Origin of the sequence: Poseidonocella sedimentorum (genome assembly GCF_900116005.1) — a bacterium.
Taxonomy (GTDB): Bacteria; Pseudomonadota; Alphaproteobacteria; order Rhodobacterales; family Rhodobacteraceae; genus Poseidonocella; species Poseidonocella sedimentorum.
In genome coordinates this window covers 220,417-265,871 of record NZ_FOYI01000005.1, presented here as the reverse complement: position 1 = coordinate 265,871, position 45,455 = coordinate 220,417, and the positions used below count along the sequence as shown (strand labels likewise).

The following is a 45,455-nucleotide window of genomic DNA, read 5'->3' as shown; positions in this document are numbered from 1 at the left end:
CCACTGGACCGTTTGCCGCTGCGCGGACCGGAAGGCGCTCCGCGCGTTCGATCCTCAAACGGTCCACTGGACCGTTTGCCGCTGCGCGGACCGGATCTCACTCCTTCAGCATCAGCAACAGGGCGCCGACTGTGACGAGGATCCCGACGATCACCAGCGGTGTCGGCCCGCCATGGCGCAGCGCCAACTCCCAGCCGATCACCCAGCTCGGCACGATATAGGTATAGGCCATGACCTTCGACGCGGGCAGGCGCAGCGCCGCGTATTGCATGAGCACAAAGGTCATCGCGCTGGCGAAAACCACCAGATAGAGCAGCGAGATCCAGAAGACGGGCGGCAAACCGGCCCAGTCCGTCGCCACGATCGCGGGCAGGCCGATCAGCGTCAGCAGCACGAAGGCCATGATCAGCACGCCGAGCGAAAAGGCGATCACCGGCTCGCCCCGGTTCAGCTTCGGCACCAGCGGGGTGTAGATCGCATGGGCCACGCAGCCGATGAAATAGACCATCTCGCCGCGCCCGATCTCGAAGCGCACCAGCGCCGCGAGGTCGGCCCGGAAGATCACCCAGAGCGCGCCCAGCGCCCCCAGGGCAAGCCCGAGCGCGATCCGCCGCGTCGTCCGTTGCCGCATCAGGAGCCAGCCGAACCCCGCCGCCATCACCGGCGTGAGCGTGAAGATCGCCGAGGCCCGGACCGGATCGGCCGTCCGGAGCCCCTCGAACATCAGCGCGAAATAGGCGGCGAAGAGCACCCCGAGGACCAGATAGCGCCACAGGCTGCGATAATACACGGCCCGGATCTTGCCACGCGCCGCCGCGATCGCGCCCAGGATGATCGCCGCCAGAAGAAAGCGCAGCGCGTTGAAGGCAACCGGATCGAGCAACGGCGCGGCCAGCGCGCCGAGCGAGAACGAGCCCGCCACAAGCAGCGAAAACAACAGCATCGCCAGATGCCCGCGCGCCTGCTCCGTCATGCGACCCCCGTCAGCCCATCGTCCAGGATTTGGACTCTTCCTTGAGGAAATTCACGAAGGCCTGAACCTTGATCGTGCGGTGCAGATCGACATGGGTGACGAGCCAGAGCGGCGCGCCCCAGTCCGGATTGGCCGGGCTCACCTGCACCAGATCATTGGTGGGGGCCTGCATCAGGGTCGGGAAAAATCCGATCCCGATCCCCGCCTCGACCGCTTCGGCCTGCACCCGGTCATCATCGCTGCGGAAGACGATGTTCTCCTCCGGCACGTTCTGCCAGAGCCAGCGATAGAAGGGCGCGCGCGTGTCGCGGTCGTCGTTGCAGACAAAACGGTGGTTGGCGTAATCCTCCGGCCCGGTCGGGCGGCCGTGGCGCGCAAGGTAATCGCGGCTGGCGAAGAGGGCGTTGTCGAAGGTTACGAAGGGCTGGACGACGTTGTCCGGCTCGTCCGGCGCCTGGCCCGCGCGAATCGCCACATGCGCCTCGCCGTATTCCAGCCGGTAGAGCCGGTTGCCGGTGGTGTAGCGCAGGATGATCTCGGGATGTTCAAGCTGGAAACGGTGCATGACCGGCGCCAGCAGGCTCGACAGCCGCGTGACCGATGTCACCACCAGCTCGCCCGAGACCGAGTCGCCCCGGCCCTTGATCCGCCCGGCCAGCTGGCCGAACTGCTCGTCGGTGGTCTGGGCCACGCGCATGAGGTCCAGCCCGGCCTCGGTCGGCGTGTAGCCGCGCGCATGACGCTGAAAGAGCTTGACCCCGAGCCGCCCTTCGAGCGCATCCACATGGCGGATCACCGTCGCGTGGTGCACGCCAAGCACCTCGGCCGCGCCGCTCACCGTGCCCAGACGCGCCACCTGCAACGCGGTGCGCACCTCATCCCAATTGTCCATGATCCGGCCTCATCCGTGCGCAACGCCACATGCCGCCCCTCTAAAACCCCCTTCCGTTCGGGAATGCAAGAGGGCAGGCCCCCGGGTGGCATTCCGCCGTGGCCTTTTGCCGTGGCCTTCCGCCGTTCAATCCGCCGCGCCCTTCCGCCAAGCGCCCCCCGCATACGTTGACTCGCCCCTCATTTCGCGCTATCCGCGCACCAACTTCCGGGAGCCCGTCGTGTCTTCCGGTCCCGGGCCCTGTTCCGGGATCGCCCTCCACCAGCGCGTTGCGCCCGTGGGGGCGTTTGTGCATGGACCAATCTGCCCCTATCTTCGGGGTGTCACGAAACGGCGGCTGAAAGGAGCCCGAGGCATGTTTGAAAATCTGTCCGAACGTCTCTCCGGCGTCTTTGATCGCCTGACGAAACAGGGCGCGCTCTCCGAGGATGACGTCAAGACCGCCCTGCGCGAGGTGCGTGTGGCGCTGCTGGAGGCGGATGTCTCGCTCCCCGTCGCGCGCGATTTCGTCAAGGCGGTGCAGGCCAAAGCGACCGGTCAGGCCGTCACCAAGTCGATCACCCCCGGCCAGCAGGTGGTCAAGATCGTCCATGACGAGCTTGTCCATGTGCTCACCGGCGACGAGGATCCCGGCAAGCTCAAGATCGATAACCCGCCCGCGCCGATCCTGATGGTCGGCCTGCAGGGCTCGGGCAAGACCACCACCACCGCCAAGCTCGCTAAGCGGCTCAAGGAGCGCGAGAACAAGCGCGTGCTCATGGCCTCGCTCGACGTGAACCGCCCCGCGGCAATGGAACAGCTCCAGATCCTCGGCGCCCAGATCGGCGTCGACACGCTGCCCATCGTCAAGGGCGAGGATCCCGTCACCATCGCCAAACGCGCCAAGACCCAAGCGGCGATGGGCGGCTATGACGTCTACATGCTCGACACCGCCGGGCGCCTCCACATCGACGCCGAGCTCATCGCCCAGGCCGCCGCCGTGCGCGACGTGGCCCAGCCGCGCGAAACGCTGCTCGTGGTCGATGGCCTGACCGGTCAGGACGCGGTCAACGTCGCCACCGAATTCGACGACAAGATCGGCGTCTCCGGCGTGGTCCTCACGCGGATGGACGGCGACGGGCGCGGCGGCGCGGCGCTCTCGATGCGCGCCGTGACCGGCAAACCCATCCGCTTCGTCGGCCTCGGCGAGAAGATGGACGCGATCGAGACCTTCGAGCCCTCGCGCATCGCCGGCCGGATCCTCGGCATGGGCGATATCGTCAGCCTCGTGGAAAAGGCGCAGGAAACGCTGGAGGCCGAGCAGGCCGAACGCATGATGCGCCGCTTCACCAAGGGTCAGTTCAACATGAACGACCTGCGCAGCCAGCTTGAGCAGATGATGAAGATGGGCGGCATGGAGGGCATGATGTCCATGCTCCCCGGCGCGGCCAAGATGCAAAAGCAGATGGATGGCGCCGGCATCGACGACAAGATGCTCAAACGCCAGATCGCGCTGATCCAGTCCATGACCAAACGCGAACGCGCCAACCCCCAGATCCTGCAGGCCAGCCGCAAGAAGCGCATCGCCAAGGGCGCGGGGCTCGAGGTCTCCGAGCTCAACAAGCTTCTCAAGATGCACCGGCAGATGGCCGACATGATGAAGAAGATGGGCAAGATGGGCAAAGGCGGGATGCTCAAACAGGCGATGAAGGGCATGATGGGCAAAGGCGCGCCCTCCCCCGAGGAGATGGCCGCGGGCATGGACCCCAAGGCGCTCGAACGCGCGGCCAAGGCCATGGGCGGCGGTATGCCCGGGCTTGGCGGCGGGGCGCTCCCCCCGGGCCTCAGCGGTTTCGGCAAGAAGAAGTGATCGCCGCGCGATCCACATATCCCGCGCCCCGGGTGGCGCGTCGCCTCGTCATGGGGCAAGCACGCGTCGCGCGGCAGCGCGGCCTTGTGCGCATGGTTGCGGTGCGCGCGCGATGATCGCCAAGACGCCGCTCTACCCGGTGATCGAGACCGATCGCCTGCTCCTCACGTCGATCGCCGAGCCGGAGTTCGATGCCGTGGCGCAGTACCTTCTGCCCGGCGCCCCGCGGTTCATCGATGCCGCGCAGGATCGCGATGCGCTCTGGTGGTCGCTCGCCACCATGATCGGCCATTGGAAAATGCGCGACTACGGCCATTTCGCGGTCTTCGAAAAATCCCGCGGCGTGAACATCGGCCTCGTCGGCCCGTGGTATCCGCGCGGCTGGCCCGAGCCGGAACTGGCCTGGCAACTCATCGAGGGGTTCGAGGGGCGCGGCTACGCGACCGAGGCAGCCCGCGGCGCGCTCCACTGGCTGTTCAAGACGCGCAAATGGGTCACGGTGACCTCGCTCATCGCCGATGACAACACCGCCTCCATCGCATTGGCCAAGCGGCTCGGTGCCGAGCCGGAGGGGCTCTTCGAGCACCGAATGCTGGGCGAGGTCCGCATCTGGCGCCACCACCGCGCCACCTATGACGCCTGGGCCATCGCTGAGGAGGGCACCGTATGACCAAAGCCCTCCCCGTGCTCGAGACCGAGCGGCTGCGCCTTGAGCCGCCCTCGCTTGCCATTCTCGACGCCGAGAAGCGGTTCTGGGCCTCCGACCGCGCCACCTTCGCTGGCGGCCGGATGACCGGCCCGCAGGTCTGGCGCTACCTCGCGCTGCAGCGCGGGCATTGGGATCTGCTGGGCTACGGCATGTTTTCCGTGGTGGAAAAGCAGAGCGGCGCGCCCGTGGGGCTCATCGGCCTCTGGGGGCCGGAGCCTTGGCCCGAGCCGGAGCTGGCCTACAACATCTATGAGGGATCGAGCGGCAAGGGCTACGCCGAGGAAGCCGCCCGCGCGGTTATGGGCTGGAACTTCGGGGCCCTGGGCCGCGAGCGCCTGATCTCGGTGATCCACCCGGACAACCTCCCGTCCCAGCGGCTGGCCGCCCGCCTTGGCGGCGCGCCCACCGGCGAGCAATTCACGCCAAACCCCGACGCCGATCCGGTGGACATCTGGCGCTACTGCGCACCGGAGGGCCGGTCATGAGCGTCTCGATCCCCGTTCTGGAGACCCAACGCCTGATCCTGCGCGGCCCCGAGCCCGGGGATTACCCCGATTTCAAGGCAACCTTCTCCTCCTATCGCTCGCGCTTCATGGGCGGGCCGCTCAATGCCTATGAGGCCTGGATGCTCTATGCCGCCGAGATCGGCCACTGGGACATTCGCGGCTTCGGCATGTGGATGATCCATGACCGCGAGAGCGACCGGACGCTCGGCATGGCCGGCGGCTGGTTCCCGGCGAAATGGCCCGAGCGCGAGCTTGCCTGGATCATCTGGCCCGAGGTGGCCGGGCGCGGCATCGCGCTGGAGGCGACCCATGCCTGCCGCAAGCACTTCTACGAAACCCTCGGCTGGGACGGCGCGGTGAGCTACGTCGATCCGAAAAATCTCGACTCGATCCGGCTGGCCGAACGGCTCGGCGCCAAGCGCGACCTTGAGGCCGCCAGCGTCGATGGCCATGACCTGTGCTACCGCCACCCCTCGCCCGCCGCCCTGCGCTCCGGGCAGATTTCCGACGGGATCGAGATGGAAATCGCCAATTACATCGACCCGCTCTTCACACCGAAAGGGATGCCCGTTGACTGATGCGCCGACAGATCCAGTGACCCGCGCCTCGACCCTTCTGGCCGGACACCGCGAGAGCATCGACCGGCTCGACGCGATCCTCGTCTACACCCTTGGCGAGCGGTTCAAACACACTCAGGCCGTGGGGAAACTCAAGGCCGAACACGACCTTCCCCCGTCCGATCCGGCCCGCGAAGCGGCCCAGATCGCGCGGCTCGAAGACCTGGCGAAACGGGCCGACCTCGACCCGGAATTCGCCAAGGCGTTCCTGAATTTCATCATTCAGGAAGTCATACAGCACCACGAGAAACACCAGCAATGACCGGCCGGGACTCCCCGGCCACCCCCTGATATCCAAAGGAGAAAACACATGGCTATCAAACTTCGTCTCGCCCGCGGCGGCTCCAAGAAACGCCCCTTCTACCGGATCGTCGTCGCCGACAGCCGCATGCCGCGCGACGGGCGCTACATCGAGAAGCTCGGCACCTACAACCCGCTCCTGCCCAAGGACAGCGAAGAGCGCGTCAAGATGGACATGGAGCGCGTGCAATACTGGCTCGGTGAGGGCGCCCAGCCGACCGACCGCGTCTCGCGCTTCCTCGAAGCCGCGGGCGTTGTCTCCAAGAAAGAGCGCGCCAACCTGAAGAAAGCCGAGCCTGGCGCGAAAGCCAAGGAGCGCGCGGAAGAGAAAGCGGCCAAGGCCGCCGAAGCCAAGGCCGCCGCGGAGGCACCGGCCGAAGACGCCGCGGCGGAATAATCCGCCCGCTTTGACAGAACTGCGCCGGCCCCCGCGCGGGGCCGGCCTCGCGCCAACGCATCAGGGAGGCTCCGATGTTCGGACTGATCCGACTCGTGATCTTCGCGCTCTTTGCCTTCGCGGCGGGCGTTCTCTTCGAGCGCCAGCAGGCGTCTGAAAAATGCCTTGCCACCGGCGGCACCATGACGGCCGGGCTCTGCCTCGGGGCGGGCTCGTGAGCGGCCCGGAGGCGGCCCGCGTTGTCGTCGGTTCCATCGCCGGGGCCTTTGGCGTGCGCGGCGAGGTGCGCATCAAGAGCTACTGCGCCGAGCCCTCGGACATCGCCGACTACAACCCGCTCACCCTCGAAGACGGGCGCGCCCTCACGCTCACGCTCATCCGGCCGATCAAGGGCGGGTTTGCCGGGCGGCTCTCGGGCGTGGCCGAGAAGGAAGACGCCGACGCGCTCAAGGGCGCCGAGCTTTATACTGACCGAGACAGGCTCCCCTCCCTGCCCGACGATGAATTTTACCACGCCGATCTCATCGGCCTGACCGTGCTCGACACCGGCGGCGCCGAGCTCGGCCAGGTCCGGGCGATCCAGAACCACGGCGCGGATGACCTGCTCGAAGTGCAGGGACCGGGGCTCAAGGCCACCGTGCTCGTCCCCTTCACTCGCGCCATTGTGCCCACGGTCGACCTCGATCAGCGGCGCATCATCATCGACCCGCCCGAAGGGCTGTTCTGAGATGGTCACGCCCACCAAATCGCACGGCCGCCTCTCGGTCGGGGCCTCGCTCAAACCGCGCGAGTTGATGACGCCGACGCCGCAGCTCAAGGGCGCCTGGACGGCAAAGGTCATCACGCTTTTCCCCGAGCTGTTCCCCGGTGTGCTGGGGGGCTCGCTCACCGGCAAGGCCCTCCAGGAGGGGCTCTGGCGGCTGGAGACGGTTGACCTGCGCCAATTCGGCGAGGGGCGCCACCGCAACGTCGACGACACGCCCGCAGGCGGCGGCGCGGGCATGGTCCTGCGGCCCGACGTGGTGGGCCGCGCGATCGAGAGCGCGCAGGCGGGCGCGCGCGGCGTCTGGCCGGTGCTCTACATGTCCCCGCGCGGGCGGCGGATGGATCAGGCGCTGATGCACTCGCTGAGCGAGGCCGACGGCGTGACGATCCTCTGCGGCCGGTTCGAAGGGGTCGATCAACGGGTGCTCGATCACTACGGGGTGCTGGAGGTCTCGCTGGGGGATTTCGTCCTCACCGGCGGCGAGATCGCGGCGCAGGCGCTCATCGACGCGACCGTGCGGCTCCGGCCCGGCGTGCTCGGCAATTCCGAAAGCACCGCGCAGGAAAGCTTCTCGGACGGTCTGCTGGAACACCCCCAATACACCCGCCCCGCCGAGTGGCAGGGCCGCGCGATCCCCGAGGTGTTGCTTTCGGGCCACCACGGCAAGATCGAAGAGTGGCGACAGGCGCAGTCGAAAGAGCTTACCAAAGCCCGCCGCCCGGACCTTTGGGCCGCCTATGAGGCACGCAAGAAGCGCTGAGCCGGGCCAGCGGCAGGACGTGGTCTGCCGCTCTGCCCTTCGAACGGCGTGCTTTATCGTACCACGAACATCTTCCCTCACAGGTCAACGCGCGCTGGCAAAGCGGCAGGCCTCGGGGCGTCCTGCCGCTGGCCCGGCGGCTTCGCCTTGGCTCCGGGCCGAAACCAGCCCTTCCCCCTTGCCAGACAGGGCCGCATTGGCTATCAGCCGGGCACGCCCACCCGGGAAACCGAGTCGGGCGCCTTTGTTCTGTGCGGCCGCCTCAAGCGATACTTCTTCGGATCGCGCCTCGCGGCAGGAACGGACAGCGCGAAGGGCCACAAGTAACGATGACCTGATCTCTGGCGGGCGCGCAGGCGCGCGGACCCGAACGAAGACCGAGAGCTCTGAGGCGCGAATGACCTTTGCGGACCAAACCGCAAGCAGCATAGGAGAGATCAGATGAACCTGATCGCAAAGCTGGAGGCCGAACAGATCGCCTCCCTCGGGAAAGAGATTCCCGATTTCAAAGCCGGCGACACGATCCGCGTCGGCTACAAGGTGACCGAGGGCACGCGCACCCGGGTGCAGAACTACGAAGGCGTCTGCATCAGCCGCAAGAACGGCGAAGGCATCGCCGGCTCGTTCACCGTTCGCAAGATTTCCTTCGGTGAAGGTGTGGAACGGGTGTTCCCGCTCTACTCGACCAACATCGACAGCATCGAGGTTGTGCGCCGGGGCCGTGTCCGCCGCGCCAAGCTCTACTACCTCCGCTCGCGGCGCGGCAAATCCGCCCGGATCGCCGAAGTCACCAATTACAAGCCCAAAGCGGGCGCAGAAGCGTAAGGAGCGTCGCGATGAAAAAAGAAATCCATCCCGACTATCACGTCATCAACGTCAAGATGACCGATGGCACCATGATCGAGATGCGCTCGACCTACGGGTCGGAAGGCGACACGCTCTCGCTCGACGTGGATCCCACGGTGCACCCGGCCTGGACCGGCGGCAACTCGCGCCTCATGGACACCGGCGGCCGCGTCTCCAAGTTCAAGAAGAAATACGAAGGCCTCGGCTTCTAAGAGCCCCCGGCATTCCCCAAGATCAAACGCCGCCCCACCCGGGCGGCGTTTTTCGTTGGCTTGAGGGCAGGCACGGGCAAAGGCTTCGGCAAAACAGTCGCCGGCTGGCGGCCTAGTTGCGAGCGCCGATGAACTGGCGGGGATCTATCACGACCCCGCGCCGCAGATTACGGAGCGATATACGGCTGGACCGACCGTGGTCGTCAGTGATGATCCAGTCGCGGAGCTCCACCGGCCCGGTCGAGAACACCATGGTGATCGCGCCGGCGTCCGGCCTGCCCGGATCGACCATCCGGACCCGGGCAAGACCGCCCTCAACCTCGACCGACCGGACCATGCCGTCGCGGCCCAGATCGACGGGGTCGCGCAGAAGGATGTGGAGCGGCACCTGGCCGACCGGGATCACGGTCATCGTCTGCTTGGTGCGGTTCACGATCCCTGCCCTTGTGCCCTCCGCGAAGAGCGTGATCGGGACCGGGTCGAAATATTCGAACCGCAATCGCCCGGGGCGGCTGAGATAGAAGATCCCCTCGCTCACGTGGCCATCGGAGCTTTGCTGGGACAAAGCTGCCCTGCATCGTGTCGATGCCGTTGATGTAGCGGTTGAGATCATTGACCACCTTCGGATCGACGCTCTGGGCTTGCGACGGCGCGCCATTGCAGAGCCCGGCAAGGGCGAGGACCAGTGCAAAGCCGGCGATGATGTGTCTGCGTTTCATGAACCTTGTCTCGCTGGCTGCTGCCGTCACCTTCACCCGGTGGAACATCTTCGGCTCGATCGTACCGCGCGCCTCTGATCCTAGTCCGCCGGTCCCGAAATCTCCAAAGACACCGCGGCGTACCAGTCCGCGACCTCGCGCATTTCGGCGTCGGTCATCCCTTCGGCGATGGGGCTCATGATGTCGTGCGCGCGCTTGCCGATGCGGAAGGCCTTGAGCTGGGTTTCGATGTAGATGTTGGTCTCACCTGCGAGGTTGGGGGCGCCCGCGAAGGTGGCGATTCCATCGGTGCCGTGGCAGGAGACGCAGGCTTGGGGCGCCGCGTCCGGGCTGGTGCCGTCGGGCAGTGTCGCCACAACCGTTTGCGCCGCGTACCACGCGGCGACGTCGGCGATCTGTTCGGCGCTCAGGCCAGCCGCCACAACCGTCATCATCTCATGCTCCCGCGCGCCGGTCTTGAAGGCCATGAGCTGGGTCTCGAGATAGTCCTGCGGCTCGCCGCCGATGTGGGGCGCGATGGGGACGCGGGCGTAGCCGTCGATCCCGTGGCAGGTGCGGCACATGCCCGCCAGCTTCCGGCCCGCGTCGGGGTCGGCGGCGTCAAGGGGCGACCCGGCGAGCATGAGCCCGCCGAGCGCCAGTGTCATAAGCCGCTTCATTCGCCGTAGCTGATGCGATAGAGCGCGCCAGCCAGATCGTCGGAGACGAGGATCGAGCCATCGCGCAGCTGCGCCACGTCGACGGGCCGGCCGAGGTATTCGTCATTCTCGTCGATCCAGCCTTCGGCAAAGGGCTCGGAGGTCGCGTTCCCCTCGGCATCGACATAGGTCACCATGACCCGCGCACCGACCGGCGTGGTGCGGTTCCATGAGCCGTGCTGCGCCGAGAAGATGGCGTTCTTGTACTTCTCGGGGAACATGTTCCCGGTGTAGAAGCTCATGCCGAGATCGGCGGCGTGGGCCACCATATCCACCACCGGATGCACCACCTCGACGGGCACCTCTTCGCCCTTGTACTCATTGGTGCGCACCGTGCCGCCGCCGAACCACGGGTGGCCGAAGTTCTGGCCCATCTCGGTCTGGCGGTTGAGCTCGCCCGGCGGGATGTCATCGCCCATTCCGTCGACCTGATTGTCGGTGAACCACAGCTCGCCCGTGACCGGGTGGAAGTCATGGCCGACCGAGTTGCGGATGCCGTAGGTATAGACCTCGCGGCCCGTGCCGTCGGTGTTCATCCGGATCATCCCGCCGATGCCCCACTCGTTGTAAAGGTCGAGCTTGTCGGCAGGCGCGACGTTGAACGGCTGGCCGAGAGAGATGTAGATCTTGCCGTCCGGCCCGATCTTGCAGACCCGCGCGGTGTGGTTGAAACTCTCTTCTTCGGGGGGGACGAGATCGCCCTTGGCCACGAGGTTGAAGGCCGCGACATCGGGGCTTTCATAGAAGAATTCCGCCGCCGGGAAGAGCAATACGCGGTTCTGCTCGGCGATGTAGAGGAACCCGTCGGGGCTGAAGCAGGGGCCGTTGGGGATCGAGAAGGTGAGCGAGGGCGCGAAGTCCTTCACCTCGTCGGCCACGCGGTCCTTGTTGCGGTCGGTCACGGCCCAGACCTTGTCCTTGCGCGTGCCCACGAAGGTCACGATGCCCTGCGGGCCCACGGCCATGTGGCGCGCGTCCGGCACCACGGCGTAGAGCTCGATCTTGAAGCCGTCCGGCAGGGTGATGCGCTCCAGCGTGCGCTTGATCCCCTCCGCATAGCGGCCGTCCTGTTCGATAAAGGTGAACTCGGTCACCCCGGTACTCTGAAAATTCGACAGCTTGTCAAGATTGTCGGGCACGTCCGCCGATTGCGCAGACGCCATCCCCGCCGCAAGGCATAGCGCCGCGGCCGTATGGAAATACGTCGTCATGAAGTCCTCCCAAAATTTTTTTGTTTGCCGTTGTCCGGCGCGGGTATCTTCCGCACCACATGACCTTAGGTCAAGTACGCGAACGTCTGAGGCATAAGCCGCCCGCGCGCAGGGTTGGGCGGGCTTTGAGCCATTTGCTTCTTTTCCTGAAGGCGCAGCGCCCGTAAAAGCGGCCAAAACGCGGTGCGAGCCGTCGAGAAGAGGGACATCGGGCATGGCGCATATCATCGTCGTCGGAAATGAAAAGGGCGGCGCGGGCAAATCCACCGTTTCGATGCATATCTCCACCGCGCTGGCGCGTCTGGGCCACCGGGTGGGCTGTCTCGATCTCGACCTGCGCCAGCGATCGCTCGGGGCATACCTGCACAACCGCAAGCGGTTTTGCGAAAAGGAAGGCATCGCGCTCGCGACCCCTGAGTACCACCCGCTTCCCGAAATCGACGAAAGCGCCCTCGCCCCGGGGGAAAACGCCTATGACAAGCGCCTCGCCCTCGCGATCGATCACTTTGACGGCGCCTGCGATTTCCTGCTGATCGACTGCCCCGGATCGCACACACGGCTCAGCCAGATCGCCCATTCCATGGCCGACACGCTGGTCACGCCCCTCAACGACAGCTTCATCGATTTCGACCTTCTGGCCAAGACCGACGAGACCGGCGAGACCGTGCTGGGCCCCTCCGTCTATTCCGAAATGGTCTGGCAGGCGCGGCAATCGCGCGCCGAAGCGGGGATGGGGCCGGTGGACTGGATCGTGCTGCGCAACCGGCTCGGCACGCAGGAGATGATCAACAAGCGCAAGATGTCGCGCGCGCTGGAGGCGCTGGCCAAGCGGATAGGCTTTCGCGTCGCGCCGGGCTTCGGCGAACGGGTCGTGTTCCGCGAACTGTTTCCACGCGGGCTGACGCTTCTCGATTTGCGGGATGTGGGCGTGCGACAACTGAGCATGTCGCATATCGCCGCCCGGCAGGAGGTCAGGGACCTGTTGAAGGCGCTTGAACTGCCGGGCGTCGAGGTGAGTTTCTAGGGCTCAGGGGAGGAGCGAGAGCAGCCCGTCGCCAAGGGCGCGGCCGTTGACCTGCATCCCATGCGCGGTGAAATGCGGCTGCTCGGTATCGCCATCGAGCAGGTTGCCCATCGGCGCCGCCACGAAGCGGACCCCGGGAATGGCGAAGGCGCTGCCGCTGGCCTCGTCAAGCTCAGCCTGCGCCGCGCGCATCCGGGCCACACGATCCGCCGGAGAGAAGCTCGTGTCCTCGTAATCCTCGGCGCAGCCGTTCCACGCGATCGGCAGGTTCGGAGCGCCGAGATCCGCGCGCAGGTCTGTCACGAACTGCGCCGCGTGGGGCAGCCAGGCATCGGCATAATCCGCGCCGGTGGTATCGTTGGCCCCGAGCGACACCACTGCGCCGACGATCTCATGCGCGGGCCCGAGTGCGTTGAGCGCCGCCACCATGTCGATCATGTCGGCGTACATCCGGCCGCCGGTGGTGTCGACGGAGGAGGTCTTGCGCCAATCTTCGGTGTTGTTGAACCCGGTCCCCGGCTCGGCCAGCGCCAGCATCAGCAGCGGCCGCCCCCGCTGCGCGGCGCGCGCAACCAACCGGCTCGCCACGGCCTGAATCGGCGAGACCCGCAGCCCCTGCACCGAGGCCACCGGCTCAATCAGCGGCGTGGGAACGTGGCGTGAGACCTCCAGCACATCGAAGCTCCCGCTCGTGCGCAGGTTGGGCATGTACCAGATCCGGGGATCATAGCCATGCTCGATCGTCGCGGCATCGGCAAATTCGCTCACCGAATTCGACATGTTGCTGTCACCGAGACAGAGCACCACGTCGCAGGCATGGACGGCGGGATCGGTGGTGGAGAGGTCATAGATCGCGAGGTCATCGAGCGTCGCATCGAACCCGCCCCCCGGCTTGAACGAGCAGCGCGGGAACGCGGCGGTGACATCCGCTGCGGCGAAATAGGCGAGCTTGGGATGAAGCTCTCCGCCCGACCGGGCGCGGCCCGACACGAGGCCGTTGCCGCTGAGTTGCGCCTTGAGCGTGCCGCGCGTGCCGAGCGTTTCGGTCCAGGTCAGGGCATAGGGCTTGCCGGGTTCGAGCGCCGCGGGAAAGCTCACGCGCGCATCGTTGTTGTTGACCCCAAGCGGCACAAGCGCGCCGGACGAAGTGTCCCAGTTGCCGCGCCCGTCAACATGGGCCGCCTCGGCGAGCGAGGCCTGGGCCGGGGGAAAAAGATTGCCCGGGGCGACCAGAGCATTGGTCGGCGCAGCGGGCGCATTATTCGGTGATTGGAGCCAACAGATGGACAGACCGACGTGCATCAGGTTGCCTTTCCCGGTTCGAGAGCACGCCAGGCACACGGCGGAAGGAAACCAACAGAAAACGATTGAACTGAAAACCGGCGCGCCGCGTCGGGCGGCCTGATCCCCTTGGAAACAACGCGTTCCAGAAGATCGGCTTTGAGGAGAGTGTCTGCCATATGAGCTCCCTTGGTGGTCCTACGGCGCTTGATGCGCCATCCCTGAAATCGGTCACTTTTCGGCAGAGCTGCCGGTGGCTCACCTAACCACCGGAGAAAAATAGATTTTTTGGAGTTAAGCCTGTCTGACACCTGCGTACGCAGGGGGAAGACGGTTAACGGCCCGAGCGCTTGAGCACCTCAAGGGCGGTTTTGGCGATGATCTTGAGATCCGTCAGGAGCGTTTCCTGGCTGCGGTAGGCCGCATCGAGATGCACGCGCGTCTCATAGCTCAGATCATTGCGCCCCGACACCTGCCAAGCCCCGGTGATTCCCGGCTTTCCCGACAGATAGGCCCAGTCGAGCGCCCCGTAGCGCATGAGCTCGTGCCCCGTCACCGGACGCGGCCCGACGAAGCTCATCTCGCCGCGCAGCACGTTCCAAAGCTGCGGCAACTCGTCGAGGCTCGTGGCGCGAAGGATGCGCCCCAGCGGGGTAACGCGGGGGTCATGGGTCAGTTTCTGGCTCGCGGCCCATTCGCGCGCCGCCGCGGGATTCGCCTGCAAATGCCGCTCCAACGCGCGGTCCGCGTCCACTTGCATGCTGCGCAGCTTCCAGCATTTGAACGCCCGTCCTCCCTCGCCGACCCGGCGATGGCCATAAAACCCCGGGCCGCCATCGAGACGCACCAGACCCCAGAGCACCGCGACGATCAGCGCCACCGGCAGCACCAGAGCCAGCGCCAGCACGATGTCGAGCCCGCGTTTCCACCCGCCGCTCTGACCCGGCGCCCGGCCCACCGGGCGCGCCTGAAACAGAGGGGTTCCAGCGGAGGTAAGGAGAGGAGCGCGAAGGTGAGGATCGTATTTCATGATGACGGGCCGCTTCTTGTTTGACGCGAGCCGGAGGTGATTGTTTCCGGCTCAGGGACAATTGCGAACCTGCGGAGTTAACCCTTCCAAGTTCTTAAAGCGGCCGCCCGGTGCCCACGCCACTGGCCTCTAATAAATATGCAATTTTAGAAGACTTTGCCTTAAACGCTCAGGCAACGATGCTGGAGGGTCCGGGCTCGCGCAGTTCATAGAGATGCGCGCCGTAATCGAGCGCCTGCGGATCGACCCGGGTGGTAACGATCCCGGCCGCCCGCGCATTGACCGTCTCCAATGCTGCGAGCCCGTCGCTGAGCTTACGCCGGCTGGTCGATTGCCAGCGCAGCGCCACGAGAATCGCATCGGCCACCCGCGAAATCACCCGCGCATCAGGGACCAGAAGGACCGGCGGCGTATCGAGCAGGATGTGATCATAGCTCTCCCGCGCGGCCTCGATGAACCGCTGGAATTGACGCGAGCTGAACATATCGGCCGAAGCCGGATTCGCCGACTCGCACATCAGGATATCGAGCCCGGTTTCGCCATCAGACAGGACGGCGTTCTGCAACTCGGTGCGCCCGGAGACGACGGACAGCAGCCCCTCTTTGCGCTCCGACCGCAGCACCCGCGCAAAGCTCGGCCGCTTTACATCGCACTCGATCAACAGGACCTTCTGCCCAAGCGCTGCGATGTTCTGCGCCAGCGCCAGCGACAGGATCGTCTTGCCCTCGTCGGCGACCGAGGAGGTGATCATGACCACCTTGGGCGGATCGTCGAGCCGCGACATCAGGAGCGAGGTCCGGATGTTGCGAATCGCTTCGGCGGCCATGGAGGAAGGCTCGCTGGCCAGCCGGGACAGAAGCTCGCTGCGGGTGGCGCCGGGCAGTTCGGGGACCTGGCCAAAGACGGTCATGCCGGTTGCGTCCTGCAGCGCCGTCACATCGCGAAACCCCTTCTGGCGCAGATCCGAGAGGGCCAGCAGCCCGATCCCGGCGAAGAGCCCGAGCACGAGGCTCAGCCCCAGAATGCGAGCCTTTTGCGGGCGGGCGGGCCCGTCAGGCAAGACCGCGTTGGACAGGATCCGGCTGTCAGGCCGCTGCAACCCCTGCTGGACGGAGGTCTCCTTCAGCCGGCCGAGGAAATACTCGTAGAGCAGCTTGGAGGCATCGGCCTCGCGGGTCAGCTGCTGAAACTCCTGCAATTCCGTGTTTTGCCGCGCGAGCGTCTCTTCAAGCTCCTCCGCGGCGGAGACAAGAGCCTGAAGGCGGGTCTCGGCGAGCTGGACTTCGGCTTCGGCCCGAGCGACCGGGCGCAGGGTACTGGCGCGCAGGAGCGAGGCGGTGGAGGCGGGCTGCGGTTGGGTCACCGGCGGCGCGCTGCGGGCCTCTTCGCGGGCCGCCGTCAAGCGCGCCCTTGCCGCCTCGATGGCGAGTTCCTGATCGGTGATTCGCCCCCGCAGGGCCTTGAGCTGACGGTCGAGCTGATCGATGCTGTCCGGCCCGATCACATCGGAGCGCGCGCGAAACGCCTTGATCCGATCCTCGGATATCTTGAGCGATTGCTTGAGGTCCGAGACGCGATCCGTGAGCCAGGCGACGGCCTGTTCGGTCGCTTCGTATTTCACGCTGATCTGCTGGTCCACGTAGGTTTGGGCGATGGTGTCGGCGATGGCAACCGCGCGATCCGCCTCCGCCGATGCCACCTTGATCTGAAAGACCAGCGAGAGCGGAAGATTGGCGACGGAGGTGCGCTTCTGAAGCCGGGTGATCGCCTTTTCGCGCTGCGCGTCCTGCTGCGGCGCGACCACGGGCTCCGCGTCTGAGATCAGGCTCATGACCCGCGACTTGAGCCGCGCCTTCAGCCCCGGTTCGGCCAGCGTCGGGTTGAACTCGGCGTCCTCGGTCAGCGCGAGCGCGTCGACCACCTGGCCCAGCAGACGGCGGCTGCGCAGCACTTCTACCTCGGTATTGAGCGCCGGCAGGTCCTTGGAGAGCCCGCCGATCACACTGTCGAGATCGACCACCTTCTCCGACCGGGTCTCCAGCACGACAGACGCCGTGGCCTCATACTCCGGTTCGGCCAGAAGATAGGCATAGACCCCGCCGAGGCCAAAGCCGACCATCGCCGCCAGGGCGAGCACAAACCGCCCGCGCCACAGCCGCGCGAATAGCGCCCCGAGATCGATGATCTCCTGCGTTGCGTCCTCGCCAAGAATGGATGGCTTTGCCATGTCAGTTCACGCCTGATTTTCAGGGTCCTATGGCTGGCAAACCTGCCGTTTCAAGGTGAACTATTAATTAACGAATTGTCGAAAGTTTCAGGGCAACCGCAACTGATGTCCTGACGATGAGTCTGTCCCCTATGTCCCTGTCTCCAAGGCCCTGCGCCCTTCGCCCCGAGGGCGGGGTGCTGCTCGTGATCCCCACACTGAACGAGGCGCGTCATATCGAGCGGTGCGTTCGGTCCTTGTTGACGCGTCCCGAAACGGGGCGCGATCTGCGCGCCGTTGTCGTCGATGGCGGGAGCGAGGATGCAACGCGAGACATCGTCATGGGGCTGATGGCGGAGTTTCCGGCGCTCGGCTGGCTCGACAACCCCGCCAGACTACAGTCCGCGGGGATCAACCTCGCGGTGCGCCGCTGCGCCCGCCCGCAGGACGAGATCCTCATCCGCTGCGATGCGCACAGCGTCTATCCCGAGGGCTACATCGGTGCGCTGATCGAGAGCATGGAGCGCAGCGGCGCGAGCGCGGTCACGGTGGTGATGGATGCGGCCGGCAGCAACGGCTTCCAGCGCGCCGCCGCCTGGATCGCGGGCACGCTGCTCGGCAACGGCGGCTCGGCCCATCGCGGCAGCACCGTCTCGCGTTTCGTCGACCATGGCCATCACGCCGCCATGCGGCTCGATGCCTTCCGGTCCGTCGGCGGATATGACGCTGATTTCAGCCACAACGAGGACGCCGAGCTCGACCTGCGCCTCACCCGCGCGGGCCACAAGATATGGTTGGAGGCAGGGCTGAGGATCACCTACATCATGCGTCCCGACCTCGCCGCCCTCGCGCGCCAGTACTGGCGTTACGGGCGGGGCCGCGCGCGCACTTTGCTCAAGCACCGGGTGCGCCCGCGGCTGCGCCAGATCGCGCCGGTGCTCAACGCGCTCGCCCTGGTGGCGGCGCTGATTTCGGCGCTTCAGGTGCCGCAGGCCGCGCTCCTTCTGGTGGCCTATGGGCTGCTGCTTTTGGGGGCATCGCTTGTCGGAATGCGGCGCCTGCGCGCCCCCTGCGGCCTCTGGGCCGGGCCCGCCGTGGCGGCGATGCACATGGCCTGGGCCGGGGGCTTTTTGCGCCAGATACTCACGGGCCGCGCCGCATGAAAATCGCGATCCTCATCGCCACGTTCCGCCGTCCGTCGGTCTGTGCGACGCTCAAGAGTCTCGCCGCGATTGACCTCGCACCGGGCACCGAGGTGCGGGTCATCGTCGCGGACAATGACACCGCCCCCACGGCGCGGGATCGCGTCCGCGCCGCCGCAGGCGCCCTGCCCTTCGATGTGACCTACCTGCACGCCCCCGCGGGCAACATCTCGATCGCCCGCAACGCCTGCCTCGATGCGGCGGAGGGGGTCGATTGGCTGGCCTTCGTGGATGATGACGAGATCGTCACCCCGGGGTGGCTGCGCGAGCTGTGCGCCAAGGCGCGGCAAACCGGCGCCGATGCGGTCTTCGGCCCGTCCATCGCGCTCTACCCGGCGCGCGCCCCTGCCTGGATGCAGGCGCAGGATCACCATTCCAACCGCCCCGTGATCACGCCGCAGGGCGTCGAGACGGGCCACACCTGCAACGCGCTCCTGCGATGGGCCGGAACGCCGTGGCAGGACACGCGCTTCGATCCGGGCAGAGGCCAGTCGGGCGGCGAGGACACGGCGTTTTTCTTTGCCCTCCGGGCGCGCGGCGCGACCTTCGCCATCGCTCCCGGCGCGGTAGTCTACGAGACCGTCGCGGCCGAGCGCCTCACGCTGCGCTGGCTGCTGCGGCGCAAGTTTCGCATGGGGCAATCCTACGCGGCCATCGCCGTCTCGTGGCCCTCGGCATCGCGGCTGGCCCTGACGGCGGGGGCGAAATCGACGTTTTGCGCGCTCCGTGGCGTCCTCGCCGCGGCCAACCCGCAGGCGCGCCGATTCTGGGTCCTGCGCGGCGCGTTTCACACCGGCGTTCTCGCCGGGCTCTGCCGCCTTCCTGCCGCGCGGATCTACGGGCAGAGCGCATGAGGATCGTCTTTTTCGCCGGTGATCTCAACGACGCGGCCCAGCAACGACGCATCCGCGATTGCCGTCGGCTGGGCCACGAGGTCCGCTCGATGTCCTTTCGCAAACCCCCGCCCGACTCGCCGGTCGATTGGCCCAACCTCGATCTGGGGCGCGTGGCGCAAGGGCGGCTCGCCCGCCGGGCGCTCACTCTGGGCAAGGCATTGGCGCGCAGCGGCGAGATGCGCCGGAGCCTCGCCGGGGCCGACCTGCTCATCGCGCGCAATCTCGACATGGCGCTGCTTGCGCTCGGCGCAAGCGTCGGGCTGCGTCGCCGCCCCCCGATCGTCTACGAATGCCTTGATATTCATGGGATTTTCACCTCCCGCGGCCCCAAGGCGCGCCTTGCCCGCTGGCTCGAACGCCAAGTGCTGACGCGATCCGCTCTCCTGCTCACCAGCTCACCGGGCTTTCTCGAGCACTATTTCGCACCGGTGCAGCGATACACCGGCGCCGCCGCGATCCTCGAAAATCGCCTGCCGCTCGACATGCCGCAGCGCCCCCGCCGCCGAATCCCGCCGCGCGCACCGCTCCGCCTCGGCTGGGTCGGCGCGATTCGCTGCGGGCCGAGTTTCGATCTGCTGATGCAACTCGCCGATCGGATGGGCCCGCGGATCGACATCCGCATCCATGGCCAGCTCCATCGCCATGCCCTCCGTGCCCCGGACGCCCGGATCGCCGGCCGCGCCAATGTCCACTACGCGGGGCCCTACAGCTACCCCGAGGGGTTGGAACGGGTCTATGCCGATTGCGATCTCGTCTGGGCACAGGATCTGTGGCAACGCGGCGCGAATTCCGACTGGCTCCTGCCCAACCGGCTTTATGAGGCGAGCTGGTATGGTTGCCCGTCGCTGGCCGCGGGGCAAACGCAGACCGCGCAGAAAATCCGCGCGGAGGGCTTGGGATTCGTTGTCGAGCGCGCGGAGCCCGACACCCTCGTCCGCTTTCTGGACGGCCTCTCCCCGGCGCGGCTGCGCGCCGCGTCCGCCGCCCTCCTGCGCGCGCCCGATACCCAGTTCTGCCAGTCGGAGGCCGCGCTCGCTGCGCTGCTCGAGCCCGCTGCGCACGGTCGGGTCGAGCCCGGAGTCCCCTCCCATGCCTGAGCCCCGACCCGGCGCCGCCCTCCCCCTGATCGGCCTGCCCGATTTCGCCGTCATCGGCGCGATGAAAGCCGGGACGACGACGCTGCACGCCGCGCTGGCGCGTCACCCCGAAATCGCCATGCCGCGCCGCAAGGAGACGGATTTCTTCCTCGCCGACCCGACCCCCGCGCGCCTCAGGGGCTATCGCCGGATGTTTCCCGCCGGGGGCCGGCTGCGCGGCGAGGTCTGCCCGAACTACACCAAGCGGGAGGCGTTCCCCGGCGTGCCGGAGCGGCTGGCCGCGGCCGCGCCCGACTGCCGGCTGATCTTCATCGCGCGCGATCCGGTCAAACGCGCGGCCTCGCAATACCGTCATGCGATCCTGAGCGGGCGGTCGCTGCCCGCGCCGGACGCCTTGCCCGAGACCGACCACTACGCGCATTTGCTCAGCGTGAGCCGCTATGCCAGTCAGCTTGATCCGTGGCGCGCACTCTTTCCGGCCGAGCAACTGCTGATCCTCGATTTCGACGGGTTGATCACCGATCGTGCCGCGACGCTGACCCGTGTCGCCGCCTTCCTCGGCGTGCGCGACCACTGGCCCGCCGCCCCGGCCCACGCGAATGCCGCGGGCGATCTGGGCCAGCTTCCGGCCTGGGTCTATGGGCTGCGGGACAGCGCGGCGGGCCGGCGGCTCAACCTTGCGATGGGCGAGGGGCTCCGCTCACGGTTGAAATCGGCTCTTGGGCGCGGTGCTCCGCGCGCGGCGCCGGACCTGCCGGAGAGCGTGCTGGTCCGTCTGCGCCAGGATCTGCAAACGGACGCCGCCCGGTTTCGCGCGCTCTCGGGGCTTGCCTGCGCGGGGTGGTCCCTGTGATCGGCGCGCGGCTGCACCGGCCGATGGCCGCGCTCTCGCTGCGCGCGGGCTGGATGATGCTGGCGCGCCTTGCCGCCAGCGCCCTGACGCTGGGTACGACGCTCCTTCTGGCCCGTCTCGCCCCCCCGGAGGTCTTCGGCACCTTCTCCGCCGCCGGGTCCGTCAGCCTCCTTGCCGCCGTGCTGCTCACGCTCAACATCGAAGGCGGCGCCCTGTTTCACGCCGCCCGGCGAAGCGGGCCGGACGCGGCGGCGGACTATGCCGCCTATCGCGCCCGCTGTTTCCACGTCCTCTGCGCCGGATCGGCCCTCTTGCTCGCGGGCTGCGCGGCCGCCGCCCTTTTGCGCCCTGACCTCTGGCCCGTGGCTCTGGCCCTCGGCGCCACGCCGCTCTACGCGCTGAGCCGGGTGCGAGCCCGCCTCGCCGGCGCGGAAGATCTGGTGCTGCAAGGCGCGCTGCCCCGGCTGATCACCCGGCCCGCCGTCGTGTTCCTCGGCGTCGCGGCCTTCGCGCTGGCGGGGCACGCGCCTGTACTGCTGCAACTCCTGCTGCTGCACCTGCTGGCCGGGCTCGCCCTCACGGCGGCCCACCACCTCAGCCTGCCGTCAGATCCCCGCCCGCCGCAGCGCGGTTCGGCGCCGGACACCCGCGGCTATCTGCGCACCGGGCTCGCCCTCGCACCGGGACAGATCCTCGGCGAAAACCGCGTGAACCTGATCATCGCGCTCGCCGCGCTGTCGCTGGCCCCGTCGGAGATCGCTCAGATCACCGTCGCGCTCGCGCTCGTCAATCTCATCGTCTTCGCCCAATCCGCTGCCGATACCGCCCTTGGGGCGCGGGTCTCCGCCGCGCTTTCGCGGTCAGACACGGCCGGTCTGACGCAGCTTTTGCGCCTCAACCGGGCCATCCGCCTCGGCGCGCTGATCTGCGGTGCGGCGAGCCTTCTGGCCCTGCGCGCGCCCCTGCTGTGGCTTCTCGGCGCTCCTTTCGCCCCGGCGATGGACATGGCCGTGATCCTGCTCGGCATCCCGCTGACCAATGCGCTCTTCGGGCCGGCGGGCCTCGTGATCCAGGCTCAGGCGCGCCGCCGCGACGGGCTCCTGAGCGCCGCACTCGGCCTCGGCGCGCTCGGTCTCGCGGTGCCCCTCGGCGGCTGGCTCGGCGGAGCGCCCGGTGCGGCGGCGGGCGCGGTCGCGGGCTACGCCATCTTCCACGCGGCGCAATGGGGGGCCAACCTCCGGGCGGGCGCGCCCGACACCGGCCTCCTGGCGCGGCCCGGATGATGCGCCCAATGCCCGCCACGCAGCTCGCCCTCACCCCGCCGCGCAAGATCGCCCTCCCGCGCAGCGCGCCCGATGTCGCCCTCACCGCGCTCATCTTCTTCACCGCCAACACCGGCGCGCAGCGGCTTGCCAACCCCGACATCCTCTGGATGGGCTTCTACGCGCTCACGCTGCTGTGGCTCATGTCGGACATGCGCCGCATCCGCACCATCCTCACGCGCGACTGGGCGGCCTTCCTGCTGCCCGCGCTCGCGCTTTGCTCCACGCTCTGGAGCGTCGCGCCGGGCCGGACGGGCTATGCCTCGCTCCAGCTCATCATGACGACCCTGATCGCGCTGCGCATGGCCCACGTGCTCACCACGCGGCAGATCCTTCTGGCGCTCTTCCTCGCGCAAGGCGGCGGGCTCGCCCTGTCGCTCCTCAACCTCTCGAGCGGCTTTTTGCAACCGGTCTGGGAGGTCAACGGCGCGCTCCTCGGCATCTACCCGCACAAGACCGGCGTCGGCAAAGCCGCCTTCTGGGCCGCGCTCGCGCTGCTGGGCCTTTGCGCCTACATGCGCCTGTCGCTGCTCGCCCTGATCTTCGCCGCCGCCGTCTTTCCCGTCGCGGTCCTCGCAAAATCGGTCACCGCCCAACTGGGCTTTGCGGTCGTGGGGATGCTCGCACTGCTGATCTGGATGCGCCACCTGCCGCGCGGCTTGCGCGCCGGGCTGCCGCTCGCGGGCGTGGTTCTCCTGCTCGCGACCATCGTGATTTTCGCCGTCACGGGGGGCGATCTTCTGACCACCGTCCTGCAGGCGATGGGCAAGAGCCCCACGCTGACCGGCCGCACGGTGCTGTGGTCCTTCGCGCTCGACATCCTGGCGCAGGAGCCGCTCGGCGGGGTGGGCTTCAACGCGTTCTGGACAAGCCCGCGCTACGCCCTCCTCGTCTCTTACATCCACACCAACGTGGATGAAGGGCTGAACGGGTTCCACAACGCCTATCTGGAGGTCTTCGTGGCGCTCGGCCTCGTCGGGGGCACGCTGCTTCTGGGACAGGTCGCCCTGACCTATGTCCGCCTCATTCGCGCCTACCTGCGCGCGCGCTCGCTCTCGGCGGCGATCTGGTTGGCGATCTTTGCGGCGGTCAGCGGGCTGGCGCTGATGGAGGACAGTTTCTTCAAACTGCATTCGGGTCACTACATGCTCGCGGTGATCGCCATGGCCTATGCCCGACGGGTCGCGAGAGCCGCGCCGGAAGAGGGTTCAGCGCAGACCGAATAGCCGCTGGAACAGCCGCTGGCCGGGGCGCTCTATCCGGGTGTAGAGCAGGTGGCTCAGCCCGAGGATGAGCAGGACAAGCGCGGCGGTGATGAGGCCGGCGTGCTCCGTCCAGAGGACGGGCGCGGATCGGCCGGGGATCTCCACCCGCTCGACGCCGAAGACCCGCCGCGCCGACCAGCCGGCGAGCATCAGCACGAAGGCGTGGCTCATGTAGACCGAAAAGGACAGCCGGCCCAGATGGCGCATCGGGGCACTGGCGCAGAGCCCGCTGAGCACGCCGCCGCCCTGGGCAAAGACGAGGATCAGCAGCGCAAAGGCGCCCATGGTGGTGAATTGCAGCGCCACATCGCCGCCTGCCCGGGCGAGGAGCAGGCCCGTCGCCGCGAGGATCGCGACCTCACAGGCGCTTTGAGCGCCGCGCGGCAGGATATCGGGCAGGCGCGCGTGGAGCGCGTAGATCAGCACTCCGGCGAAGAAGCCCGCGAGCACGCGCGGCACCCCGAGCGCGGGATCGGCCAGGTGCGCAGCACCGGAGCGCGCAAGCCAGAGGTACCCTGCGCCGCAGAGGAGCCCCGCCGCAAGAAACCGCGCGCGACCGGCGAGGGCGATGACCGCAAAGAACAGCAGGTAGGCGTAGAACTCGACGCTGATGCTCCAGGACGGATAGTTCCAGCTCAGCGGCCCCTCGACCCGGAGCCCCTGCAGCAGCGCGATGTTGGCGAGCAGCGACGGGATGGTATTTTCCGCCCGTGCGCCGGAACCGACCCCGGCGAGCGCCGCGAATTCCTGTGCGAGGCCGAAGGCGACGAAAAGCGCGAGCATGAACAGATGGAGCGGCCAGAGCCGCGCGAGGCGCAGAAGCGCAAACCGGCGAAAGCTCATCCCCGCCGCGATCCGGGCGCCGTAGGCATGCATCAGCACGAAGCCGGAGAGCACAAAGAAGAAATCGACGCAGAGCTCCGCCGAGGCGATGAGCGCGGGGCGCGGGCCGGCGGCGAAGGGCGAATGGAACCAGACCACGAGCAGCGCGGCGATCCCGCGGAAACTGTCGAGCTGTGTGTAATATCCGGTGCGCGGGGCGGGCGTGCTGCGCGCGGCGGCGAAGAGCGGGGCGTCGACGGGCATCAGGCGGTTTCCGAGGCGCCGAACTGGCGCTCCCATGCGCCCCAGGGGAAGCTGTCGCGGCTCAGAAGCCTGGCGAGCTGGGCAAGATCGTCGCGAAAGAGCGCATCGAGCCGCGCGCGCGAGACCGCGTCCATCGGCGGGACCTCCTGGCGCATGTCGACTGAATTGGCCTTGAGCAGCGCGCGCACCGGCCCCAAGGCCTTGGCCCGCGAGAGCACTGGCTCCAGCCCACCGCGACGCATCGCATCGCCGCCCGCGCGCAGCACCGAGCGCAGGAGCGGCACTGCGGCGCGGTCGCTCTCGTTGCGCCGCTCATGCAGGGCGGGCGGGAGGTAATCGGGCGCGATCCCGGCAAACTCATAGACCCGCCTTGCCGCCTTGAGCGGCTCGGCCGCGATCTCCTCGGCCAGCAGCACACAGATCTGGCCGCGGGGGAAGGCATCCATCCACCTGATGAGATGGCGCGCGTAAAACCCCTGTTCGACATATGCCGGATTGTTGGCGAGCCCCTCGGCGAAGGGCACCGGCGGGATATGGCCCTTGATGACCTCGTGCAGATGGTTGGAAAAGGCGCGCTCCACCGGATCGCGCAGGAGCGCGATGACCCGCGTGTCGGGCCGATGCGCGCGGGCGCGGCGCGCGGCGCGCGGATCATGGAGATAGGAAGGCGAGACTTCGAACCGGGTCTGGCCCGCACGCGGCTCGAAATGCCGGTCGTACCAGGCATAGCCGCGGTCGAAGTAGTAGGAATAGAAATCGACTTCCTTGGGCCGCGAGGGGGCGATGTCGGGGTGGGCGCCGAGCACGGCATGGACCCAGCTTGTCGCCGATTTCTGGGCGCCGATGCCAAGCAGAAGCGGGGCGGGCTCCATCATCCGGCCTCCCGCGCCGGCGCGATCGCCTCGGCCACGGCCCGGGCCGCCTCGAAGAGCGCGACATCCTCGGCGCAGAGCTCGGAGGCGCGGGCCATCTGGCTGGCCGAAAACGGCGAGTCGCCGGAGGGCGCGCGATTGTAGCTGTGGATCCGCAAGGCGGGGCCGAACCGGGCGCGATAGGCGGCGGCGAACCCATCGAGATCGTCGAGAAAGCCGATGAGATCGAAACGCGCGAGCCGCTCGGCCGCAAGCCGGGGCGCCTGCGGCACCTCGCCCGGCTCGGCAAGGCCGGAGAAATAGCGCAGGTAGACTTGGGCATGATGCCGCGCGAGAGGGCTGTCGAGATAGGCGTCCGGATCCTCGGGGGCAATGCCGGCGCGCCGGGCCATGAGGTAGTTCGAGACCATCCGCTCCACCGGATCGCGCAGGAGCGTGACGAAACCGTAGCGCTGGTGGGCGAAGGCTTCGAGCCGGTCCGAGCAGAGCAGGTGGCCGTGAATGAGCGCGCTGTCCCAGGCGATATGCTGCAGCGCGAGCGCCTCGCGCAGGGCAAAGACCTCGGCCCCGCGCCCCAGGTCTTCGTGGCAGAGCCAGGGATCATCGCGGCACGCCGCCATCATCGCCGCCGCCCGCCGGGTCGAGCGCGCATCGAGCACGCCGATGCGTTCGCTCAAGGGAACGGTGGCATAGAGCGCCTCGGAGAGCGAGGTCCCGCCGCATTTGGGCATATGGAAGAAGATCACACGGGGCACCCGCGCGGCGGGCGAGGCCGCCCGGATCAACCTGCCCGAATAGACGCGCGCGCGGCGCAGGTTGCGTTCGGCGAAGGGCAATTCTCGGGCCATGGGGATCCTGCGTTGCGCGCCCCTTGCGGGGGATGGGGAATACCCGCAGCACGCTAGGCCAGAACTGGTTACCGAAAGATTAGGCGAGGCGCTCAGCGCAGCGCAAAATAGACCGCGAGGCTGGCGACGAATGCACCAAGGACCAACACGGAATCGAGCCCCACCTTTCCCAGCCGCGGCTTGCGCCGCACGATGAGCCCGATGAGGAAGATCGACGTCACCAGAATGCCGAAGCCGAGCGAGGCGAAAAGGATCGGCGTGGGCGCGTGCAGGATCGGCCCGCGGGTGTAGAGCAGGTCCGCCGGGAAGACGAGTACGATCATGATCAGGTTGCTGCCGAAGATATTGGAAATCGCGAGGGTATAGGCGCCGATGCGCACGGCGGCGATGCTCGTGGTGAGCTCGGGCAGCGAGGTGGCAGCGGCCAGAAACGTGACCCCGACAAAGCTGGCTCCGAGGCCGCTTTGGGTCGCGATCGCCTCCGCGCTGATCACCAGCCCCACGCCGAAAACGAGGATGAGCGCGCAGAACGCCGACGCGCGCGACAGGAGCCGCCACGAAGGCAGGCGGTGCAGATCCCCGGGGACGGGTCCCTCCCCCGGCTCAAAGTCCGGCAGATCGACGGGGACCCAGCCCCCCTGCCGGTCGTAGCGGCGCAGCAGCCAGATCGCCCCGGCATAGACCAGCGCGATCACCACGCTGCCGAGCCCGATCCAGCCAAAGGACCAGCGCCCGCCGATCACCAGCAGGACGATCGTCAGCCCCAGCATGAGGTTGAGGAGCGCCGCTTCGAGCGCATGATTGGCGCTGCGCGGGTAGTTGGTGATCGCCCCGCGCGCCCAGAAATCGGCCATGGCGAGGATCGCGGTCTGGAGCGCGACGCCGCCGAAGAGGTTGTTGAGCACCAGGTCCTGCGACTGTTTCACCGCGGCGCTGAGCGTTGTGGCGATCTCCGGCAGGGAGGTCGCGGTCGACAGCGCGACCAGCCCGACGATGGATTTTCCCAGATGGAACCGATCGGCCAGCGCATCGGCGAGATAGGCCAGACGCGCGCCCGCCTGCCAGACGGCGAAGGCCGAAACCGCGAAGAGGGCCGCGGCGGAAATGAGGCTCAGATCGGGCATCGCGGTCCGGCGGTTGGTGTTTCGGGGAGCGTCCGGTGCCACCAGTCTAGCCCCCGCGGCACCTCGCGCGATTGACCTTGATCAACCGGCGGGGCGCGGGCCTGTGCGAGTGTGGCGGCCATGACCGACGAGCATGGACATACCCCGACACAGATCGCCGAACGGCTGGCCCGGCGCAACACCGGCACCCAGCTTCGGGACATCGTCTATGGCGCGATCGACGGCGCGGTCACGACCTTTGCCATCGTGGCCGGGGTCGAGGGGGCCGGGCTCTCGCACGGGGTCATCCTCGCGCTCGGGGCGGCCAATATCCTCGCCGACGGCTTCTCCATGGCGGCGGGAAATTTCGCCGGCACCCGCGCCGAACTGGACGACCGCCGCCGCGTGCTCGACACCGAACGCCGCCATTTGCGCGATCACCGCGCGGGCGAGCTCGAAGAGCTGCGGCAGATCCTGCAGCAACAGGGCCTCTCGGGCGATATCCTCGACGGCGCGACCGAGGCGATTTCCCACAACGAGGAACGCTGGATCGCGCTCATGCTGACCGAGGAATACGGGCTGGCGCGCGATGCTCCGCGCCCGATTCGCGCCGCGCTGACCACCTTCCTGTCCTTCCTCTGCGCCGGGATCGTTCCGCTGCTGCCCTTCGTTCTGGGGCTCGCGAACGCCTTCGTGATTTCCGTCGTCTCGACGCTCGCGGTCTTTTTCCTGATCGGCGCGGCCAAGAGCCGCTGGTCGCTCGCGCCGTGGTGGCGTTCGGGCCTCGAGACCTTCCTGATCGGATCGAGCGCGGCGGCCATCGCCTATCTCGTTGCGAGCCTCTTCCGGTGAGCGCCCCCGCCGCGCCGCTGGTTGACGCAGATCAATCCCGCCCCGCGCCCCCTGCGCTAGCCTCAGCCCTGAAAGGCGAGACCGCGATGTTCAACCTCAGTCAGCCCATCTTGCGCGTTGCCGGGATCGAGATCCGCATTGCGGCCAGCTGGATCCTGATCGCCGCGCTGATCACCTGGAGCCTCTCGACCCAGGTGTTTCCCCTGCGCGCGCCCGGCCTCAGCCCGATCGATTATCTGGTCATGGGCGGCGTCGGAATGGTCCTCTTCTTCGTCTCGCTCCTGCTGCACGAGATGGCCCACGCCCTCGTCGCGCGGCTCTACGGGATCGCCGTGCCGCGCATCACGCTGTTTCTCTTCGGCGGGGTCGCCGAGCTTGAGGACGAGCCGCGCCATCCGCGCGAGGAATTCTGGATCGCCATCGCCGGGCCGGCGATGAGCCTCGCGCTCGCGGGGGGCTTTGGGCTTCTGTCGCGTCTGCTGGCGGTGCTGGGCGGGGCGGGGCCGGTCTCGGCGATTGCGGCCTATCTGGGGCTGATCAACCTTGTGCTTGCGCTGTTCAACCTGCTGCCCGCCTTTCCGATGGACGGGGGGCGGATCCTGCGCGCGGTGCTCTGGGCGCGCGGCGGCGATCTGCTGAAGGCGACAGAGCGCGCGGCGGGCAGCGGCGTCGTCTTTGCCTACCTGCTGATCGGGCTGGGGCTGCTCGGCCTGTTTCAGGGGATCCAGATCGGCGGGGCGTGGCAGGTGCTGATCGGGGTCTTCATCCTGATGGCGGCGCGCAGCAGCATCGAGAGCGCGCGGACCAAGCAGCTTCTCGGGGCCGAGACCGCCCGCACGCTCATGACCCCGAACGCGATCACCGCCTCGCCGCACATGACGCTGAGCGCCCTGGTCGAGGAGATCATGCTGCCGCGGCGCGTGAGCTTCGTGCCCGTGGTCGAGGGCGCGCAGCTTCTGGGCTATATCGACAGCGCCGTGCTCAACACCATCGATCGCGACAACTGGGACACCACCCAGATCAACGACGTCTTCGTCGCGCTGGAAAATGCCGCGACATTGGCGCCCGGCACCGGCGCGCTGGAGGTCCTGTCTCGCGTCGCGCGCACCGGGCGGCGCAAGTTCCTCGTGGTCGAGGGGCGCCGGCTCGACGGGGTGCTCACCCTCTCCGACCTCACGCGGTTCATGGCGTTGCTGAGCGCGCTGGACCCGCCAGAACGGGAAAGCGGCACGCGCGCCTGATCTTGTCTTGCCCTCCGCCCGCCGCCCCGGGCAGTATCCCCGCCAAGAGGGGGCAGGCCCGTGAAAGACAAGCTACACGACAGCGCATTGCTGAGCGCGATCCTTGAGGCGGCGGTAGATGCGATGATCGTCGCCGAGGCGGACGGGACCATCCTGCGGGCCAATCCCGCGGCGTCGGCCATGTTCGGGCGGGATCAGGCCGAGATGGTGGGGCAGCGCGTGAATATGCTGATGCCCGCCGCCATGGCCGCGCAGCATGACGGTTTCATGCGCCACCATATCGAGACCGGCGAGAAACGGATCATCGGGCTTGGCCGCGATGTGGAGGGGCTCCGCGCCGACGGGACGGTCTTTCCGCTGCATCTCTCGGTGGGCCGCGCCGAGATCGATGGCCTCCAGCTTTTCATCGGCATCCTGCACGATTTGACCGAACGCCGCGCAACGCAAGAGGCCCTCGCCCGGACCCAGCGGCTGGACGCGATCGGCCAGCTCACGGGCGGCATCGCGCATGATTTCAACAACCTGCTGACGGTGATCATCGGCAATCTCGAACTGCTGGAGATGCGCGGCGCGGATGAGCGACAATTGCGGCTCATCCGGGATTCGCTGGAATCGGCCGAGCTTGGCGCGGATCTCACCTCGCGGTTGCTGGTCTTTGCCCGCAAGGGGCAGCTCAAACCGGTCCGCGCCGATCTGCGCGCGCTGTGCGAGGAGACGCTCGCGCTGCTGCAACGCTCCATCGGCGAGACCTACGGCATCCGCACCGAGTTCCCGCCGGGGCCGGCCGAGGTGGAGATCGACCCGGTGCAGCTTCAATCGGCGCTGATCAACCTTGCGATCAACGCCCGCGATGCGATGCCGGGGGGCGGCGAGCTGGTGATTTCCATCGCGCCCATCTCCATCGAAGACAGCTACATGGCCCAGGAAACCGACATCGCGCGAGGCGACTACATTCGCCTGTCGATCCGCGACAGCGGCACGGGGATGAGCCCCGAGGCCCAGCGGCGGGCGTTCGAGCCCTTCTTCACCACCAAGTCCGAGACCGGCGGCACCGGGCTCGGGCTCGCGATGGTCTACGGCTTCGTGCGCCAGTCGGGCGGCTACATCACGCTCTACAGCGAGCCCGGCCATGGGACGAGCTTCGGCCTCTATTTCCCCGCCCTGCATCACACGGATGGCGCCGGGACGGGCGCCGAGGCGCCGGGTGCCACCGCTGCGCGCGGGCGGGGCCAGACCGTGCTGGTGGTAGAGGACAACCCCCGCGTCCGGCGGCTGTCGATCGAGCGGGTCACGGACCTTGGCTATCGCACGCTGGAGGCCGAGAGCGGCGATGCGGCCTATGCGATGATCAAGCGCGGGGTCGCGGTCGATGCGGTGTTCACCGATCTGGTGATGCCGGGGGCGCTCAACGGCTATGATCTTGCGCGCAAACTGCGCGAGGAGCATCCCGGCATCCGGGTCCTGCTCACCTCGGGCTACGCCAATGACGTTGTCACCGGGCAGTTCGATGCCTCCAGCGATCTGGAGGTGCTGAACAAACCCTACCGGCAGGCCGAACTCGCCGAGCGGCTTCAGGCGCTCTTTGCCGAGCGTCCCTGATCGCCGGGCCGGAGCACGTCTTCGGCCAGCATGTAGCCCACACCGCGCACCGTCTTGATGAGCCGCGGCTGCGCCGGGTCGCGCTCGATCTTCTTGCGCAGCCGCGCGACCTGATTGTCGATCGTCCGATCCAGCGGCGACCATTGCGCGCCGCCGATGAGGTCCATCAGCTGATCGCGCGACAGGGCGCGTCTGGGCCGGTCGAGAAACACTTTGAGCAGCGCGAAATCGGCGGTGGTGAGCGCGCAGGGCGCCCCGTCCCGCCCGAGCACTTCGAGCCGCTCCAGATGGATCGTGAGCCCGTCGAGCGCGATGCCGGGATCGGCCGCGCCCGCCTCGGCCGGCGCATTGCCCGGCCCCTCCTGCCGCCGCAGGACCGCGTGGACGCGGGCCAGAACCTCGCGCACGTGGAAGGGTTTGACGATGTAGTCATCCGCCCCGATCTCGAGCCCCACGATGCGGTCGATCACGTCATCCTTGCCCGTCACCATGATCACCGGCACGCGCGAGACCTTGCGGATCTCCCGCAGGATATCGAGCCCGCTTTCGCCGCCGAGCTGGACGTCGAGCGTGATGAGCGCGGGGGCCGCCGCGTCCAGCAGCGCGAGCGCCGTCGCCCCGTCCTCCGCCTCGCGGACCTCGAACCCGTCGTCTTCCAGAAGGTTGCGCAGGACGCGGCGGATCTTCGCCTCATCCTCGACGATCACGGCAATCGGTGGTTCAGACATGGCGATCTCCAAGTACTGCGCGACGCGCCACCCCTCTTGAGGCCCGGAGCGGATCCCGGGGAGCATGTCCGGAGTGCATGCCTGTCGGGGCCCGGTTACAAAACGATACATAATGCCGCGTGCGCACGCTACTCCGGGTTACATGGCGCGTTCAATAAGGACCCAAGCAACGCCGAGGGTTCCACGATGTACGTCACGATCTCTACCGATACCGCAGCCGGGGTCCACCCCATTCCCCAGAGCGCCGGCCATCCGCGCGCGCGCACCCGGATCGCCGAGGGGGCCTATCTCTTCTTCGAGGGCGACGAGGTCGACAACCTCTACCTGATCGAAAGCGGCTCGGTCCGGCTCACACGGGTGCTGGAAGACGGGCGGCGCCAGATCATCGCCTTCGGATTTCCCGGCGATATCATCGGCTTCCCGGCGGAGGGGCTCTACAATACCGATTGCGATGCGCTGCGCGATGCGGTGCTGCGCCCCATTCCCCGGCGGCTGCTGGAAGACGGCAGCGCGGATCCGGCCCTGCACAAGGCGCTCATGGCCGCGGCCTTGCGCGAGATCAGCGGGATGCAGGATCACTTCATGATGCTGGGCCGCAAATCGGCGTCCGAGAAGGTCGCCTCCTTCCTCGGCGCCCTGAGCGAGCGGGTCGGCACCCGGGGCGCCGGCGCCCCCGAGATCACCCTGCCCATGGGCCGGGCCGATATCGCCGATTTCCTCGGGCTGACCACCGAGACCGTGAGCCGCTGTTTCTCGGCGCTGCGCAAATCCGGCGTGATCCGGCTGCGCGGCATCCACACGGTCGAAATTCTTGCCGCCGATGCGCTGGCCCAACGGGCCCAGTCCCAGCTCAACTGAGCCAACGCCGCATCGGCCCCGTCCGGGCCAATCCCCAAAATCGACCGGACCTCCGCGCCCGCCTCCTTCCCCGGGGCGGGCGCGGCGCGTTTGCGGGCGCCCTGCCCGACCGCCTCCCCCGGAACCGTCGATTGACGCGGATCAATCCCGCCGCCCGGGCGCGTTGTACCCTGAGGGCAAGGCGCGACGCTGCCGCCCGAGGAGCGCGGCTCGTCGCTGGCCCCGCAGCGGGGCAGCCGCCCCGGACGATGACCATCGGAGGACCACCATGACACTCAAGACCATCCTGACCTGCCTCACCACGGAGCAGCACACCCCCGCCATCCTCGGGGCCGCGATCCCGCTCGCCCGGCGGCACGGTGCGCATCTGATCGGTCTGCACACGCTGGAGGCGCTGGAGATCTACCCCGGGATCGCGATGCATGTCACCGACGAGATGTTCAAGGCCTTCAACGCCGAGCAAAAGCACGCCGCGGAGGGCATCAAGGCGGCGTTCGAAACGCGCACCCGCGGGGAGGATTTCGTGAGCGAATACCGCCTGTTGCAGGCGCAGTCCAACTCGGCGTCGGAGCGGATGATCGAAAGCGCGCGCGCGGCGGATCTGGTGATCATGGCGCATGAGGACCGCGAGGTGGACCGCTACGATCAGCGCCGCGTCCAGAGCGCCGTGATCCGCCACTCCGGGCGGCCGGTGATCGTCGTGCCCAACGGCTATGAGGGGCCGGAGATCGGCAACCGGATCCTCGTCGGCTGGAGCGACACCCGCGAGGCGGCGCGCGCCGCGCATGATGCGCTGGCCCTCGCCCGGCCGGGCGCCGAGATCACGCTGCTGCGGGTCCAGCCCCACGGAGGGGACGCGCTGCGCGACGCCGATCTGCTCGATCTCTCCGCCGCGCTCGCCCGGCACGGGGCCTCCGTCGATGTGCGCCATGTGGATGGCAGCGGCGCCGACGGCATCGCCCAGGCGCTGCTCCAGACCGGGTTCGAAATGGGCGCCGATCTCATCGCCACCGGGGCGTTCGGCCACTCCTCGGCCTATGATTTCGTCGTCGGGGCAACGACATCGGCGCTGCTCAAATCGGCCAACCTGCCGGTGCTCTTCAGCAAGTAGCCCCGCCGGCCGGGAGGGCCGCGTCATACTCCCGTTCGGGCCGCCGTGGCAGGGTGGCCCGAGTTGTTTTTGCCAAGCTGTCCTGGCCAAGTTGTCCTGGCCGAGCCGCCCGTAACCCAGATGGAGCGCCCATGTCCTTCGAGCCCTTCCTCAACCCCGCCGCCATCGCCGTCTATGGCGCCTCGGAGCGCGAAACCTCGCCCGCCGCGCATATCCTGCGCAACCTGCTGACCCAGGGGTTCGGCGGCGAGATCATCGCGATCAACCCCAAGTACGAGACCGTCGCCGGGCACCCGTGCGTCGCCTCGCAGGTGGCGGGCGGGCGCCGCGCCGATCTGGCCGTGCTTGCGATCCCGCCGCAGGCCGTCCCCGCCGCATTGCGCGATTGCGGGGCAGTGGGCACGCGCGCCGCGATCGTGATCACGGCCGGGTTCAACGACGGCGACGGGCCGGCGGGCCGCGAGCGGCTCCTGCGCGTGGCGCGCGAGGCGGGCATCCGGCTCATCGGCCCCAACTGTCTCGGCCTGCTGCGCCCGCGCCTGCGGATGAACGCCACCTTCCAACCGGCGATGCCAGCGCCCGGCGGGCTTGCGCTCCTGTCCCAATCGGGGGCGATCTGCTCGGGGCTGGCGGACATGGCCGATGGCCAGGGACTGGGCTTCAGCTTCATGGTTTCGCTCGGCAATTCCTACGACTTCGGGCTCTCCGACGCGCTTGAAATGGCCTGCACCGATCCCGAAACAACCGTCATCGCGATGTATGTCGAAGGGGTGCGCGACGGCGCGCGGTTCCGCGCTGCGCTGAGCGAGGCCTGCCGCCGCAAGCCGGTGATCGTGCTCAAGGCAGGACGGCACGCCGAAAGCGCAGAGGCCGCCGCCACCCACACCGGCGCGCTGGTCGGCTCGGACCGGGTGTTCAGCACGGTGCTGCGCGAGGCGGGCGCGGTGCAGGTCGCCACGCTCGGCGGGCTGCTCGACGCGGGCCGGCTGTTGACCGCCGCGCCGCGCCTTCCCGGCGGGCGGCTCGCGATCGTGACCAACGGCGGCGGCGCGGGTGTGCTGGCCGCCGACCGGCTCTCCGACCGCAGGCTGCACCCGGCGCCCCTGCCCCAGGATCTGCGCGAGCGGCTCGACGGCGTCCTGAGCCGCAACTGGTCGCGGCGCAATCCGATCGATATCGTGGGCGATGCCACCGCCGCGCAGTATCGGGCCACCATCGACGCCTGCCTCGACAGCGAGGGGTTCGACGCGGTGCTCACCTTGCTCAGCCCGCAATCCATGACCGCGCCGGATCTGGTGGCCGATGCCGTCCTCGCCGCGCATCACCGCGCGGAGAAACCCGTGCTCTCCTGCTTTCTCGGCGGGGCCTCCGTCGCCTCGGCGCGGGCCCGTTTGCGCCGCCAGCGGGTGCCCGATTTCGACCTGCCGGAGAATGCCGTTCAAGCCTTCGCCGCCGCGCTGCAAGCCTCCACCGCCAGCCCCGGCGCGCCCGAAACACCGCGGATCGCCGCCCCCCGGGGGCCAGATGAGGCCAGCGGTCTGGCCCGCACTCTGGCCGAGCTTGGCCCGCTGCCCGCCGGGCTCCTGAGCGATACCGGATCGCGCCGGCTGCTTGCCTCGGCCGGCATCCCCTGCCCCGTCCCGCAGCCCGCCGCGACGGCGCAGGAGGCGGTGCGGCGCTTCGTCGAAACGCGCGGGCCGGTGGTGCTCAAGATCGCCTCGCCCGACATCTCGCACAAATCCGAGGTCGAGGGCGTGCGGCTCAACCTGCGCACGGGCGACGCCGTGGAGGCCGCCTTCCGCGAGATCGTCGCCGCGGCCCAGGCGCGCCGCCCCGACGCGCGGATCGAGGGCGTCACGGTCGAGCCGATGCTGGCCCCCGCCCACCCGCGCGAGCTTCTGGTCGGGGTCAACCGCGATCCGGTCTTTGGCCATGTGCTGACCTTCGGCGCGGGCGGGACGCTGGTGGAGCTGCTCGACGATGTGGCGACCGCGCTGCTCCCGCTCACGCCCGGGCGCGCCACCGAGCTGATCGCCCGCACGAAGATCGCCCGCCTGCTGGGCGACTATCGCAACATGCCGGCCGTGGACGCCCGCGCGCTGGCCGAACTTCTGGTCGCGGTCTCGGACCTCTGCACCGCCTTGCCCCAGATCGCCGAGATGGACATCAACCCGCTGATCGCCTCGCCCGAAGGGTTATTCGCCGTGGATGCGCGCATCCGGCTGGAAGCGGAGGTCACGCCGCTGTTGACGGGCGAACGTGACGACCTTGGCTAGCTCCGGCAGCGCGACGAGCGGCAGCGACAGCCCCGCGATCCAGAGCCAATGGATGAGCCCGAGCGGGACAGTGTGCAGGATCTGCTGCATCACGGGAATGTAGACCACCGAGACCTGAAGCCCCAGCGTGATGACGAGCGCGCCGATGAGGAGCCGATTGGACGCCCAGCCGATCCGCGTCACCGGCGTGCGCAGCGAGCGGAAGGCAAAGACCGACATCTTCTCGAAGACCACCATCGCGGTGAAGGCCAGCGTGTTGGCCAGCGCGGGATCGACGGGAAGGACGCTGTAGAACAGAAAGAGGCTCGCGCCGCCGGTGTAGAGCCCGAAGGCGAGGATCATCGCAAAGCCCGAGAGCCCGAGGATCGGCGCGCGCGGTTGTCGCGGGGGCGCGCGCATCTGGCCCGGCTCGGCCTTCTCCAGCCCGAGCGCCACGGCGGTCACCCCGTCGGTCACGAGGTTCATCCACAGGATCTGGGTCGCAAGGAAGATCAGCGGCCCACCGATGATCAGGTTGGCCACCAGCGCCAGCACCTCGCCCGCGTTGGAGCTCAGCAGGTAGCGCACGAATTTCTGGATATTGGCGAACTGGCGCCGGCCCTCGTCGATGGCATTGACGATGGTGGTGAAGTTGTCGTCGAGCAGGATCACATCCGCCGCTTCTTGCGCCACGTCCGTGCCGCGCTGGCCCATCGCCACGCCGATGTCGGCGCGCTTGAGCGCGGGCGCATCGTTGACGCCGTCGCCCGTCATCGCCACCACCGCGCCGCGCGCCTGCAGCGCCTGCACGATCCGGAGCTTGTCGGCCGGGCGGGTCCGGGCAAAGAGCACCGGCCGGTCGAGCGCCTCGGCCAGCGCGTCATCCGGCATCTCGGCGAGCTGCGCCCCGGTCAGCACATGGTCGGCGGGAATGTCCAGCGCGCCGGCGATGGCCCGGGCGGTGATGGCGCCGTCGCCGGTGATCATGATCACCCGGATACCCGCCGCGCCGGCCCGCGCCACCGCCCCCGCCACTTCGGCTCGGGGCGGATCGATGAGCCCGACGAAGCCAAGCAGAGTGAGCCGCTCTTCGGCCGTGTCCGCCGCATCCACCGCGGCCCGGTCGGCCAGTGCGATGACCCGCATCCCGCCCGCCGCGAGCTGCTCATGCGCCGCCTGCGCCGCCGCGGCCCAGCCCGCGTCAAGGGGCACATCGCCCCCGGCGGTCGCGATATGGCTCACAAGGCCCAAAAGCACATCGGGGGCGCCCTTGGTCAGAAGGCGCGGCCCCGCCCCGGTCTCGATGAGGCACGACATGCGCTTGCGATCGCTGGTGAAGGGCCTCTCGCTGAGCATCCCGGAGCGGGGCGCGTCATCCAGCCCTTCGGCAAGCGCAAGCAGCGCAAGCTCGGTCGGGCTGCCGTTTTCGATCAGCGCGCCATCCAGGCCGCGGTGCCGGCTCGCGTGGGTGCAGGAGCGGCAGACCTCGGCCATCCGCGGCAAGACCGGCGCGAGCCCTGCGCGCGCCTCGGGATCGGTGACCTCGGCCTCCAGCCCGGCGGCCCAGAGCCGCGTTGCCGTCATCTTGTTCTCGGTCAGCGTCCCGGTCTTGTCGGTGCAGATCACGGAGGCCGCGCCGAGCGTCTCGATCGCCTGCATCCGTCGCACGAGCGCCTGTTTGCGCACCATCGCCCGCGCCCCGAGCGCGAGCGTGATCGTCACCACGGCGGGCAGCCCCTCGGGCACCATGGCGACCGCAAGGGAGATCGCCGTCAGGACCATCGTGAACACGTCCTTGCCGACCATGATCCCCAGAAGCGCGACCCCGCCGCCCACGGCGATGGCGGCAAGCCCGAGCCACCGCGCGAGCGCACCGAGGGCGATCTGAAGCTGCGTCGGGCGGCGGTCGACCCCGCCGGTCAGCCGGGCGATCTCGGCAAAGGCGGTGCGCGGCCCCGTCGCCGTCACCCGCGCCTCGGCGCGGCCCGACACGACGGAGGTCCCGGCCGAAATCTCGGCGCCGAGCAGTTTCCTTACCGGCAGGGATTCGCCCGTCAGGATGCTCTCATCCACCTCGCAATCGGCCGCCGAGACAAGCGCGCCATCGGCCGCGATCCGGTCCCCCGCCGCCAGCAGAAGGATATCGCCCGGGACGATCTCGGTCGCCGGTACCGCGCGCGCAAGTCCCGCGCGGCGCACCGTCGCGGTGGGCACCAGCATCGCGGTCAAGGCTGCGAGCGCCCGCTCCGCCCGCCATTCCTGTGCGAAACCGAGCACTGCGTTGAGCACGATCACCGCCCCGATCACGACTGCATCGACCATCTCGCCCAGCATCCCCGCCGCCAGCGCCGCGAGACCGAGGATCACGATCAGCGGGCTTTCGAACTGGCGCAGCAGCGCGCGCCACCACGGCTGGGGCGGGAGTTTGGGAAGCGCGTTGTCCCCGTGCGCGGCCCGCGCAGCGGTGACCTCTTCGGGGCTGAGACCGGGATGGAAATGCTCTGTCATACTCCCCCGATGCCCCAGCGCGAGCCACAGGCCATTGACGCAGATCAAACCGGCGGCGGGGCGCGGCTGTATTGTGGGGCCCTGTCCCGGAGGAGAGAACACATGAGCCCATCACGCAAGCAAGACGAAAGCGCCGCCGAGCCGCAATCGCCGCTCGACCCCGATGCGATCATCCGCACCTTCACCGAGATCCAGGCCGCCGGGCTCGGCCCTGTGTCTTGGCTCGGGGTGCGCTGGCTGGAGGCGACGAGCGACATGGGCGCCGAATGGCTCGCCTTCCTCGCCGGACGTGTCCGGGAGGATGTCCGGCTTCACCATGAGCTGCTGCACGCAGGCACGGCGGACCGGATGCAGCACATCCAGGCGCGGTTTTTGCAAAAGGCGCTGGACGATTACCGCGACGAGACCGGAAAGCTCGTCGAGATCTGCGGCAAGGCGATGGAGGAAATTCACCGCGAGGCCACGAAAGTGCCCGCAGGCTCCTGACGCCGCGCTTATCCCGCTTGGGCGGTGCCTTCGGCGGGCACTGACACCCGGCACCAGATCGGCAAGTGGTCCGAGGCGCGCGCGGCGGTGGGGCCGGTGTCGACCCCGGCATCGCGGAGGTCAATCTCGGGACTGAGGGCAAATCGGTCGAGCGCCGCCACGGGGCGCGAGGCATGGAAGCTGCGTCCCGGAGCATGGACGGTATAGCGCGCGCCGGGCGTCTCGAAGCCCGAACGCGGGGCCCATTCGTTGAAATCGCCGGCGATGATCGCGGGGCGCTCTTCGGGGACCGCCGCGGCGATGGTCGCCTGTTGCGCAAGCCTGTCCCGCCGCCGCAGCGCCAGATGTGTCGCCACCAGCGACAGATCGAGCGCGCCGCCAAGCCGCAGCATCACCGCGCCGCGCGGCTCCAGCCCCGGCAGCGCAAGATGCGCCACCTCAGCGACCTCGATCCCGGGCCGGACCAGCACCGCATTGCCATGCCAGCCGAGGCTCACCCCGTTGCGCGCGACCGGCGCGATCCGATAGTCGCTTTGGGCCTCGATCATCGCCGGCGGCAGCGCCGGTTTGCGCACGCCGAGGCGCCGGTCGGCCTCTTGCAGCACGACGATATCGCCCTCCAGCGCGTTGATCACATCGAGGATCCGCCCCGGATCCCGGCGCTGGTCCAACCCCCGGGCCTTGCGAATATTGTAGCTCACGATGCGGATCTGCTGCTCTGACATATATATGATATAGCGATCAACGATGTGGATTTCAGGAGGCACAGGTGGAACAGCGGCAAGCAGGGCCCAAACGCAGCGGGCTGCGCGAGACGATTCACACGGCGATCCGGACGGCGCTCCGGACCAGCGGGCCGGTGATGCGGGTGATCTGGTCGGCGCTGCTCCTGGGCACGCTGGTCTCGCTCGTGCTGGGCCGCTTTTCGCTGGCCTTCGTAAGCCTCGCCTCGCTGGTGCTCTCCTTTCTGCCGCCGCTCCTCGCACAGCGCTTTTCGCTGCGCCTGCCGATGCCCTTCCTCGTCGCCACCACGGCGTTCATCTTCGCCTCCCTCGTGCTGGGCGAGCTTTTTGACTTCTACAACCGGGTCTGGTGGTGGGATCTGGCGCTGCATGGCTCGGCGGCGGTGGGCTTCGGCCTCATCGGATTTCTCTTTGTCTTCATGCTCTTCGACGGCGACCGCTTCGCCGCGCCTCCCTCCGCGCTGGCCTTCATCAGCTTTTGCGTCGCGATGATGATCGGCGCGCTGTGGGAGGTGTTCGAATACGGGATGGACCAGACATTCGGGCTCAACATGCAGAAATCCGGGCTCGACGACACGATGGGTGATCTCATCCTCAACGCGATCGGCGGCTTTGCCTCCAGCGCGGCGGGCTATCTCTACCTCAAGCACCAGAGCGGCGGCGTTCTGGGGCGCGCGCTGGAGCAGTTCATCGCCCTCAACCGCTCGTCCTACCGCAAGGCGCGGGCCCGGCTGAAACGCTGACGCCTCTTGATCTATGTCAGGGTGCCGGGCGCCGGCGCGTGCCAGCATCGACCCGCACCACCCCGCAAAAGGATCACCCCATGTCCCGAGACACCGCGCTTTTCTGCATCGCCCTCACCACGCCAGACGCCCTCCTGCGCGAGGCGGCCGGCATCGCGCTTGCGCGTGATCTGCACCTGACGATCCTCGTGCACGCCGCCTTCCCGTCGCTGCCGGTCGCGGCCTATGCGGCTCTGCCCTACGGCACGATTTCCATCCCCGAAGAATGGCCCGAGGAGATCGGCGCGCGGCGCAAGGCGCTGGAGGCGCGGATCGCCGAGATCGACGCCATCATGGATCAGGAAGGCGCGTCGGCCGACATCCGCCCGCTCTTTGTGTCGCAACCCGACCTGCGCGAGAGCATCGCGCAGGCGGCCCGGACGGCCGATGCGGCCTTCTTCGCGCCGGAGCTGCGCGAGCAGGATGGCGCTTTCGCGCAAATGCTGCAGGCCGTGCTCTTCGACGCGCCCATCCCGGCGGTGATCAACACGCTCCCGGGCCTCGCGCCGGAGCGCGTCCTGCTGGCCTGGGACGAGAGCCTTGCCTGTGCGCGGGCCGCGCATCTGGCGCTCCCCTGTCTGAAAGCCGCGCGCGAGGTCGGGATCGTCTGTTTCGACCAACCGGCGCAGGATGTCGCCGGCGGCCGGATCGAGCCGGGCGCGGGCGCGGCGGCGTGGCTGAGCCATCACGGCTGCAGCGTGACACTGACCCAGCTTCCCGCCGGCAAACGCGAGATCGGCGGCGCGATCCTCGATCACGCGCGCGAAACCGGTGCCGGGCTCATCGTCGCGGGGGGCTACGGCCATGCGCGCCTGCGACAGGCGGTGTTCGGCGGCACCAGCCGCACGCTCATCGAACAGACCGAGCTGCCCGTACTTCTCGCCCACTGACCACCGGCGCGCCCGCGATTTCCTTGCGTCGGCGCGCGGCTTACGTCATATTCAATCATGAGAATTTGATGGGAGGTCTCATGAAGCTTTCACGCCGCCAGGTGCTTCACGGCGCCGCCGCCGCCCCGCTTGCCGCCGCCCTGCCGCGCTTTGCCGTGGCCGAGCTTGCCCTGGGCGGCGCGACGCTCAGGACGGTCAGCGACGGGCATCTGACCCTGCCCGCGGAGTTCATCTTCGGCCCCATGCCGCAGGACGCGCTCGCCCCGCTGCGCGCCGAGTTCGGCCTCACCGGCCCCCAGCTCACCCCCGAATGCAACCTCGCGCTCTTCGAGGACGGCGAGACGCGCGTTCTCTTCGATGTGGGCTCGGGCCCCGATTTCATGCCGAGCGCGGGCACGATCACCGACAGCCTCGCCGCCCTGGGGCTCAGCCCCGAGGACATCACCCATGTCGCCTTCACCCATGCCCATCCCGATCATATCTGGGGGCTGCTCGACGATTTCGGCGATCCGCTCTTCACCCAAGCGCAATATTTCATGGGGCGGCGCGAGTGGGACTACTGGTGGAACCCCGAGACGGTGACCACCATCGGCGAGGCGCGCGCGGCCTTCGCGGTCGGGGCCCGGCGGCGGATGGAGGTCATCGAAAACAGTGTCACGCTGTTTGACGATGGCGCCGAGATCCTGCCGGGAATCGCGGCCATGGCCAGCTTTGGCCACACCCCGGGGCACATGAGTTTCGAAGTACGGCAAGGGAGCGACGCGGCGCTCGTCATCGGCGATGCCATCGGCAACCACCATGTCGCCTTCCGCCAGCCTGACTGGGAAAGCGGCTCGGATCAGGACGGCGCGACCGCGGCGGCCACCCGTACGGCGCTGCTGGACCGGCTCGCAACCGAGCAGATGCCCTTCGTGGGATTTCACTTGCCCAATGGCGGGATCGGCCGGGCGGCGCGGGATGGCGCGGGCTACCGCTTCATCCCGGGGGGCTGAGCGCCCTACTGCGCCGCCATCGGCAGCCGCGCGAGCTGGCATTGCGCCCAGAGCTCTTCAAGCGCGCCCACGAGCTGATCCGTCTGCGCCGCGCTGTGCACCGGCGAGGGCGTGATCCTGAGCCGCTCGGTCCCCTTGGGCACCGTGGGGTAATTGATCGGCTGGATGTAGATCCCGTAATCGGCGAGCAGACGGTCGGTGATGTATTTGCATTTCACCGGACAGCCGACCATCACCGGGATGATATGGCTCGGGTTTTCCTGATGCGGCAGGCCGATCTCGTCGAGCCGGGCGCGCAGGTTTGCGACCCGATCCTGATGCGCCGCGCGCTCGGCGCCAGAGGCCTTGAGATGGCGCACCGAGGCCAGCGCCCCGGCCGCCACGGCGGGGGGCAGCGCGGTGGTGAAGATGAACCCGCTGGCATGGGAGCGGATGAAATCGCACAGATCCGCCGAGGCCGCGATATAGCCGCCCATGACGCCGAAGGCCTTGCCCAGCGTCCCCTCGATCACGGTGATCCGGTCCATCAGCCCCTCGCGCTCGGCGATCCCGCCACCGCGCGGCCCGTAGAGCCCGACCGCGTGGACCTCGTCGAGATAGGTCATCGCGTTATACCGCTCGGCCAGATCGCAGATCGCGGCGATGGGCGCGATGTCGCCATCCATGGAATAGACGGATTCGAAGGCGATGAGCTTCGGGGCATCCAGCGGCAGGGCGGCAAGTTTGGCTTCGAGATCGGCCAGATCGTTATGGGCCCAGATGACCCGGTCCGCCCGGGAATGGCGGATCCCCTCGATCATCGAGGCGTGGTTGAGGCTGTCCGACAGGATCGTGAGCCCGGGGATGCGCGCGCCCAAAGTGCCGAGTGTGGCCCAGTTGGAGACATAGCCCGAGGTAAAGAGCAGCGCGGCCTCCTTGCCGTGCAGATCGGCAAGCTCGGCTTCGAGCAGGACATGGGCGTGGGTCGTGCCGGAGATGTTGCGCGTCCCGCCCGCGCCGGCGCCGGTCGTGTCCAGCGCCTCGTGCATCGCGGCCAGCACATCGGGGTGCTGGCCCATGCCGAGATAGTCGTTGGAGCACCAGATCGTCACCTCGTCAGCGGCTGGCCCGCCATGAAACTGCGCCCGGGGGAACGCCCCGCAGCGGCGCTCCAGTTCGGCGAAATGGCGATAGTTGCCGCTCTCGCGCAGGGCATCGAGCTCGGAGCGGAAGAAACCTGCGTAATCCATCAGAACGCCGCGGCCTCGGCGACGATCCCGGCCAGAAGGTCCTCGACCGCCTGCATCGCGCCTTCGGGGTAATCGCGGTGCAGGATCAAGACGCCCTCCGCGGTCTCCGCCACGGCGATGCCATAGGGGCAATGCACGAGGTTGAGCGGATCGGCCTCCATCACCTGGCGGCTCACCACCGCCGAGCAGAAGAGAAACACATCGGCCTGGGTATAGAGAGCGGCGTCGGAGCCCACGTCCGCGCCGGTGCGGTTGAGCATCTCGCCCACGTGGCTCACATAGTCGATCACCAGCCCCGCGTTGACGATGGCGTTCTCGACCGCAAAGGCCGCATCCTCGAAACTGCCGTCATAGCCGGTGACGATCGCGTCCTCGGCCATGGCCGGCCCGGCGACGAGCGCCAGTGCAATTGCCAGTTTGCGCATCATTCCCTCCATCTTCGCTGTGGCCCCGGCGGATCGCCCGCCGGAGCATCGGGCGCACGGTTCAGGCGCCGAACATGTCGGCGGTGATCCCCGCGTACCAGCCCTCGGATTCCTCGTAGGTGGCCTGCCGGACCTCCGCGCTTTCTCCGGTCTGGCTGACAAACCCGTCTACCTTCGCGATTTTCTCATCGGTCGCCTCATAGGTAGCGCCAACTTTCACCCCGTCATTGATATCGATCAAGGACCAGCAGGTGTTGGAGAAACGCGCCGGGAAGACGCGGCTTCCGGTCAGCGCGCCGCGCACCGCATTGGCGCAGACCTTGGCCTGGCTGTTGGCCGAAAAGCCCGACTTGGGCATATCGCCCTGCTGGCTCGCGTCGCCGAGCACGTGGATGTCCGGATCGGCCTTTGACGACATGTCGGCGGCATTGACCGGCGCCCAGTTGCCATCGGTCACGCCCGCGAGCTCTGCGATCCGGCCCGCCTTCATCGCCGGTATGACGTTGCAGACATCGACCGGCGTCTCGTCGCCGTCGATCGTCAGGGTCATGGCCACGGGATCGACCGACGCGTCGCCGCCGCCGAAATCGGGCCCGATGCGCTCGATCATTCCGCTGTAATGCGCCGCCCAGCCCTCTTCGAAGAGCGCCTGTTTGGAAAAGCCCTCCTTGGGATCGGCGATGAGGATCTTGGCGGTCGGATTATTGGCCTTGAGGTAATGCGCCACCATCGAGACCCGCTCATAGGGGCCCGGCGGGCAGCGGTAGGGGTTGGGCGGCGCGACCATCGCGAATGTCCCGCCCTGGGGCATGGCGCGAAGCTGCGCGCGCAGCAGCTCGGTCTGGGAGCCGGCCTTGTAGGCGTGGGGCATCGCGTTTTGCGCGGAGAGATCCCAGCCCGGGACCGCGCCCTCGACGAAATCGATCCCCGGCGAGAGGATGAGCTTGTCATAGCCCACCGATCCGCCCCCCGCGAGCGCCACGGTCCTGGCATCGCGATCCACCCCGACGGCCCAATCATGGACCACGTTGACGCCGCTCGCGGCGAGGCCGCCGTAGCTGTGGGCCAGATCACCGATCTCCTTGAAACCGCCGAGGTAGAGGTTGGAGAAAAAGCAGGTGTAGTAGGTCCGCGTCGGCTCGATGAGGGTGACAGAGATCGCCCCCTCGCTGTCCTTGGCGATATAGCGCGCGGCGGTCGCCCCGCCCGCGCCGCC

46 protein-coding genes (1 of these 46 running past the window's edge) are annotated in these 45,455 nt (G+C 68.2%); 28 read left to right on the top strand and 18 right to left on the bottom strand.

The window, feature by feature from the left end; genetic code table 11:
- Positions 1-97: 97 nt before the first annotated feature.
- Together BM353_RS09710 and BM353_RS09705 are read right to left on the bottom strand one after the other, a co-directional pair.
- Entirely contained in the window at positions 98-973 is an 876-nt protein-coding gene (locus BM353_RS09710; protein WP_092079962.1) for a DMT family transporter, read from the bottom strand.
- A gap of 10 nt (positions 974-983) precedes the next feature.
- Positions 984-1,865, bottom strand: a complete 882-nt coding sequence (locus tag BM353_RS09705) for a LysR family transcriptional regulator (protein WP_092079959.1) — start codon at positions 1,863-1,865, stop codon at positions 984-986.
- A 355-nt stretch (positions 1,866-2,220) separates the two neighbouring features.
- Here BM353_RS09705 and ffh point away from each other — a divergent pair, with 355 nt between their 5' ends.
- From ffh to rpmE, 11 genes are all read left to right on the top strand, one after another.
- Positions 2,221-3,714 (top strand): signal recognition particle protein, encoded by a 1,494-nt coding sequence (gene ffh, locus BM353_RS09700; RefSeq protein ID WP_092079956.1) that lies wholly within the window; start codon positions 2,221-2,223, stop codon positions 3,712-3,714.
- A 112-nt stretch (positions 3,715-3,826) separates the two neighbouring features.
- Positions 3,827-4,384, top strand: coding sequence for a GNAT family N-acetyltransferase (locus tag BM353_RS09695; RefSeq protein WP_092079953.1), 558 nt, complete (start codon positions 3,827-3,829; stop codon positions 4,382-4,384).
- Positions 4,381-4,908: a GNAT family N-acetyltransferase gene (locus tag BM353_RS09690; RefSeq protein ID WP_092079950.1), complete on the top strand. Its 528-nt coding sequence runs from the start codon at positions 4,381-4,383 to the stop codon at positions 4,906-4,908. The genes BM353_RS09695 and BM353_RS09690 overlap by 4 nt, the downstream gene beginning before the upstream one ends.
- Entirely contained in the window at positions 4,905-5,507 is a 603-nt protein-coding gene (locus BM353_RS17115; protein WP_092079947.1) for a GNAT family N-acetyltransferase, read from the top strand. Before BM353_RS09690 ends, BM353_RS17115 begins: the two co-directional genes overlap by 4 nt.
- Complete coding sequence (locus tag BM353_RS09680; protein ID WP_245759616.1) at positions 5,500-5,808, top strand: chorismate mutase; 309 nt, start codon at positions 5,500-5,502, stop codon at positions 5,806-5,808. The genes BM353_RS17115 and BM353_RS09680 overlap by 8 nt, the downstream gene beginning before the upstream one ends.
- Positions 5,809-5,856: 48 nt before the next feature.
- Positions 5,857-6,243, top strand: coding sequence for a 30S ribosomal protein S16 (gene rpsP / locus BM353_RS09675; RefSeq protein ID WP_092079941.1), 387 nt, complete (start codon positions 5,857-5,859; stop codon positions 6,241-6,243).
- A gap of 74 nt (positions 6,244-6,317) precedes the next feature.
- On the top strand, positions 6,318-6,461 hold the full coding sequence (locus BM353_RS16935; protein WP_177220520.1) for a hypothetical protein: 144 nt from the start codon (positions 6,318-6,320) through the stop codon (positions 6,459-6,461).
- On the top strand, positions 6,458-6,970 hold the full coding sequence (gene rimM, locus BM353_RS09670; RefSeq protein WP_245759615.1) for a ribosome maturation factor RimM: 513 nt from the start codon (positions 6,458-6,460) through the stop codon (positions 6,968-6,970). The genes BM353_RS16935 and rimM overlap by 4 nt, the downstream gene beginning before the upstream one ends.
- A gap of 1 nt (position 6,971) precedes the next feature.
- Positions 6,972-7,769 (top strand): tRNA (guanosine(37)-N1)-methyltransferase TrmD, encoded by a 798-nt coding sequence (gene trmD, locus BM353_RS09665; protein WP_092079935.1) that lies wholly within the window; start codon positions 6,972-6,974, stop codon positions 7,767-7,769.
- 441 nt (positions 7,770-8,210) lie between these two features.
- Complete coding sequence (gene rplS / locus BM353_RS09660) at positions 8,211-8,594, top strand: 50S ribosomal protein L19 (protein WP_092079932.1); 384 nt, start codon at positions 8,211-8,213, stop codon at positions 8,592-8,594.
- 11 nt (positions 8,595-8,605) lie between these two features.
- Complete coding sequence (gene rpmE, locus BM353_RS09655) at positions 8,606-8,827, top strand: 50S ribosomal protein L31 (RefSeq protein WP_092079929.1); 222 nt, start codon at positions 8,606-8,608, stop codon at positions 8,825-8,827.
- 112 nt (positions 8,828-8,939) lie between these two features.
- Here rpmE and BM353_RS09650 read toward each other — a convergent pair whose 3' ends face one another.
- The 3 genes from BM353_RS09650 to BM353_RS09640 form a co-directional block, all read right to left on the bottom strand.
- On the bottom strand, positions 8,940-9,392 hold the full coding sequence (locus BM353_RS09650) for a LolA family protein (protein ID WP_177220519.1): 453 nt from the start codon (positions 9,390-9,392) through the stop codon (positions 8,940-8,942).
- A gap of 234 nt (positions 9,393-9,626) precedes the next feature.
- A complete protein-coding gene (locus tag BM353_RS09645; RefSeq protein WP_092079924.1) occupies positions 9,627-10,205 on the bottom strand; it encodes a c-type cytochrome in 579 nt (192 codons plus the stop codon).
- Positions 10,202-11,455, bottom strand: coding sequence for a PQQ-dependent sugar dehydrogenase (locus tag BM353_RS09640; protein ID WP_092079921.1), 1,254 nt, complete (start codon positions 11,453-11,455; stop codon positions 10,202-10,204). The genes BM353_RS09645 and BM353_RS09640 overlap by 4 nt, the downstream gene beginning before the upstream one ends.
- A 214-nt stretch (positions 11,456-11,669) precedes the next feature.
- Here BM353_RS09640 and BM353_RS09635 point away from each other — a divergent pair, with 214 nt between their 5' ends.
- On the top strand, positions 11,670-12,479 hold the full coding sequence (locus tag BM353_RS09635; RefSeq protein ID WP_092079918.1) for a division plane positioning ATPase MipZ: 810 nt from the start codon (positions 11,670-11,672) through the stop codon (positions 12,477-12,479).
- A 3-nt stretch (positions 12,480-12,482) separates the two neighbouring features.
- Here the strand turns inward: BM353_RS09635 and BM353_RS09630 are convergent, their stop codons facing one another.
- The 3 genes from BM353_RS09630 to BM353_RS09620 form a co-directional block, all read right to left on the bottom strand.
- Positions 12,483-13,781 carry a sialate O-acetylesterase gene (locus tag BM353_RS09630; RefSeq protein WP_092079915.1) on the bottom strand — a complete coding sequence of 433 codons (1,299 nt, stop codon included), beginning with the start codon at positions 13,779-13,781 and terminating at the stop codon, positions 12,483-12,485.
- A 313-nt stretch (positions 13,782-14,094) separates the two neighbouring features.
- On the bottom strand, positions 14,095-14,718 hold the full coding sequence (locus tag BM353_RS09625; RefSeq protein ID WP_245759614.1) for a sugar transferase: 624 nt from the start codon (positions 14,716-14,718) through the stop codon (positions 14,095-14,097).
- Positions 14,719-14,959: 241 nt separating this feature from the next.
- Positions 14,960-17,017, bottom strand: a complete 2,058-nt coding sequence (locus BM353_RS09620) for a GumC family protein (protein WP_092079909.1) — start codon at positions 17,015-17,017, stop codon at positions 14,960-14,962.
- Between the two features lie 185 nt (positions 17,018-17,202).
- Between BM353_RS09620 and BM353_RS09615 the strand changes: the two genes are divergently transcribed.
- From BM353_RS09615 to BM353_RS09585, 6 genes are read left to right on the top strand one after another with little or no spacing between them, the layout of a single operon-like run.
- A complete protein-coding gene (locus BM353_RS09615; RefSeq protein WP_245759613.1) occupies positions 17,203-18,159 on the top strand; it encodes a glycosyltransferase family 2 protein in 957 nt (318 codons plus the stop codon).
- Positions 18,156-19,052 carry a glycosyltransferase family 2 protein gene (locus BM353_RS09610; RefSeq protein ID WP_092079903.1) on the top strand — a complete coding sequence of 299 codons (897 nt, stop codon included), beginning with the start codon at positions 18,156-18,158 and terminating at the stop codon, positions 19,050-19,052. The genes BM353_RS09615 and BM353_RS09610 overlap by 4 nt, the downstream gene beginning before the upstream one ends.
- Complete coding sequence (locus BM353_RS16930; protein ID WP_177220518.1) at positions 19,049-20,191, top strand: glycosyltransferase; 1,143 nt, start codon at positions 19,049-19,051, stop codon at positions 20,189-20,191. The genes BM353_RS09610 and BM353_RS16930 overlap by 4 nt, the downstream gene beginning before the upstream one ends.
- Positions 20,184-21,044, top strand: a complete 861-nt coding sequence (locus tag BM353_RS16925; RefSeq protein WP_177220517.1) for a sulfotransferase family protein — start codon at positions 20,184-20,186, stop codon at positions 21,042-21,044. Before BM353_RS16930 ends, BM353_RS16925 begins: the two co-directional genes overlap by 8 nt.
- Complete coding sequence (locus tag BM353_RS09590) at positions 21,032-22,327, top strand: hypothetical protein (RefSeq protein WP_143104138.1); 1,296 nt, start codon at positions 21,032-21,034, stop codon at positions 22,325-22,327. Before BM353_RS16925 ends, BM353_RS09590 begins: the two co-directional genes overlap by 13 nt.
- 8 nt (positions 22,328-22,335) lie before the next feature.
- The gene (locus BM353_RS09585) at positions 22,336-23,592 is read left to right on the top strand and encodes an O-antigen ligase family protein (protein ID WP_177220516.1); all 1,257 of its coding nucleotides are present in this window, start codon (positions 22,336-22,338) and stop codon (positions 23,590-23,592) included.
- On the opposite strand, the gene BM353_RS09580 is transcribed toward BM353_RS09585, so the two are convergent.
- From BM353_RS09580 to BM353_RS09565, 4 genes are all read right to left on the bottom strand, one after another.
- Positions 23,575-24,717, bottom strand: a complete 1,143-nt coding sequence (locus tag BM353_RS09580) for an acyltransferase family protein (RefSeq protein WP_177220515.1) — start codon at positions 24,715-24,717, stop codon at positions 23,575-23,577. The two genes, BM353_RS09585 and BM353_RS09580, sit on opposite strands and share 18 nt — an antisense overlap.
- Positions 24,717-25,592 (bottom strand): sulfotransferase, encoded by an 876-nt coding sequence (locus tag BM353_RS09575; RefSeq protein WP_092079882.1) that lies wholly within the window; start codon positions 25,590-25,592, stop codon positions 24,717-24,719. The genes BM353_RS09580 and BM353_RS09575 overlap by 1 nt, the downstream gene beginning before the upstream one ends.
- Positions 25,589-26,437 (bottom strand): hypothetical protein, encoded by an 849-nt coding sequence (locus BM353_RS09570; protein ID WP_092079879.1) that lies wholly within the window; start codon positions 26,435-26,437, stop codon positions 25,589-25,591. Before BM353_RS09570 ends, BM353_RS09575 begins: the two co-directional genes overlap by 4 nt.
- Positions 26,438-26,529: 92 nt before the next feature.
- A complete protein-coding gene (locus tag BM353_RS09565; RefSeq protein WP_092079876.1) occupies positions 26,530-27,603 on the bottom strand; it encodes a sodium:calcium antiporter in 1,074 nt (357 codons plus the stop codon).
- Between the two features lie 78 nt (positions 27,604-27,681).
- Between BM353_RS09565 and BM353_RS09560 the strand changes: the two genes are divergently transcribed.
- The 3 genes from BM353_RS09560 to BM353_RS09550 all read left to right on the top strand — a co-directional run bounded on the left by BM353_RS09560 (position 27,682) and on the right by BM353_RS09550 (position 31,232).
- Positions 27,682-28,392, top strand: coding sequence for a VIT1/CCC1 transporter family protein (locus tag BM353_RS09560; RefSeq protein WP_092080047.1), 711 nt, complete (start codon positions 27,682-27,684; stop codon positions 28,390-28,392).
- Between the two features lie 86 nt (positions 28,393-28,478).
- The gene (locus BM353_RS09555) at positions 28,479-29,633 is read left to right on the top strand and encodes a site-2 protease family protein (protein WP_143104137.1); all 1,155 of its coding nucleotides are present in this window, start codon (positions 28,479-28,481) and stop codon (positions 29,631-29,633) included.
- Between the two features lie 60 nt (positions 29,634-29,693).
- Entirely contained in the window at positions 29,694-31,232 is a 1,539-nt protein-coding gene (locus BM353_RS09550; RefSeq protein WP_245759612.1) for a PAS domain S-box protein, read from the top strand.
- Here the strand turns inward: BM353_RS09550 and BM353_RS09545 are convergent.
- Positions 31,205-31,960, bottom strand: coding sequence for a response regulator (locus BM353_RS09545; protein WP_092080041.1), 756 nt, complete (start codon positions 31,958-31,960; stop codon positions 31,205-31,207). The two genes, BM353_RS09550 and BM353_RS09545, sit on opposite strands and share 28 nt — an antisense overlap.
- Before the next feature lie 186 nt (positions 31,961-32,146).
- Here BM353_RS09545 and BM353_RS09540 point away from each other — a divergent pair, with 186 nt between their 5' ends.
- From BM353_RS09540 to BM353_RS09530, 3 genes are all read left to right on the top strand, one after another.
- Positions 32,147-32,818 carry a helix-turn-helix domain-containing protein gene (locus BM353_RS09540; protein WP_092079870.1) on the top strand — a complete coding sequence of 224 codons (672 nt, stop codon included), beginning with the start codon at positions 32,147-32,149 and terminating at the stop codon, positions 32,816-32,818.
- Between the two features lie 268 nt (positions 32,819-33,086).
- Positions 33,087-33,929 carry a universal stress protein gene (locus BM353_RS09535; protein WP_177220514.1) on the top strand — a complete coding sequence of 281 codons (843 nt, stop codon included), beginning with the start codon at positions 33,087-33,089 and terminating at the stop codon, positions 33,927-33,929.
- 131 nt (positions 33,930-34,060) lie between these two features.
- Complete coding sequence (locus BM353_RS09530; RefSeq protein WP_092079864.1) at positions 34,061-36,205, top strand: acetate--CoA ligase family protein; 2,145 nt, start codon at positions 34,061-34,063, stop codon at positions 36,203-36,205.
- Here BM353_RS09530 and BM353_RS09525 read toward each other — a convergent pair.
- Positions 36,125-38,692 carry a cation-translocating P-type ATPase gene (locus BM353_RS09525; RefSeq protein ID WP_092079861.1) on the bottom strand — a complete coding sequence of 856 codons (2,568 nt, stop codon included), beginning with the start codon at positions 38,690-38,692 and terminating at the stop codon, positions 36,125-36,127. The two genes, BM353_RS09530 and BM353_RS09525, sit on opposite strands and share 81 nt — an antisense overlap.
- A gap of 102 nt (positions 38,693-38,794) precedes the next feature.
- On the opposite strand from BM353_RS09525, the gene BM353_RS09520 reads away from it, so the two are divergent.
- Positions 38,795-39,178 (top strand): hypothetical protein, encoded by a 384-nt coding sequence (locus BM353_RS09520; RefSeq protein ID WP_092079858.1) that lies wholly within the window; start codon positions 38,795-38,797, stop codon positions 39,176-39,178.
- A gap of 8 nt (positions 39,179-39,186) precedes the next feature.
- Here the strand turns inward: BM353_RS09520 and BM353_RS09515 are convergent, their stop codons facing one another.
- Positions 39,187-39,903: an endonuclease/exonuclease/phosphatase family protein gene (locus BM353_RS09515; RefSeq protein WP_092079855.1), complete on the bottom strand. Its 717-nt coding sequence runs from the start codon at positions 39,901-39,903 to the stop codon at positions 39,187-39,189.
- 44 nt (positions 39,904-39,947) lie between these two features.
- Here BM353_RS09515 and BM353_RS09510 point away from each other — a divergent pair, with 44 nt between their 5' ends.
- From BM353_RS09510 to BM353_RS09500, 3 genes are all read left to right on the top strand, one after another.
- The gene (locus tag BM353_RS09510; RefSeq protein ID WP_245759611.1) at positions 39,948-40,664 is read left to right on the top strand and encodes a DUF2238 domain-containing protein; all 717 of its coding nucleotides are present in this window, start codon (positions 39,948-39,950) and stop codon (positions 40,662-40,664) included.
- A gap of 80 nt (positions 40,665-40,744) precedes the next feature.
- Positions 40,745-41,593 (top strand): universal stress protein, encoded by an 849-nt coding sequence (locus tag BM353_RS09505; protein ID WP_092079852.1) that lies wholly within the window; start codon positions 40,745-40,747, stop codon positions 41,591-41,593.
- Between the two features lie 80 nt (positions 41,594-41,673).
- Complete coding sequence (locus BM353_RS09500; protein ID WP_092079849.1) at positions 41,674-42,585, top strand: MBL fold metallo-hydrolase; 912 nt, start codon at positions 41,674-41,676, stop codon at positions 42,583-42,585.
- Positions 42,586-42,590: 5 nt separating this feature from the next.
- On the opposite strand, the gene hemA is transcribed toward BM353_RS09500, so the two are convergent.
- The 3 genes in view from hemA to BM353_RS09485 are tightly spaced (at most 58 nt apart) and all read right to left on the bottom strand, a layout consistent with a single transcriptional unit that may run on beyond the window.
- Positions 42,591-43,814 carry a 5-aminolevulinate synthase gene (gene hemA, locus BM353_RS09495; protein ID WP_092079845.1) on the bottom strand — a complete coding sequence of 408 codons (1,224 nt, stop codon included), beginning with the start codon at positions 43,812-43,814 and terminating at the stop codon, positions 42,591-42,593.
- Positions 43,814-44,242 carry a DUF302 domain-containing protein gene (locus tag BM353_RS09490; RefSeq protein WP_425439405.1) on the bottom strand — a complete coding sequence of 143 codons (429 nt, stop codon included), beginning with the start codon at positions 44,240-44,242 and terminating at the stop codon, positions 43,814-43,816. The genes hemA and BM353_RS09490 overlap by 1 nt, the downstream gene beginning before the upstream one ends.
- Before the next feature lie 58 nt (positions 44,243-44,300).
- Positions 44,301-45,455, bottom strand: the 3' portion of a protein-coding gene (locus BM353_RS09485; protein ID WP_092079843.1) for an NAD(P)/FAD-dependent oxidoreductase. The gene runs 114 nt beyond the window's last position; the window shows 1,155 of its 1,269 coding nt (coding positions 115-1,269); its start codon lies beyond the right edge, outside the window; the stop codon is at positions 44,301-44,303.

Bases quoted from the DNA above. Each gene is read 5' to 3' on its own strand.
- BM353_RS09710 (WP_092079962.1), bottom strand. From the start codon at position 973: ATGACGGAGCAGGCGCGCGGGCATCTGGCGATGCTGTTGTTTTCGCTG.
- BM353_RS09705 (WP_092079959.1), bottom strand. From the start codon at position 1,865: ATGGACAATTGGGATGAGGTGCGCACCGCGTTGCAGGTGGCGCGTCTG.
- ffh (WP_092079956.1), top strand. From the start codon at position 2,221: ATGTTTGAAAATCTGTCCGAACGTCTCTCCGGCGTCTTTGATCGCCTG.
- BM353_RS09695 (WP_092079953.1), top strand. From the start codon at position 3,827: ATGATCGCCAAGACGCCGCTCTACCCGGTGATCGAGACCGATCGCCTG.
- BM353_RS09690 (WP_092079950.1), top strand. From the start codon at position 4,381: ATGACCAAAGCCCTCCCCGTGCTCGAGACCGAGCGGCTGCGCCTTGAG.
- BM353_RS17115 (WP_092079947.1), top strand. From the start codon at position 4,905: ATGAGCGTCTCGATCCCCGTTCTGGAGACCCAACGCCTGATCCTGCGC.
- rpsP (WP_092079941.1), top strand. From the start codon at position 5,857: ATGGCTATCAAACTTCGTCTCGCCCGCGGCGGCTCCAAGAAACGCCCC.
- BM353_RS16935 (WP_177220520.1), top strand. From the start codon at position 6,318: ATGTTCGGACTGATCCGACTCGTGATCTTCGCGCTCTTTGCCTTCGCG.
- trmD (WP_092079935.1), top strand. From the start codon at position 6,972: ATGGTCACGCCCACCAAATCGCACGGCCGCCTCTCGGTCGGGGCCTCG.
- rplS (WP_092079932.1), top strand. From the start codon at position 8,211: ATGAACCTGATCGCAAAGCTGGAGGCCGAACAGATCGCCTCCCTCGGG.
- rpmE (WP_092079929.1), top strand. From the start codon at position 8,606: ATGAAAAAAGAAATCCATCCCGACTATCACGTCATCAACGTCAAGATG.
- BM353_RS09645 (WP_092079924.1), bottom strand. From the start codon at position 10,205: ATGAAGCGGCTTATGACACTGGCGCTCGGCGGGCTCATGCTCGCCGGG.
- BM353_RS09640 (WP_092079921.1), bottom strand. From the start codon at position 11,455: ATGACGACGTATTTCCATACGGCCGCGGCGCTATGCCTTGCGGCGGGG.
- BM353_RS09635 (WP_092079918.1), top strand. From the start codon at position 11,670: ATGGCGCATATCATCGTCGTCGGAAATGAAAAGGGCGGCGCGGGCAAA.
- BM353_RS09630 (WP_092079915.1), bottom strand. From the start codon at position 13,781: ATGCACGTCGGTCTGTCCATCTGTTGGCTCCAATCACCGAATAATGCG.
- BM353_RS09620 (WP_092079909.1), bottom strand. From the start codon at position 17,017: ATGGCAAAGCCATCCATTCTTGGCGAGGACGCAACGCAGGAGATCATC.
- BM353_RS09610 (WP_092079903.1), top strand. From the start codon at position 18,156: ATGAAAATCGCGATCCTCATCGCCACGTTCCGCCGTCCGTCGGTCTGT.
- BM353_RS16930 (WP_177220518.1), top strand. From the start codon at position 19,049: ATGAGGATCGTCTTTTTCGCCGGTGATCTCAACGACGCGGCCCAGCAA.
- BM353_RS16925 (WP_177220517.1), top strand. From the start codon at position 20,184: ATGCCTGAGCCCCGACCCGGCGCCGCCCTCCCCCTGATCGGCCTGCCC.
- BM353_RS09585 (WP_177220516.1), top strand. From the start codon at position 22,336: ATGCCCGCCACGCAGCTCGCCCTCACCCCGCCGCGCAAGATCGCCCTC.
- BM353_RS09580 (WP_177220515.1), bottom strand. From the start codon at position 24,717: ATGCCCGTCGACGCCCCGCTCTTCGCCGCCGCGCGCAGCACGCCCGCC.
- BM353_RS09575 (WP_092079882.1), bottom strand. From the start codon at position 25,592: ATGATGGAGCCCGCCCCGCTTCTGCTTGGCATCGGCGCCCAGAAATCG.
- BM353_RS09570 (WP_092079879.1), bottom strand. From the start codon at position 26,437: ATGGCCCGAGAATTGCCCTTCGCCGAACGCAACCTGCGCCGCGCGCGC.
- BM353_RS09560 (WP_092080047.1), top strand. From the start codon at position 27,682: ATGACCGACGAGCATGGACATACCCCGACACAGATCGCCGAACGGCTG.
- BM353_RS09555 (WP_143104137.1), top strand. From the start codon at position 28,479: ATGTTCAACCTCAGTCAGCCCATCTTGCGCGTTGCCGGGATCGAGATC.
- BM353_RS09545 (WP_092080041.1), bottom strand. From the start codon at position 31,960: ATGTCTGAACCACCGATTGCCGTGATCGTCGAGGATGAGGCGAAGATC.
- BM353_RS09540 (WP_092079870.1), top strand. From the start codon at position 32,147: ATGTACGTCACGATCTCTACCGATACCGCAGCCGGGGTCCACCCCATT.
- BM353_RS09535 (WP_177220514.1), top strand. From the start codon at position 33,087: ATGACACTCAAGACCATCCTGACCTGCCTCACCACGGAGCAGCACACC.
- BM353_RS09530 (WP_092079864.1), top strand. From the start codon at position 34,061: ATGTCCTTCGAGCCCTTCCTCAACCCCGCCGCCATCGCCGTCTATGGC.
- BM353_RS09525 (WP_092079861.1), bottom strand. From the start codon at position 38,692: ATGACAGAGCATTTCCATCCCGGTCTCAGCCCCGAAGAGGTCACCGCT.
- BM353_RS09520 (WP_092079858.1), top strand. From the start codon at position 38,795: ATGAGCCCATCACGCAAGCAAGACGAAAGCGCCGCCGAGCCGCAATCG.
- BM353_RS09515 (WP_092079855.1), bottom strand. From the start codon at position 39,903: ATGTCAGAGCAGCAGATCCGCATCGTGAGCTACAATATTCGCAAGGCC.
- BM353_RS09505 (WP_092079852.1), top strand. From the start codon at position 40,745: ATGTCCCGAGACACCGCGCTTTTCTGCATCGCCCTCACCACGCCAGAC.
- BM353_RS09500 (WP_092079849.1), top strand. From the start codon at position 41,674: ATGAAGCTTTCACGCCGCCAGGTGCTTCACGGCGCCGCCGCCGCCCCG.
- hemA (WP_092079845.1), bottom strand. From the start codon at position 43,814: ATGGATTACGCAGGTTTCTTCCGCTCCGAGCTCGATGCCCTGCGCGAG.
- BM353_RS09490 (WP_425439405.1), bottom strand. From the start codon at position 44,242: ATGATGCGCAAACTGGCAATTGCACTGGCGCTCGTCGCCGGGCCGGCC.